The sequence below is a fragment of the Stenotrophomonas sp. YJH_SMC_64 genome, assembly GCF_059371375.1.
The window spans coordinates 1-54358 of sequence record NZ_JCAFUN010000013.1; the positions used below are offsets into that span (position 1 = coordinate 1).

The following is a 54358-nucleotide window of genomic DNA, read 5'->3' on the forward strand; positions in this document are numbered from 1 at the left end:
AACCAACTGTTCGGGCGGTTCAGGGAGAATCCGGCGTGGGGACCCAAGCTACTTCTCGGTCGCAAGACCTGGATCCACACGGTCGCCCACGCCGGGCTCTCGGCACCCAAGGTGCCAGATTGGCAAGAGATAAGATCCACGTCACGCGTGGATGCTTTTGCCGTTGAACTTGACTTCCAGTCCGCCTTGAGCGAGCCGAGCATCGCAGGGGAATCAGGGGCGGAGAGGCGCCGGTGTTTGAGCGCAGCGAGTTCGGCGCCGCCCCCTGATTCACCGAGAAGCGCAGGGTACCGGCGCGTAGCGACGGCTCGCGACCGGCGGAGCGTTTCTTTGGTTACTTTCTTTGCGCGCAAAGAAAGTGACACCCCTCCGCGGTCGCGGAAATGATCCTAGGCATCGCCTGGCGCCACCAATGCGTGCGCGCGCAAAACAAAAACGCCCGGCGCGAGGCCAGGCGTTCCTGCACTGCTTTACAAGTGAAAGCTCACGCCACCGTCGACGCCCGCAGCGCGGCGATGCGCTCTTCCAGCGGCGGATGGCTCATGAACAGCTTCTTCGCCGTCGAACCAGCAATACCGAAAGCGGCAATCTGGGTCGGCAGCGTGCTCTGGCCGTGGTTCAGCTGCAGCCGCTCCAACGCGGCGATCATCTTCTGGCGGCCGGCCAGCGAGGCACCGCCGGCGTCGGCGCGGAACTCGCGGTGGCGCGAGAACCACATCGAGATCATGGTGGCGAACAGGCCGAACACCATCTCCAGCACGAACACGATGATGTAATAGGCGAAGCCACGGCCGCCGCCTTCGCGGTTACCCGACAGCGCGCTGTCGATGATGCCGCCGACCACGCGGGCCAGCACGATCACGAAGGTGTTCAGCACGCCCTGCAGCAGCGCCATGGTGATCATGTCACCGTTGGCGACGTGGGCGATCTCGTGGCCCAGCACCGCTTCGGCCTCGTCTTCGCTCATGTTGTGCAGCAGGCCGGTGGACACCGCCACCAGCGCGTTGTTGCGGTTGGCGCCAGTGGCGAAGGCGTTGATCTCCGGGCCTTCGTACACCGCTACTTCGGGCATGCCGATACCGGCCGCCTTGGCCTGGCGCTCGACGGTGGCCAGCAGCCAGCGCTCGGTCTGGTTGCGCGGCTCGGTGATCACCACCGCACCGGTGGAGCGCTTGGCCATCCACTTGGAGAGCAGCAGCGAGATGAAGGAGCCACCGAAGCCGAAGATCGCGGCCATGACCAGCAGGCCGCTCATCTGGCTTGGATTGACCCCGAGCAACGACATCACGATGCTGGCGAGAATCAGGACCGCGAAGTTGGTCGCCAGGAACAGGGCAATGCGGGTAAACATGGGAAAATCCGGCTCGGAAGGGGTCGATACCGGTCAATTTGCGGTGTGGTCAGCTTGAATTCAAGCGCCAACCTGACCGACGATTCAGCCAGCATGACCTCCCCTATTCCCTGCGGTCGTTTCGCGCCCTCGCCGACCGGCCTGCTCCATCCCGGATCCCTGCTCGCCGCCTTCGGCAGCTGGCTGCTCGCGCGACATAACGGCGGCCTGTGGCGGCTGCGCATCGAAGACGTCGATCCACCACGCACCGTGCCCGGCGCCGCCGAGTCACAGCTGCGGGCGCTGGCAGCGTTCGGCCTGGTCCACGATGGCCCGATCCTCTGGCAGAGCACCCGCGGCGAGGCCTACCAGGCCGCGCTGGACGTGCTGCTGGCCAGCGACCAGGCCTTTGTCTGCCACTGCAGCCGCAGCGACCTGGCCGCCAACGGCGGCATCCACCATCGTTGCATCGCCCGGCAACCTCGACCGGACCCTGCCGTCCGCTTCCGCGTGCCACCGGGCAGCATCGTGCACTTCGACGATGGCCTGCGCGGCCCGCAGCAGCAGGACGTGCACGCCGAAGTCGGCGACTTCGTGCTGCGCCGCGCCGATGGCTGCTGGGCCTACCAGTTGGCGGTGGTGGTCGATGACGCCGTACAAGGAGTGACCGAAGTGGTGCGCGGCGCCGACCTGCTCGACTCCACCGCGCGGCAGATCCTGCTGCAGCAGGCATTGGGGCTGGCGGTGCCGCGCTACTGGCACCTGCCGCTGCTGCTGGATGCGCCGGGCCACAAACTGTCCAAGTCGCTGGCGGCGCTGCCGGTGGACAGTTCGCACCCGCTGCCCGTGCTGCGCCAGCTCTGGAAGCTGCTCGGCCAGGCACCTGGGGCGCTGGAACCTGCGCACGACCTGGATACGCTGCTGGCCACCGCTCGGCAGGCCTTCGACCCGGCACGACTGCCGCGGACCGACATCCTGTTGCCAGCCGGCGCACTTTCCGCGCCGATGTTGCAGAATCCCCCTTCCCCCACCCGACACCCGGACAACACTCCATGACATCTCGCGTCGCACTGGTCACCGGCGGAACCGGCGGCATCGGCACCGCCATCTGCCAACGCCTGGCCGACCAGGGCCACCGGGTCGCCACCAACTACCGCGACGAGGCCAAGGCCCGCGCCTGGCAGCAGGCAATGACCGAACGCGGCTACAGCGTGTCGATCTTCCCGGGCGATGTCTCCGATCCAGGCAGCGCCGAAGCGCTGGTGCGCGCCGTCGAGGCCGAGCTGGGCCCGGTCGAGATCCTGGTCAACAACGCGGGCATCACCCGCGACACCACGTTCCATCGCATGCGCGCGGACCAGTGGCACGATGTGATCAACACCAACCTCAATTCGGTGTTCAACGTCACCCGCCCGGTCATCGAGGGCATGCGCCGCCGCGGCTGGGGCCGGGTCATCCAGATCAGTTCGATCAACGGCCTGAAGGGCCAGTACGGCCAGGCCAACTACGCGGCGGCCAAGGCCGGCATGCACGGCTTCACCATCTCGCTGGCACGCGAGAACGCCGGCTTCGGCATCACCGTCAACACCATTTCGCCCGGATACGTGGCCACCGACATGGTGATGGCGGTGCCGGAGGAAGTGCGCGCCAAGATCGTCGCCGACATTCCCACCGGGCGCCTCGGCAAGCCGGAGGAAATCGCTTACGGCGTGTCCTTCCTGGTGGCGGAGGAAGCCTCGTGGATCACCGGCAGCAACCTGGACATCAATGGCGGCCACCATATGGGTTGGTAAGCCGCGCCGGCGGCCGCGGCGGCCTCGGCGGCGCACACCCGCCGCCCCTGCCGATGGTCATGCTGCGCAGCACGCAAACCCTTGTTGCGCAACATGATCCCCTGTGAAAGCCAAGCCTGGCGGGGGCTGAGGCGGTTGCAACGGCTGCTGCACTGCGCCATGCTTCGCATCTACTGTGACGAGTGACCGCTTCAATGGCTGCGACCCGCATCATCAAGAAGTATCCGAACCGCCGTCTCTACGACACCGAGATCTCCAGCTACATCACCATCGAGGACGTGCGCCAGCTGATCCTGGACGGTGAAGACTTCGAAGTCCGTGACGCCAAGAGCGGCGACGACCTCACCCGTTCGGTCCTGCTGCAGATCATCGCCGACCAGGAACAGGACGGCGAACCGATGCTGTCCACCCAGCTGCTGAGCCAGCTGATCCGCTTCTACGGCGATTCCCTGCAGGGCTTCATGGGCAACTACCTGGAGCGCAGCATGCAGGTCTTCCTCGACCAGCAGCAGCAGTTCCGCCAGCAGATGGGCAACCTGCTGGGCCAGACCCCGTGGGCGATGATGAACCAGCTGACTGAGCGCAACCTGGAGCTGTGGCAGGAATTCCAGCGCAGCATGGGCACCGGTTTCGGTGGTCCGCGACCGGGTGGCACCGGTACCGGCACCGGCAACAAGCCCAACGAACCCGGTACCGGCACCGGCGGCAAGACCCGCCGCTGAGCCGATGTACCGGCGGATACGAAAACGGCGCGCCCAATGGCGCGCCGCCTTGTTTTGTGCCCCGGGGGAGCATCAACGTTTCGCTTTGCACCCCGTGCATACGCGTTCGACCTTGTAGCCCTTCGCCTTCAGCTTCTCGACCACGCCGTCACCGCCCAGAAGGTGCAGCGTACCGACCACCACCAGCGTGCCACCCTGCCCGGCCTGCAGGTACGGCAGCAGCTTCGGTACCCACGCATCGTTGCGCCCGGTGTTGATGCGCTGGTAAAGCTGCGGGTACTGCTGGCGCATTTCCGCGGCCATCTTCGTCCACAACACGCGCTCATCGCCTCGCCGCCAGGCATCATGCAGCTGGCGCGCCTGCTCATCGCCCTTGCCCGCCTGATCCAGCGCCTCGGACAGCATCTGTCGCTGCTCCTGCACGGTCATGCCGTCGAGCATGCCGATCTGGGTATCGATGTCTTCCAACCCAGCGGTCCTGCGGCCGGTCTTCTGCGCGCGCTCCATGAAATGACGGTCCAGGCCCCACGCCGGGTCCAGGCCCATCTTCTGCATCTGCCCGACCGAAATGCTCAGGCCGACGAACCAGGGCTTCATGCCCTGCATCTGTGCCAACGGAAGCTTGTTCTCGGATGCGAACGCCTGCAGCTTCTGCCAGGTGGCCGCGTCGAGATCGCGCTTGAGCTCGCTGCCATCGGTGCGCACGGCAGCCTGCACCATGCGGCTGGCCAGCTGCGGCGACTGCATGTCCTCCGGTGACAGTTCGAACACGACCCGCTGCGAGGCCTCGAAGGCCTGCTCGACATCGGGCGACAGCGGGTAGTCCTGCGGTTTCAACAGGTGGAATGATCCAAGCAGGTATACGCGTGAATCACCCGGGCCGGTCACCTTCCACAGCAGCGGCACCGGCGGCTTGGCCGCCGCCGTGGCCGCGGCGTCGGTGGCCGGTGCATTGCGCGCCAGTGCCAGCGGTGCGATTGCAAACGCTGCCATCAGCAGCGTTGCACGGAACAGTCCCTTCAACGGCATCTCAGCCCTCTCCTTCAGACAGGTGGTAGGCCTTCTCGCCCGCTTCCATGCGCAGGTCCAGCCGGTTTTCCGGCGGCGCCAGCGGGCACGTGGCATACGCGGTGAATGCACACGGCGGGTTGTAGGCATGATTGAAATCGATGCGTAGCGTGCCGTCGGCTGCCGGCGCATCGGTATCCAGGTAGCGCCCGGCCGGATAACTGCCGCGGCCACTGGTGCGGTCGGCAAAGATCAGGAACAGCGGCTGCCCGGTGGCTCCGATCGCCTCCAGCCGCCATGTGCGGCCGTCGCGTTCGAATTCGACCGCGCCCGCATTGGGCATCTCGGTGGTCAGGCCGGTGATGTCGACAATGGGCAGGGTCTTGCCCACCGGATGCGGGATGAAGCGTGCCTGCACCTGCCAGTCCGGGCCACCCGGCCAGTACTCCAGGCCGGCGAAATCACGGCGCGCCGGCGCATCGGCATGCTTGACCCGCAGCGCATCGCGCGGCCCGCGCCGGATGATGCTGAGCTGGCCCTTGCCACCGTCGAAGGCCAACAGGGTTGGCTGCGGATCCTTGTCGGTGTCGATGCGGATGCGGCCGCGCACCGGCTGGCCATCATGGCTGACATCCACACCGGCTTCGGGCGTGAACCACCACTGGCTGCCCTCGCGACGCAGCAGGCCCAGCTTGTCCGGGCCAACCGTCAGGCGGATGCCGTTGGTGGCACCACTGCCGACGAAGTGTGATTTGTTCTGCAGCCAGTGCAGGCCGACCAGGGCCGTCCAGCCATCGGGCCGGGTCAGGTCCTGGTAGCGGGCCACCCGCCATTGCTGCTGCGCGGCCGCATAGGCCGGATCTTCGGTAACCTTCGGCGCCGGCGGTGTTGCCGGACTGCACGCGGCCAACAGCAAGGCGGCCAGCAGGCCGCCCATTCCCCGATAACGCATCGATGCTCCCCTCAACGTCCGCGCAGGAACCAGCGGTCGATCTCCGCCAGCGAAAAACGGGCCCAGGTCGGCCGGCCGTGGTTGCACTGGCCAGACCGTTCGGTGATTTCCATGTCGCGCAGCAGCGCGTTCATTTCCGGCACGGTCAGGCGCCGGTTGGCACGCACCGCACCGTGACAGGCCATGGTCGACAGCAGTTCGTCACGTGCGCTGGCCACGCGGCGGCTCTGGCCGTGCTCGCGCAGGTCGGTCAGCACATCGCGCAGCAGCCCCTCCGGTTCGGCATGCGCCAACAGCGCTGGAATACTGCGCACGTGCAGCGATCCGGGGCCGGCACGGGTCACCTCGAAGCCGAGCGCCGCCAACGTTTCGGCTTCACTTTCGGCGGTGTCGGCTTCGCGCTCGCCCACGGCGAGTGTGATCGGCACCAGCAGCGGCTGCGACTGCAGGCCGATACCATCGTGCGCGTTCTTCAGGCGCTCGTAGCCGATGCGCTCGTGCGCGGCATGCATGTCGACCACGATCAGGCCTTCTGCGTTCTCGGCCAGGATGTAGATGCCGTGCAGTTGCGCGATCGCGTAGCCCAGCGGCGGTACGCCGGCGTCGGCACTGGTCACCGGCAGTCCGTTCTCGGTCGGCATCGGCGGCAGCGCAGCACCGCGTTCGGCACCGGCCGGTGCGGCATACAGCGCGGCATAGGCCGCCGGTGCATCGGCCACCTGCAGCCCAAGGGGCTGCTGCGGGCGCCAGCCGGAAAAACCACCACCACCGCTGCCCGAGCCGGCACCGGGCGCAGGCCCACGCACCAGCCCGAAACCCGATGCGCCCGCGCTCGATGCCATCGGTACAGCAGCGGCGTCCACCGGATGCACCGGACCCGCACCGATCTCCTGCGCCGACATGCCGGCGCGGGTATCAGCCAGCGCGTCCTTCAGCGTGCGGTAGACGAAATCGTGCACCAGCCGCGAATCACGGAAGCGAACCTCGTGCTTGGCCGGGTGCACGTTGACGTCAACGCGGGTCGGGTCGAGCTCGAGGAACAGCACATAGGCTGGCTGGCGGCCGTGGTACAGCACATCGCCGTAAGCCATCTTCACCGCATGGGCGACGCTGCGGTCGCGCACCGAACGGCCGTTGACGTACAGGTACTGCTGGTCGGCGCTGGCGCGCGAATAATGCGGCTGCGCGATCCAGCCGTGCAGGCGCAGGCCGGCACCACTGTGGTCGACGCGCACGGCCTGGTTGGCGAAATCCTCGCCCAGCGTTTCGGCCAGGCGCGCATCGGAATACAGATCGCCCGGCTTGTAGCGGCGCGAGGCCTTGCCGTTGTGCGACACGCGCAGCTCGACATCCGGTCGCGCAAGCGCCAGCGAACGCAACCACTCTTCGATATGCCCCAGTTCGGTACGCTCGGCGCGCAGGAACTTGCGCCGCGCCGGTACGTTGTAGAACAGCTCGCGCACTTCCACCGTGGTGCCGGGTGCATGCGCACGTGGCGTCACTTCGCCGATCTTGCCGCCTTCGATCTGCAGTGCCGAACCGTGTTCGTCATGTGCGCGACGCGAGGACAGGGTAAAGCGGCTGACCGAGGCGATCGACGGCAGCGCTTCGCCACGGAAACCGAGCGTGGCCACCGATTCGAGGTCGTCCAGATCGGCGATCTTGCTGGTGGCGTGGCGCGAGACCGCCAGCGGCAGCTGTTCCGGCGCGATACCACTGCCATTGTCGCGGATGCGGATCAGGCGGACACCACCCTCTTCAAGATCGATATCAACGCGGCTGGCACCGGCATCGATCGCGTTCTCGACCAGCTCCTTGACCACCGACGCAGGACGTTCGACCACTTCGCCGGCGGCGATCTGGTTGATCAGGATTTCCGGCAACGGCCGGATCGGGCGCGGTCCGGGCGCGCTCATGGGAGAGGATGGGCAGCAGACTTCATGGGTTGATGATAGCGGAGCCGCCCCGTGTAGAGTCGACTGTCAGTCGACTGCCCTCCGCCGGGCGGCGAAAACCCCGCGCTGCGCGCGTAGTCGACTGACAGTCGACGCTACAGAAAGCAGTAACCTGCCTCCGGCGGGTTATTTGCTGCCGCCGGCCATGGTCCCGGCAGCGTCGATCTCGGCCTGGGCACGGGCTGCGTACAGCGTACCCGGCGGTGGCTGGCGGCTGAAGAAGGTGTGCACGCCATCGAGCACGGCGCCGGCGATCTTGCGCTGGTAGGCCGGGTCGATCAGGCGGCGCTCTTCGTCCGGGTTGGAGATGAACGCGGTTTCCACCAGCATCGCCGGCATGTCCGAGGTGCGCAGCACGGCGAAGTTCGCACGTTCGATGTTCGGCTTGTGGTTGTTGCCGATCCGCTTCAGGCCGCCCAGCACGTGGCCGGCGGCATCTTCAGACGCCTTCATGTAACCGCTCTGGGCAAGGTCCAGCAGCACGTTGGCAAGCGTGCCTTCGGTCTGCTGCAGGCGCACGCCACCCACCAGGTCGGCCGCGTTTTCCTTGTCCGCCAGCCAGCGGGCGCGCTGCGAAGAGGCGCCCTTGGTCGACAGCACGTATACCGACGAACCAGTGGCCGAACGGTTTTCGGCCGCGTCGGCATGGATCGAAATGAAGATGTCGGCCTTGTTTGCACGTGCCTTCTGCGCACGCATCGGCAGCGGGATGAACACGTCGCTGTCGCGGGTCAGATAGGCCTTCAGGCCCGGCGTCGCATTGACCTGGCGGGCCAGCTCACGCGCCACCGCCAGGGTGACATCCTTTTCGCGCTTGCCGGTCGGGCCGATCGCGCCGGGATCCTGGCCACCGTGGCCGGGATCGATGGCGACCACCAGATGACGCATGCCGGCCTGCATGCGGATGCGCGAGGCATCGCTGGGCATGGCCGGGCGCGGCGGTTCCACCGGCGTCGGCGCCGGTGCAGGCACGGTAGCCGGCGGCGTGGTCACCACGGCGGCGGTGCGCTGGCCGGCCAGGATCGCGGCCGGCGAGGAAGAAGGTGAGCTGCTGGCCACGGTACCGGCCGCCGCAACCTGGGCCGGCGCGGTGGACGGCGCCGGGGTCGGCGTGGCCGGTGTGGCGGCAGTGGCACTGGCCTGCTGCCGCACCTGCGCGGTCAGCAGTGCGGTCGCACGTGCGGCATCTGAACGCGACTGTGCGCTTTCAGCCGGGGTCGGCCCGGGCGTCGCCACCGGTGCCTGCGGCTGCACCGCCGGTGTCGCTGCCGGACGGCTGGCGGCCACGGCCGGGCCATCGCCCGGCCATTCGATCACCAGCTTGGATTCATTGCCCTCGCGCTGCATCTGCGGGCGGAACGGCGCCACCGATTCAGCGAGGTCGAAAACGACACGGAAGGTCCCCGGCACCGGCTGTCCGGTACGCACCGCCGTAACCACGCCCTGCGCAGCCGGCATCTTCAGGTTGCGTATGGCGCTGGAGTCAGGGAAGTCGACCACCAGGCGGTTCGGACCGGCCAGAGAAAGCGTCTTGTAGCCGCCACTGCCGACCAGCGAGATCTCGGCACGGGTGCCGGTGGCGCCGGTATTCAGCAGGACCTGGCGGACTTCACCGGCCCACGCACTGACGCTCGCCAGACCCAGTCCGACGGCGGCACAGATAGCGATGAGACGGTTCCCCGGGCGCATGGCTCAGGATTCAATCACCGCGCTGAACGGAATGCAACACCTTTTTCCTTAATAATCCGTAACCTGCCGGTCTTTGTTCTCGTCAGCCGACAGAAATGGCCTGCAAGTCGCCCCCTCGGGGAAGCCGCTTCAGCCACTCATGTCCGACGTCGCTGGCTCCGGTGAGACGGGCGCGACGCCCCTGCCCCTCGATCTCCAACGCCACCACCAGGTCGGTCGGCGGCAGCGCGCCAGCGCCGCGTTCCGGCCATTCCACCAGCCACAACACCGCACTGCCCTCGTCCAGGCCCAGGAAATCGAGTTCGCCGGCCTGGCCGATCCGGTACAGGTCCAGGTGCCAGGCCTCGCCACCGCTGGCAAGCGGATAGCGCTCGACCAGGGTGTAAGTGGGGCTGCGGATGGCGCCCTGCACGCCCAGTGCGCGCAGCAGCGCGCGTGCGGTGGTGGATTTGCCGGCGCCGAGGTCACCGCGCAGTTCGATCAGCGCCTGCGGCGGTCGGGTCGCCGCCAGCCACTGCCCGAGCAGTTCGGTGGCATCGCTGTCGGCAAGGAAGAATTCAGTCATGAAGAGCGTTCCGGGTTGGCCAGTTGCCGCAGCGGCACCAGCAGATCAGTGGGAAGCATGCCGCGCGCGCCGTCGGCGGCCGCAGCGTCGCCGGCGAGCGCGTGCAGCAGTGCGCCAGCGGCGGCAGCGTCGAAGGCGGCCAGGCCCTGCGCGCGCAGGCTGGCAATGATGCCGGTGAGCAGGTCGCCCATGCCCCCCACGGCCATGCCGGGGTTGCCTGCAGCAATCAGCCGTGGCACCTGCCCGGGCGCCGTCACGATGCTGCCCGCGCCCTTCAGCACCACCACGGCGTGGAATCGCTCGGCCAACGCCTGCGCACAGCGGTAGCGATCGGCCTGGATATCAGTGGTACTGCAGTCGAGCAGGCGCGCGGCCTCGCCCGGATGTGGCGTAAGGATCGCCTCCGGCAGCGCGCGCGGATCCTGCGCCAGCAGATTCAGCGCATCGGCATCAACCACCAGCGGTTTGTCGCTGTCCAGCACCTGCGCAAACATTGCGCATGCCCATTCGTCCTGGCCCAGGCCGGGGCCGATCGCCACCACCCTGGCCTTGTCCAGCAGCGCCGGCAGCACATCGCCATCTTCAAGCGCATGGGTCATCGCCTCGGGAAGCCGGGCCAGCAACGGGCCGACGTGATCGCGCCGGGTGGCCAGGCTCAACAATCCCGCGCCGGCACGCAGTGCCGCTTCGGCCGCCATCGCGATGGCCCCACCGCTGCCATGGTTGCCGCCGACGCACAGCACGTGCCCGGATTCGCCCTTGTGGGTATTGGCACGACGCGGCGGCAGCAGTGCCGGCAAGCGAGCCTGGGTCCAGTGCTCTGCGGCGGGTGACACGCCCTGCCATGCTGCCGTGGGTAGCTGCAGCGGCGCCAACGCCTTCCGCCCGCAATGATCCAGCGCATCGCCGGTATACAGCCCGCGATGCGGCACGATGAACTGCAAGGTCAAAGCAGCCTTCACCGCCTCGCCCGGTAAGGCGCCCCGGTCGGCATCGACGCCACTGGGGACGTCCAGCGCCAGAACCGGTGCCGTCTGCGCGTTGAGGGCGGCAATCAGTGCCTGCGCCACGCCTTCCGGCGCGCGATCGAAGCCCAGACCGAACAGGGCATCAACCCAGATATCGGCCTCGGGCAGCGCGCCGTCGAAATCGGTGATGGTGCCGCCGTCGGACGTGAACTCCGATGCTGCACGCTGTGCCAGCGACGTCGCCGGTGGCTTGCCCGGCAAGGCGATCACCGTCACCGCGCGCCCGGCCTTCCGTGCATGGCGGGCCAGCACCAGGCCGTCGCCACCGTTGTTGCCTGCTCCGACCACCACGCCGATCCGCTGCGCCTGCGGCCAATGCTGCAGCAGGCACTGCCAGGCGGCCTGGCCGGCCTGCGCCATCAGGCCCCAACCACTCTCGGCGGCCAGCGCCGAGGCCTGCGCATCAAGCGCACGCGCGGCAGCGGAATCGAAAAGATCGGCAAGGTTGGCCATGCAAGGATTTTATACTGGTGCACATGTCCCCCGCCCCCATCCCTGTCGATCCGGCCCAGGCCGTGCAGCGCATCCGCGAACTTGCGCGTGCGCATGGCTTCCAGCGCTGCGGTGTCGCCGGCATCGAGCTGGGCGAGGATGAGGCGCACCTGGCCGCCTGGCTGGGCCAGGGCCTGTACGGCACGATGGACTGGATGGCGCGCCACGGCACCCTGCGCGCGCGCCCGGCCGAGCTGCTGCCCGGCACCGTACGGGTGATCTCGGTGGGCATGGACTACAGCCACAAGGACGACACCGAAGCCTGGGCAACCCTGGCCGACCCGGGCCGCGCCTACGTGGCCCGTTACGCCTTGGGCCGCGACTACCACAAGCTGATGCGCAACCGCCTGCAGAAGCTGGCCACGCAGATCAACGATGAAGTGGCACCGCTGGGCTACCGCGTGTTCGTCGATTCGGCGCCCGTGCTGGAACGCGCACTGGCGCGCAATGCCGGCCTGGGCTGGATCGGCAAGCACACCTGCCTGATCGACCGCCATGGCGGCTCCTGGTTCTTCATCGGCGAGATCTACATCGATATCCCGCTGCCGATCGATGCACCGGCCACGGCACACTGCGGCACCTGCACACGCTGCATCGATGTCTGCCCGACCCAGGCCATCACCGGCCCGCAGCGGCTGGACGCGCGGCGCTGTATTTCCTACCTGACCATCGAGCACGACGGTGCCATCCCCGAAGACATGCGGCCGTTGATCGGCAACCGCATCTACGGCTGTGACGACTGCCAGCTGGTCTGCCCCTGGAACAAGTTCGCCAAGCGTACCGACGAAGCCGATTTCCGCGCGCGCAACAACCTCGACACTGCCCGTCTGGACCAGCTGTTTGCCTGGGACGAAGCTGAATTCCTGCGCCGTACCGAAGGCAGCCCGATCCGGCGCAGCGGCCATGAACGCTGGCTGCGCAACATCGCCGTGGCACTGGGCAATGCACCGTCCTCGGCCGAAGCGTTGGCCGCGTTGCATACCCGCGTCGATGATCCCTCGCCGCTGGTGCGCGAACACGTGCAATGGGCGCTGGACCAGCACAGGGTGCGCTGACGTGCGATCCTGAGCCCCCGTTCCGCCCGCAGCACGCCGTTCCCATGCAGCCACGCAACAACGACATCCTCACCCCCAGCCAGCTCAACACCCTGGCCCGCGACCTGCTGGAAGGCAGCTTCCCGGCGATCTGGGTCGAGGCCGAACTGGGCAGCGTGGCGCGTCCCGCCTCCGGGCATCTGTATTTGACCCTGAAGGATGCACGTGCGCAGCTGCGCGCGGCAATGTTCCGGATGAAGGCGCAGTACCTGAAGTTCGTGCCGCGCGAAGGCATGCGCGTGCTGGTGCGCGGCAAGGTGACCCTGTACGACGCCCGTGGCGAGTACCAGATGGTGCTGGACCATATGGAGGAAGCCGGCGAAGGCGCGCTGCGCCGCGCGTTCGAAGAGCTGAAGGCACGCCTGGAAGCCGAAGGCCTGTTCGACCCGGCACGCAAGCGGCCGTTGCCGGCGCACGTGCAGCGCCTGGCGGTGATCACCTCGCCCACCGGCGCCGCCGTGCGCGACGTGCTGAGCGTGCTCGGCCGCCGCTTCCCGCTGCTGGAAGTGGACCTGCTGCCGACCTTGGTGCAGGGCAGCAGCGCCGCTGCACAGATCACCCGCCTGCTGCAGGCCGCCGATGCCAGTGGCCGCTACGACGTGATCCTGCTGACCCGTGGCGGCGGTTCACTGGAAGACCTGTGGGCCTTCAACGATGAAGCACTGGCCCGCGCGATCGCCGCCAGCCGCACCCCGGTAGTGTCGGCGGTGGGCCATGAAACCGACTTCAGCCTCAGCGATTTTGCCGCCGACCTGCGCGCACCAACGCCGTCGGTGGCAGCCGAGCTGCTGGTACCGGACCAGCGCGAACTGGCCCTGCGCCTGCGCCGTACGGCCGCGCGCATGGTGCAGCTGCAACGGCATGCGATGCAGCAGGCGATGCAGCGTGCCGACCGCGCCCTGCTGCGCCTGAACGCACAGAGCCCGCAGGCGCGGCTGGACCTGTTGCGCCGCCGTCAGCTCGATCTGGGCCGGCGCCTGCATGCGGTCTTCAACCAGCAGCAGGAGCGCCGTGCCGCACGCCTGCGCCATGCGGCCGCGGTACTGCGCGGGCACCATCCGCAACGCCAGCTCGACGCGATGCAGCGCCGCCTGACCGCCCTGCGCGGGCGGCCGCAGGCAGCGATGCAGCGCCTGCTGGAGCGCGATGCACTGCGACTGCGCGGACTGGCGCGTTCACTGGAAGCGGTCAGCCCGTTGGCCACCGTGGCCCGTGGCTACAGCATCCTGACCCGCACTGACGATGGCACGCTGGTACGGAAGGTCAACCAGGTGCAGCCCGGTGACGCGCTGCAGGCCCGCGTTGGCGACGGCGTGATCGACGTGCAGGTCAAGTAGAGGGTTGCTCGGCAGGGCTGCGCCCTGCACCTGCAGAGGCTTCAAGCAACGGCCGAAGCAACAGCCAAAGCGGCTCTGGATTGCTGATGGTTTGGCGGGGCGGTGTGGCTGTGCAGGACACGCCGTAAACCCCGCTCCGCGGTCCGGCCCAGCCGCTGGCGGCTGTGCGTTCGGGCGCTTGCGAAGCAGTGCTTCGCAAACGAAGCGCCCTCACCCCTGGGGGCTCGATGGCGCCATCCATGGCGCCAACGGTCCTGCACAGCCACACCGCCCCACCCTCGACAATGTCCCGATGACGGTCGGTAGATCCACGCCATGCGTGGATGAATCTCTTTCAGATATCGAATCAATTCGGGGTCAGATCCGTTTTCCTGCGGAAAACGGATCTGACCCCACGCCATTCCGACAGATCGCGAGAATCTGTCGAAGGCGGGGTGGGTCCGGTTGCGGGGGCGTGAGCCGCATGGATGCGGCGACCGAGCTTACATGGACGTACTTGCAGCGGCCCCCGCAACCGGACCCACCCCGCCATCCCACGGAATGCACGCTGTTGCTGTTGCTGTTGCTTCGGCAGGTGCAGGGCGCAGCCCTGCCGAACACCACCCTACTTCGCCTGCTCGCAGAACTTCTGCCGGTACTCGAGCGCCTTCGGCATCAGCGCCTGCAGGTTCTGGATGCGGGTGCCCGGGTTCGGGTGGGTGGAGGCAAACTCCGGCGGTGCCTGGCCGCCACTGGCCTGGCCCATGCGCTGCCACAGCGGCACCGCCTCGCGGGGATCGAAGCACGCCGCTGCGGCCAGCATCAGCCCCACTTCATCCGCCTGTGTCTCGTGGCTGCGCGCATACGGCAGCAGGTAGCCATAGCCCATCGCCGACATCATCATCTGTTGCTGCTGCGCATCCATGCCGCTGGCGGCGCCGGCCACCTGCCCGATCTGGGTCAGCTTCTGCTGGGCCATGCGCTGTGCACCATGGCGCAGCAGCGCATGGGCGATCTCATGCCCCATCACCACCGCCATCGCATCGCGGGTGCGTGCTACCGGCACCAGCCCGGTATAGACCGCCATCTTGCCGCCCGGCAGGCAGAACGCATTGGCCTGGTCGGACGGGATCACATTCACTTCCCACTGGAAATCCCGCGCGAAATGCGCCGGCTGCACGCCGTGCTCCTGGGCCAGCGCGGTCTCCACCACATCGACCTTGGCAATCAGGCGCTGGGCGATGTCACGCACATCGCGCGCGATCGGTGCATTGGGGTCCATCGGCCGTTCCTGCGACAGGATCTGCTGGTAGGCCTGCAGCCCCAGCGCGGTTTCCTGGCGCGCGTCCAGGCTGCTGTCGATCATCACCTTCTCGCCGGTGTACGGATCGACCGTGCGGTTGGAGAACCAGTAGAACAGCGCATAGGCGGCGGCCAGCAGCAGCACCCACCAGCGGATGTTGCCGAACAGGCCACGCCGCTGTGGGCCTTGCGACGAGCGGGAGAAGGGATCGTTGCGCATCGGGGGACTTCCTGCTGGCCCCGCCGGCTGGCGGGCACGGCGCAATCTTAGTGCGCCGCTGCCCGCAGCGGGTGAAGCCGGGTGCCGCTCAGATGCCGCGCACCAGGCGGAAGCCGATGCGGGCATTGGTGGTATCCGAATCCTGGGACTGCCGCCAGGCCGCGCGGGTCTGCTCGGGTGCATTGGCCCAGTTGCCACCGCGGATCACCCGCGACCGGCAGCCCGGGTTGAACCAGGCGACGCCATCGGACGGTGCGCGGCGGTAGCTGGCATGCCAGCAGTCGGCCACCCATTCGCTGAGGTTGCCGCCCATATCGTGCAGACCGAAGGCATTGGCCTGGAAGCTGGCCACCGGCGCAGGCCCCCACCAGCCATCGCCGTACCCGATAAACGCGTTGTGCCAGTGCCGTCCCGAAGGCGAAACGTCCTTGCTGCCGGTGAAGTTGCCGCTGCCTGGCGGCGGCACGCCGGCATCGCCCCACGGATAGCGGCCACTGCTGCCAGCGCGCAGCGCGTACTCGAACTCGGCTTCGCTGGGCAGCCGGTAGCTGCGGCCAGTCTGCTCGGACAGCCACGCCGCATAATTCTCGGCATCACGCACACTGACGTGCATCACCGGCGAGTTGCCAAGCGCGCGACCGCCGTCGTAGTCGGAACGCCAGTCCACGCCGCTGCGGCGGATGAAATTGCCGCTGCGTTCGTCGTAGACCACCGAATGGCCACGCCGGGTCGCGCGCGGGCGCGCATTGGAGGCTTTCACGTAGCGCTCGAAATCGCTGACGGTGATCTCGGTGATCGCCATGGCAAAGCCGCGATCGAAGCGCACGTAGTGCGACGGACGCTCGGCATCGCTCGCGCCCGGCTCGGCATCGCCTGCACCCATCTGGAAGCCACCGTGGGGCACCACCACCATCTGCGGTCCGCGCCCCCCATCGCGCATCGCATCACTGAACACCTGTCCTGGCCGGAAGCTCCCGTAATGGGTGGCCAGGTCGATGCGCTCGCGAAGCTGGCCCACCACTGCATCACCCGGCAGAGCGATGCGAAGCGCCTCGGCCAGCTTCTCGCGCGCCGGCTTCAGGCCTTGTGGCGTGGCAAGGTCACGCAGTCCGTCATCACGCAGCTGCTGCAGCGTGGCGGCGCGGATCTGCTCGATGCGTTCGAAGGCGTCGGCAATCGTCGGCGACGAATCGCGCACTTTGCTGGCTTCGGCCAGCCAGGTACCCGCACTGGCGAAATCGCGCGCCCGAGCAGCCTGTTCGGCACGGCGGATCAACCCGCTCTCGGCTGCGGCCAGGCCCTGCCGTGCGCGGCTGTTGTCTTCATCCAGCGCCAGCGCCTCACGGAAGTTGCCGATGGCACCGTCGCCATCCTCACCGATACGGTCCGAGCGCAGGTCCTCCTCGCCAGCACGGTTGTAGGCCACCACCCGTTGCGCCAGCTCCACCCGCGCCTGCAGCGCACGCACCTGCTCGTCCTTCGGCGACAGGGTCAGCAACACCAGTGCCTGGCGGCTGGCCTCGGCCAGCGCCTCGCGCTGCTTCAGCGGCCGCACCAGCAGGGCGTCGGCCTGCTGCTGCAGGCGCTGGCGGGCACGCTGCAGGCCCAGCCGGGCCTGGCGGTCATCCGGGTCTTCTTCCTGCACCGCCAGCCACAGCGGAATGGCGGCATCCGCATCTTCATAGAGCCGGCCTTCAGCGAACGCCTGCTCGGCGGCGCGCCGCAACTGGGCCAGGCTGCGGCCCTGGCGGTCCACCCGTGGCGGCGTCCACTGCTGTACGTCCTCGGCGGCATCTTCACCGGCGATGGTCACGCTGCCCTGCCCGGCCTGCGAACTGGCATTGGCGCCGGTGTCGGCGCCCTCGGCCGCGCGCGCCTCTTCGCTGGCGGCCCGTTCCGCCGGCGCGGACGGCGACGGCGTGCAGCCGGCCAGGGCCACGGCCAGGGCGGTGCACAGCACGGGCGACAACGGAAAACGCAAGCAGAGCCTCCTTCGGCACAGACGCGGACCGACGTTAGGCTATTCTCCCCTGCCTGAGCAAACCCGAGTAGTAGGCCCTGACCCGTGGCAACCTGGATCACCACCCCCGCCGAGCTGGATGCGTACTTCCAGCATCGCCCGACCCGCATCGGCCTGGACACCGAATTCATCCGTGAACGCACCTTCTGGCCGCAGCTGGCCCTGGTGCAGATGGCGGTCGGGCAGGACATCCTGCTCATCGACCCGCTGATTCCCGGCATGACCGAGGCGCTTGCGCATTGGCTGGCCGATGAATCCATCACCAAGGTAATGCACAGCGCCAGCGAAGACCTGGTTGCCTTCAAGTGGGCCTGCGGCGTGCTGCCGCGACCGCTGTTCGACACCCAGATCGGGGCATCACTGGCCGGCATCGGCGGCGGCATGGGCTACCAGAAGCTGGTGGCGGAGATCACCGGAGTGGCGCTGGCCAAGGGCGAGACCCGCTCGGACTGGATGCGCCGCCCGCTGTCCGAGTCGCAGCTGCAGTACGCCGCCGACGATGTCGAGCACCTGTTCGCACTGCACGACGCCATTGATGCCAGGTTGCAGGCGCTCGGCCGCCAGCAGTGGTTGCACGACGATGGCGAGCGCCTGCTGGCCAGCGTCGCCAACGATGAAGATCGCTGGCCGCACCTGGCGATGCGCTCGGCACAGTTCCTTGATGACGCCGCGCAGCACCGCCTGTTGCGCCTGCTGCGCTGGCGTGATGTGCAGGCACGCAGCAGCGACCGCCCGCGAAGCTGGATCCTGGACAACGAACTGGCCGCCACTCTGGCGCGCACACCTCCGGCCGACGAGGCAGCGCTGGGCAAGCTGTTCGAGCAGTTCCCAAAGGCACCGCGCAAACTGGCCGGCGCCGTGTGGCAGGCGCTGTCCACGCCGCTGGCCGACGAAGCCGACGCGCCGCTGGCGCTGCCGGCCAACGACAGCAACAAGCAGGCGCTGAAGAAGCTGCAGGATGCCGTGGCCGAACGCAGCCGCGAGCTGGGACTGCCAGATGGCATCCTTGCCTCGCGCAAGCACCTGGAAAGCTATCTGGAACGTCGCCAATGGCCCGCCGCACTGGCCGGCTGGCGCCAGCAGGAACTGGAGTCGCGCCTGCAGGCGCTGCTGCCGGGAAACTAGCAACCCGCATCGGCCGCCTCGCGGGGCGGCCCTGCCAATGCTCGACAAGGACATTGCTGCGTGCCTGCATGGCCCTCTTCCGGCGTATTGCGATGGACGATCGTCACGCTGCTGGCCGGCGACACTCCTGCATGGATCGCAGCAGCCAGCTCAACGCCTGCGCGGCACTGACGGGCGGGCTGGACCTGGCCCGTTCGGTTCACTACCTCGCGCTTTCGGCACGCCTGATCGAACAGGCCCCCGTTGCCAGCGAGCAGGACAAGCTCGAACCCTGGCTGCATCCGCACGCCTGATGCACGGCTATTTCCCGGAATCGAGGCGTAGAGACAGGGCCAGGGCACACTCGCCTACCGGCCCGAGCTGCTGCTTGCCTTTCCGCTGCACATGGACGATCCGCAACGCGAACGCCTGTTCCGGGTGACGGGATTCACCTTCAAGCCTCCTGCTGAATGCCATCGACACGGCAGCCGCATGTCCTGCTTGCCGCCGCTGACGACCGCGCTTCTAATGTCCAGCCTCGTACTCGCTGGATTGCAGCAATGACAAACGGATTTGCAAAAGACGGGCTTTCCCCCGAAGACCTTGCCTGGCGCGTGCAGGCGCGCACTGCGCTGCAGGAACGGCGCTATGCCGAACTGGATGCGTTGCTTGCTCCACATGAGCTGGCCTGGCTGCAGGGAGAGAATGCGCTGCCCGGCATCCGCTGGCGGCTGCGCAACCTGCACGACGCCACGCTGACGTTGGAAGCCCGCCTGCAACTGGCCCAGCAGTGGGCTTCGGCCGCCCCCGGCAGCTACTACGCCTGGCTTTGCCTGGGCGCCTGCTGGCAGGACGCTGCCGGCGAACTGCGCAGCGCCGACGTTGCCGCACTGGTCGAAGACAGCCAGTGGCTGGCGGCACAGCTGGCCCGCGATCATGCCGTGCACGCCTACCTGCAGGCGATACCGCTGTCGCCACGACCTGCGTTGGCGCTGGATGGCATCAAGCGCATCACCAGCTACCTGCGCGAACCGAACTGGCTGCGTGCGCTGCAGGCCGGGCAGCCCGCCGCATCCGATGACGCCGCGCTGGCCGAGCACTACCCTCAAGCCTGGCCAAAGGCATTGCAGCTGCTGTCGCGCTTCGGTACGCCGTTGCAGACGCTGCCGGATACGCTGCCCCCATTGCTGCGCGAGCGCAGCCAGGACGATTTCGACGCACCACTGGCGTACTGGATGCGCCTGGTGCTGGAGCAGCGCCCGGACGATCTGGCCACGCTGGAAGACACCCTGTACTTCCTGTACCCGCGCTGGGGCGGCAGCCATGAGGCGATGGAGAACTTCATCGAGGGTAGCTGGTGCCGTGGCCTGGAACTGGCGCAGAGCAACGCGCTGCGGTGGCACAAGGAGCAGGACTGGATGGGCGATCTGCCCCACCGTGAGGATGCCGAGGCCGTGGCCGCGCACGAGCGCGCCTACACGCAGATCCTCGACTGGCACCTGGACCGCCACCTGCGCGCGCAGGTGCTGGCCCAGCGCGCCGGGCTGCGCTACCGGCTTGGCCGCGTTGAAGACAGCGAAGGCGTCGTGCAGTGGGATCCGGACCACATGCAGGCGGTGCTTGAAGATCTGCAGCAGGCATGGACATTGGACCGCGATGTGGTCCTGCATGAGGGGCTCAGCAACCTCGAGGCCTGCACCTGGTTCGCCCATGTCGACGGTGCCGAAGCACTGTTCGCACAGGTGGTGGACTATGCCGCGCGCGAAGGCGATTCGGCGATCGGCCTGCTGTGGGCCGCCACCGCCATCGAGCATGGCCTGCTCGGCCAGGCCAGCGACCCGACACGCGCCAGTGTCCTGCTGCAGCGCGCGTTGAAGCTTGCGCAGCAGGACGACACCTCGGCGGTGACGTTCGCCGCCAATCTGTTCTGCGATGTCTCACAGGCCGCCGGCCTGTCGCTGCTGCAGCGCATGGCGGACGATGGCGACGCCGGCGCGATGTCGGCGCTGTGCGACCTGTACAAGGGCCGCCTCGGTGGCCGTGACCAACCACAGTTCGCCGATGCGGAAAAGGCCGCCTACTGGCAGGAGCGTGCGGTGGAAGGCGGCGACCTGATCGCCACCTACAACCTGGCCGTCCGTCTCGTCGCCGCAGGCGGCGCGGAGAACGAAGCGCGTGCGCGCGAGCTGTACCTGCGCTGCCTGGATGAGGCCGAGGCCGGCGAGCGCGTGTGGGGCCCAACCTGCCGCAACCTGGCCTGCCTGGCATTCGATGGCCGGAACGACGCGCACAAGCGCGAAGCGGTCGAACGCGCCTTGATTCCGCTGTGGTGGCGCGGCGACGACGACGACAAGCTGTGGGCTGCCGGCTATCTGGCCGACATCTACCACTTCGGTAACGGCGTCCCGGCCAATGCATTCCTCGCCCTGAGCTGGCTGCAGCGTGCCAGCGAGATCGATCCGGAGTATGTGGACGTGGTACGCATGGCACCGCTGATCAACGGCGAAGGCCGCTGGTTCGGTGCCAGCCGCGCACGCAAGCAGCAGGAACAGGACCGGCAGCAGGTGGACAGCGCCACTTGGGCCCTGACCTTCGGCCAGCGCAGCCAGGACAGCAACCTCACTGCAGTCTGAAGCAACGAAAAGGGCGGCCCGGATCACCGGGCCGCCCTTTGCATTCCAGCAGTGCGATGGCGGGATGCCCCGCCATCGCGACAGCGCATTACCAGTTCATGTTCAGCGAGACACCCACGGTGCGCGGCTCGTTGTAGACCGCGGCCATGTAGTTCTCGATCACACCCTTGAGGTTCTTCTCGTTGGTGATGTTGCGCGCGAACAGCGCCACTTCGTAGGCACCGTAGTTGCCCGAGTAGCCGATCTTCAGGCCACCCTCGAAGTCACCCTTGGAGTTGAACTCCTTGCTGTCGTACAGCACGAAGCTGGTGTAACCCTGCTTGTTCCAGTCGGTGGACACGAACATGGTGCCCGCGTCGCTGACCGGGAAGTCGTAGCGGGCGGCCAGGTTGACGTTGTACTTCGGCGCGTTCGGCAGCGGGTTGCCGTCGATCTGGGCGAAGGTGTTGGCACCGACCTTGATGGTCGGGTCATTCACCGTGCACACCACCTGGCCGTTGAGGCCGCAGACCTGCGCATACACGCGCTTGTCCTTGATCTCGCTGTGCAGCAGGCTCAGGCCGGCGCTCAGGGTCAGGTTCGGGATCGGGCGCAGCTCCATGTCCGCTTCGAAACCGTAGGCCTTGGCCTTGTCGGCGTTGAACAGCACGCCATTGCCGTCCGAATCGTTGCCGTTGAGCTGGATGTCGTTGACGGTGTAGGTGAACGCGGTGGCGTTCAGGCGCAGGCGGTTGTCCCACAGGCTGCTCTTCACGCCCGCTTCCCAGGACAGGATCGTCTCGGAATCGGCGGTGGTGAAATCGGCATTGAACACCGCCGAACGGCCCTGGATGGTCGGGCCACGGAAGCCACGCGCGACCTTGGCGTAGACGCTCACGTCCGGCGTGATCTGGTACATCGCGCTCAGATCCCAGCTCGGGGTGGTGTCGGACATCCTGACGTCGCTGCGGCCCTTGTAGGTGACCACGCCGGCGGCAGTGTCAGCGGTCTTCAGCAGGCGGGTGTGCTTTTCGTCCTTGGTCTGGCGCAGGCCGGCGGTGACGGTGAACTTGTCGGTGAAGGCGTAGCTGATCTGGCCGAAACCGGCCCACGAGGTGTTCTTGTTGCGCAGGCGCACCCAATTGTTCGGGTTGCGGGCCGCGCCCTGCAGGAACCACGCGCGCTGGTAGAAGTCGGTGGTGTCGCTGCCGTTGAAGTAGAACGCACCGGCCTGCCACTGCAGGGCGCTGTCATCATGGCTGGCCAGGCGGAATTCCTGGGTCCACTGGTCCAGGTCACGGATGCGGCCCATCGACTGGCCGTAACCGTTCGGCACGCCGTTCACCGGGAAGTTCACTGCGGCGCCGCCGTCGGTGTCGCCGCGGCTGTAGCCGGAGGTGGTTTCGTAGGCGGTGATCGAGGTGAAGTCGATCGCGCCGAAGTCGTAACGCGCCTTCACCGAGCCGCCGTAGGTCTTGTAGGCCTGCGGGTTGTTGTCGGCTTCGTCGTAGGCGACCTTGTCACGCGGCACGTCGGTCTTGTTCGAGCCCTTGGTCAGCGCACCGCGCAGGAACAGGGTCGAGGTGCCCTCGTAATCACGGGCGTGGGCCGAGGCCAGGATCGAGAACTGGTCGCTCGGGGTCAGCAGCAGCTGCGCGCGTACGTTGCGGTCATCGAAGCCGCCCATGGCGTTCTTCTTCGGGCTGACCGTGCCGTCGGCGCTCGGGCCCTTGTAGGTGTTGTCGACGTAGTCGTCGCGGTGCTGGTACAGGGCCGACACGCGGAACGAGGCGATGTCGTTGATCGGGCCGCCGAAGCCGCCGTCGATCGACACGCTGTTATAGGTCGCATAGCTGGCACTGACGCGGCCGGTGTAATCCTGGGTCGGCTTCAGGGTGTCGAACTTGACGATGCCGGCGGTGGTGTTGCGGCCGAACAGCGAACCCTGCGGGCCGCGCAGCACTTCCACCTGGTCGACGTCATAGACCGGGTTGGACTTCAGCACCACGTGCTCCAGCACCACGTCGTCCTGGATGATCGACACCGGCTGCGAGGCACCCAGGTAGAAGTCGATGTTGCCCAGGCCACGGATGTAGAAGCGCGGGAAGATGCGGCCGGTGGTGGTTTCCGCATACAGGCTCGGCACGCGGCCGGACAGCGCCAGCAGGGTGTCGTCGCCGCCGGCGGTGAAGTCGCGCATGCGCTCGCCCTGCACCACACCGACCGAGACCGGCACTTCCTGCAGGTTCTGCTCGCGGTGTTCGGCGGTCACGGTGATCGTGTCCAGCCCGGTCGGGGTCGGCGCGCTGTCCTGCGCGGCGGCACCGAAGCTGCCGACCAGGGCCAGGCCGGCACAGGCCAAGGCCAGCGGGTGGCGGCGGAAGGAAACAAGGGAAGACGACAGACCCGACAGGCGGCGGGAATCGGTATGGGAGGGCATGCAATGCTCTGAGGAGGCGTCCGTGCGGCCTGCGCGGGCCGGGCGGCAAAAAGGGGGAAAACTGCGCAAGCGGCCATTATCCCCCAAATTGTTACGATTTCGTTGCGCGACACCCGAACCCGGCGAAAAAAGCGGTTTCGGCACAGTCAGCCAGCACCGTTTGGGGTCAGATCCGTTTCCCAAGGGAGAACGGATCTGACCCCGGATCTCAGGGCAACGGGGTCAACGCGACATCGACCATCGCCAGCAGGCGCTCGCGGCTGATGCCGTCACGCGCCTGCACCGAGATGCCATGCAGCACCGTGGCGAAGTGGTCACCCAGCGCCTGCACCGCCGCGTCGTCGGCCAGCTCACCCTCGGCCTGCGCCTGCTGCAGCCGCGCGATGATCGCCGCCGTGCGCTGGCGACGATGGCTGGCCAGCCAGTCCCGCACGCCCTCGCCATCAGGCGAAACGCTGCTGGCCGAGGACACCACCAGGCAGCCGTGCGGACGCCCACGGCGGGTGTAGGTCAGCACCGCCTCGCGCAGCATGGACCCGATCGCCTCGCGCAGCGTGGCCTGCTCCAGCGCGCGCGGCGCGAAACCACCCTCGCCCTCTTCGTACAGCGCAACGGCTTCGCGGAACAGCTGCTCCTTGCTGCCGAACGCGGCGTAGATGCGTGCAGAGGCAATGCCCAGCGTTTCGACCAGTGCCGACATCGACGTGCCTTCGTAGCCGTGCTGCCAGAACAGCAGCATCGCCTTGCGCAACGCCTGGTCCCTGTCGAATTCGCGCGGTCGCCCTGCCATCTGCCTGCCTGCTCCAGTGAGACGCGCAGTGTAACGCGGGTGTTGACCATCGCGAGGGTCGCGCCTATTCTTTGTCGCCCGACAAATAATTGGAGCAACACATGCAGACCCTCAAGGGCCCCAGCCTGCACCTGGCGCAGTTCGCCGGCGACCAGGCCCCGTTCAACTCACTTGCCAGCATTGCCGAGTGGGCCGCTGGCCACGGTTTCAAGGCACTGCAGATCCCGGCCTGGGATGCACGCCTGTTCGACCTGGCCACCGCCGCCGACAGCCAGGACTACTGCGACGACATCCGCGGCACCCTGGCTGAGCACGGCCTGCAGGTCAGCGAGCTCACCACCCACATCCTCGGCCAGCTGGTGGCCGTGCATCCGGCCTACGATGAACTCTGCGATGGCTTCGCGCCGGAAGCACTGCGCGGCAACTCGAAGGCGCGCAGCGAATGGGCGCAGCAGCAACTGCACCTGGCCGCCCGTGCCTCCCGCCGGCTGGGCCTGCAGGACATGGGCACCTTCTCCGGCTCATTCGCCTGGCCCTACCTGTTCCCGTTCCCGCAGCGCCCGCCGGGCCTGATCGACGCGGCCTTCGATGAGCTGGCACGACGCTGGCGGCCGATCCTCGATACCTGCGAGGACAACGGCATCAACCTCTGCTACGAGATCCATCCCAGCGAAGACCTGCATGACGGCACCAGCTTCGAGCGCTTCTTCGAGCGCGTCGGTCAGCACCAGCGCTGCCGCATCCTGTTCGATCCCAGCCACTTCGTGCTGCAGCAGCTGGACTACCTGGAGTACCTGGACATCTACTACCCGCTGATCCGCATGTTCCACGTCAAGGATGCGGAGTTCCGCCCCAGCGGCCGCCAAGGCATCTATGGCGGGTATGCCGACTGGACCGAACGTGCAGGTCGCTTCCGCTCGCTGGGCGATGGCCAGGTCGACTTCAAGTCGATCTTCTCCAAGCTGGCCCAGTACGACTACCAGGGGTGGGCGACGCTGGAGTGGGAGTGCTGCCTGAAGGACCAGGAAGCCGGTGCACGCGAAGGCGCTGCATTCATCCGCGACCACATCATTCCGGTCACCGACAAGATCTTCGACGACTTCGCCGGTGCTCCGATCAGCACCGCGCAGATGCAGCACATGCTCGGCATCGCCTGAGCCCCCACGGAGCACTCCCCCATGACCCCTTCCCTTCCCGCTGGCGCTGCCGGCGACGACGCCCTGCGCCACCACTACCTGCGCATCGATGGCCAGCGCGTGCATTGCGTCTCCGCCGGCCACGGCGAACCGGTGCTGTTGATTCCCGGCTGGCCGCAGACCTGGTATGCCTGGCGCCATGTGCTGCACGCCCTGGCCCAGGCCGGTTTCGAAGCCATCGCGGTTGATCCGCCGGGCATCGGCGAATCTGACCGCCCTGCCCACGGCTACGACACCGGCAGTGCCGCCGCCGTCCTGCACCAGACCATGCGGGCGCTGGGCCACGAGCGCTACCAGGTGGTCGGCCATGACATCGGCATGTGGATCGCCTATGCACTGGCCAGCGACCAGCCGCAGGCGGTGCGCCAACTGGCGGTCACCGAAGCGGTGATTCCCGGCCTGGCGCCGGAACCGGGCATCTTCGCCGCACCGGCCGACAACATCTTCCTCTGGCATTTCATGTTCAACCAGGTGGCCGACCTGCCCGAGGCACTCATCAGCGGTCGCGAGCGCGCCTACCTGGAATTCATGTTCGACCGCTGGTCGTACCGCCGCGACGCGGTGGCTGCCGATACCTACATCGCCGCCTACAGCCGCCCCGGCGCACTGCGGGCCGGCTTCGCCTGGTACCGCGCGATTCCGGAAACCATCCGCCAGAACAAGGAACGTGCGCAGCGCCGGCTGGCGATGCCGGTGCTGGCCATCGGCGCCGAGCACGCCACCGCCGATGCGCCGATGCTGACCCTGCAACCGCATGCCGACAACGTGCGCGGCAGCATCGTGCCGGGCTGCGGTCACTTCATCATGGAAGAAGCGCCGCAGGCGTTCCTGGCGCAGCTGCTGCCGTTCCTGCAGGAGGCGCGCCATGCAGCTTGAACCCGCGCTGCAGCAGTTCGTCGATGCCGTCGCGGCCCATCCACTGCCGGACGACCTGCGCGAGCTGCGTGCGATCAGCGAGAGCGCGCTGCCCCAGCTGCAGGGCGCGCCGCAGCCGGTTGCGCATGTGATCGAGCATGCGGTGATCGCACGCGACGGCCACGCGTTGGAAGTGCGCCTTTACACACCGGAAGGGCTGCCCGATGGACCGGCACCGGCGTTGTTGTTCGCGCATGGCGGCGGATGGTTCCAGTGTTCGCTGGCGGTCTATGACGGCCCCTGCCGCGCGCTGGCCAATGCCAGCGGCTGCGTGATTGTCGCCGTGGGCTACCGGCTGGCGCCGGAGCATCCGTTCCCGCTGCCGCTGCACGACGTTGCCGATGCCTGGTCGTGGCTGCTGGCCAACGCGGTCAGCCTCGGACTGGACCCGCAACGGCTGGCAATCGGTGGCGACAGTGCCGGCGGCAATCTGGCAGCCGCCTGCTGCCTGCGGCTGCGCGATCTCGGCCTGCCGCAGCCACGCCACCAGTTGCTGCTGTACCCGGCACTGGATGCCGGCATGGGCAGCGACTCCTATCGCGAGTACGCCAGTGGCTACTACCTCAGCGCCGAACTGATGCAGCGTTGCTGGCAGGCCTATCTCGGTGATCCTGCCACACCGCCGGCACTGGCCTCGCCTGCCCATGCAACGGATCTGCATGGACTGGCACCAGCCTCGGTACTCAGCTGCGAGCACGACCCGCTGCGTGATGAGGCCGAACAGTACGCACGGCGGCTGCAGGCGGCAGGTGTCGACTGCACGCTCGAGCGGCTGTGCCGGGGATGATCCATGCCTGCATCCACCTGCACGCGGTCAGTGCCAGCACCGACGTGGCGGCACATTGTGCCGGCGCGCTGCTGCGCCGGGCCCTGTCCTGAACCGGTCAGGGGCGGTAGCCGACGCGGCGCGACCACCGTCCCGGCCCGGCGCTTGGCAAGCCCGGCAGGCAGCGCTACACTGAAACCCTGCCGTGGGGCCATAGCTCAGCTGGGAGAGCGCGTCGTTCGCAATGACGAGGTCAGGAGTTCGATCCTCCTTGGCTCCACCACTTTTCAGAAGAACCCGCAGATCCTCGCGATCTGCGGGTTTTTTCTTTTCCGGGTGCTGGCTCAGGCAGGCTCCTGGCCGCCATCCTTGCGCTGCGGGCTGCGCGAATGCGTATCGCGCACCTGTTGATCGCGCTGCCCCGGCCGCTGCCTGGCCACATCGTCCTGCTTCCTGTCCTGGCGGCTTTCCTGCACGCCCTGCTTCGGATCGTTCTGGCGGTTGCTGCGCACGTTCATCGAACACTCCCTCGCCGGCGGAAAGCCCGCGCTGGCGTCCACGCTAGAGACTGCCGGGTAAGCCGCAGGTCAACCTGCCGCCAACGCCGCGTGCAGCCGCGCACTCAGGTCCGCGTGATCGACACCCCACCCTCCACGCGCATCGCGGTACCGGTAACGAAACTGCTTTCATCGCTGGCCAGGAACAGCGCCGCGTTGGCGATCTCCTCCGGCTCGGCCATGCGCTTCAGTGCGTGCAGCGAGCGCACGAAGTCGCGCGCATCGCCGGTCGGTGCCGCCTGCCGGCCCATCTCGGTATCGGTGCCACCGGGCAGCAGCACGTTGCTGCGCACGCCGCGCGCACCGTATTCGGCGGCGATCACCTGGCTCAGGCCGATCAACCCGGCCTTGCTCGACGCATAGGCCGCCATGCCGGGGAAGCCCACGGTGTGGCCGACAAAAGTGCCAACAAACACCAGCGAGCCGCCGCCGCGCGCCAGCAGTGCCGGCAACTGCGCACGTGCGGCATGGAACGCGGCATCCAGATTGGTGGCCATCACCTCGCGCCAGGCGTCCACCGGGAACTCCGCTGCCGGCACGCCTGGGCCGAGCATGCCGGCATTGTTGAGCGCGATGTCCAGGCCGCCGAAGGAATGCTGGGCCAGTTCCACCAGCGCCGGGGCCGTGGCCGGATCCGCCACGTCGGCGGCATGCACCACCACCTCGCCGCCGGCGGCACGGATCTGCTCGGCCAGCGCCAGCAGTGGCTCCGGCCGCCGTGCGTTGAGCACCAGCTTCGCCCCTTCGGCGGCGAAGCGCAGCGCGCTGGCGCGGCCGATGCCGGCGCTGGCTCCGGTGATGAGGGCGATCTTATCGTTCAGGCGCATGGTGGCAGTACCGGTTGTGGAGTGGCCGCCACGATGCCGCGCCTTCGGCCTGCCAACACTCCGTTTCCGGGCCTGGCCCGTCGGTGCAGTAAACGGAGTTTCCGCAGAACCGGCACGTGCCAGAATCCGCCCATGGACAGCACCGCCTCCCCCACGACCGACGCCCGCGTCGAACGGGTCTGCCGCCATCTGCAGGCCAGCCTCGACGAACCCTCGCTGCAGGAACTGGCCGACATCGCAGGCTGCAGCCCGACCCGCCTGCATCGCCTGTTCAAGCAGGCAACCGGGCTGACCCCGAAGCAGTACGCTGCGGCACTGCGCGCCGACCGCCTGCGCACTGGGCTGCAACAGCAGGAACGCATCACCGATGCCTTCCACGATGCCGGCTTCGGTTCCAGTGGGCGCTTCTACGAGAACGCACCGAAATTGCTGGGCATGACGCCCAAGCAATGGCGCGCAGGCGGGCGCGGCGAAGTCATCCACTTCGCGCTTGCCGAAAGCTCACTGGGCAGCGTGCTGGTGGCCAGCAGTGCCACCGGCGTGGTCGCGATCCTGCTCGGCGACGATCCGGAGACGCTGCTGCAGTCATTGCAGCAACGCTTCCGCCAAGCCGAACTGGTCGGTGCCGACCAGGGCTATGAGCAACTGGTGGCACAGGTGGTAGGCCTGGTCGAGGATCCTTCGCGAGGCGCCACGCTGCCGCTGGATATCCGCGGCACCGCGTTCCAGCAACGGGTGTGGCAGGCACTGCAGCAGATTCCGCGCGGGCAGACCGCGTCGTATGCAGATGTCGCCGCGCGCATCGGCGCCCCGCGCTCGAGCCGTGCGGTTGCCCGCGCATGCGCGAGCAACCCGCTGGCGGTGGCAGTCCCCTGCCACCGCGTGGTGCGCCGCGACGGCGACCTGTCCGGCTATGCGTGGGGCGTAGCGCGCAAGCGCGAACTGCTGCGCCGGGAAAAGGCCTCGACTGCCTGAAGCAGGTGCCGACCTTGATCGGCACGCTCAGCTTCCGGTAGGTGCCGACCTTGGTCGGCACGCCGCCAAGCCCTCAATCCAGCTTCACCACCAGCTTGCCGAAGTTGCGCCCCTGCAACAGCCCAAAGAACGCCTCCGGCGCATTCTCCAGCCCTTCCACCACATCTTCGCGGTACTGGATGCGACCTTCGCGCAGCCACTGCCGCATCTCGCGTTCGAAGTCCGGCCACAGGTGGTTGAAGTCGTGCACGATGAAACCACGCACGGTCAGGCGCTGGCGCAGGATCTGGCTGAACAGTGCGGGCAACCGGTCCGGGCCGGGCTGCTCGATGCCCCGCTCGTTGTAGGTGGCGATGGTGCCGCACACTGGAATGCGGGCGAAGTCGTTGAGCAGCGGCAGCACCGCATCCAGCACGTGCCCGCCCACGTTCTCGAAATACACGTCGATGCCCGCGGGCACCGCCGCGCGCAGCTGTTCGGCAAAGTCGGCCGCACGATGATCCAGCGCCACGTCCACGCCCAGCGTCTGCAGGTAGGCACGCTTGGCTTCGCCACCGGCGATGGCGACCACGCGCGCGCCCTGCAGCTTGGCCAGCTGGGCGACGGTCGCGCCCACCGGCCCGGTCGCGGCAGCCACCACCAGCGTCTCACCCGGCTTCAAACGGGCGATTTCGTGCAGGCTGGAATAGGCGGTGAAGCCGGGCATGCCATATACCCCCAGCGCGGTACTCAACGGCAGGCCGGCCGGATCCAGCCGACGCCCCAGCGCCTTGGCCGGCAGCACCGCATGGGTCTGCCAGCCACCCGGCGCCAGCACCAACTCACCTGTGGTTACGCCCTCGGCGTTCGACTGCAGCACCTCGGCCACGGTCTGCCCTTCCATCACCGCGCCCACCGCCACCGGCGCGGCGTACGACGGGCCCTCGTCCATGCGTCCACGCATGTACGGGTCCAGCGACAGGTAGCGGTTGCGCAGCAGCACTTCGCCATCCCCCAATGCCGGCAGCGCAGCCTGTTCCAGGCGGAAGTTGGCCGCGCTTGGTGCGCCCTGCGGACGCGAGGCCAGCACGATACGGGAGGTAGCGAGGGAATCGGGCATGGTGACCGGCTCTGCTGTTGCCAGCATCAGGAAAGGAATGCCGACACTACGCTGCAACGATCGCCGGCAACGGCCATGAAAACAGCGTTCCATGGACCAGCGCGGCGCGGGTCCGGGCGCAGCCCTTGGCCTTGCAGCTTTGGCGATCGCGGCGATCTGCTGATTTCCACCGCAGACGATGATCGACTGACCACGCCCCCGTCCCACAACGGAGGATCAAGCACTTGCGAGCCCGCAGACGGCAATGTGAAGAAATCTTGGCAAAACGCTTGCCGAAGGCAGCCGACCTCCGTAATATACGCGTCCTTGGCAGCGACCTCGCTGCAACGAAACATGTGGCCGAGTAGCTCAGTTGGTAGAGCAGGGGATTGAAAATCCCCGTGTCGGCGGTTCGATTCCGTCTTCGGCCACCACTTTCGAAGGCCTGCAGAAATGCGGGTCTTTTTTTTCCGGAAACCGGGTTTGATCACGGTTGCCACACAATTTGGCCGAGTAGCTCAGTTGGTAGAGCAGGGGATTGAAAATCCCCGTGTCGGCGGTTCGATTCCGTCTTCGGCCACCATCTTCAGAGACCTGCAGAAATGCAGGTCTTTTTTTTGCGTGCGGCCTGCCATCCACGCATGGCGTGGGTCTACCTGGCGCTGGCCCCTTCCATGGCCTCGATTCATGCCGGGCCACCGCCGTCTGGTTGACGAAACATTTACACCGGTACCCGCCGCGGCACCTACGCTGCAGATTCCTGCCGGAGCCTGCCGATGCAATTGCGCCCCACCCTGCTCGCCTGCCTGCTGCTGGCCGCCGCCCCGGTGATCGCCGCCGAACCGGTGCGTGCAGTCGACACGCTGGACATCGACCGCTATGCAGGCCAATGGCACGAGATCGCTCACCTGCCGGTGTCATTCCAGAAGCAGTGCGTCAGCGAGATCACCGCCAACTACGGGCTGCGCCGCGATGGCCGCATCAGTGTCACCAATGCCTGCCGCAAAGCCGACGGAGAACGCGTGATCGCCGAAGGCGTTGCACGCCCGGTGGCTGGCCATCCCGGCCAACTGCAGGTGCGCTTCGTTCCGGACTGGCTGAGCTGGGTGCCACTGGTCTGGGCCGACTACTGGGTGCTGGCGCTGGACCCGGACTACCAGTGGGCCCTGGTTGGTGAACCGGACCGGAAATACCTGTGGATCCTCTCGCGCCTGCCGGAAATGGACCGCGCCCGGTTCGAGCAGTTGAAGGAAAAAGCCGAAGCCATGGGCTACGACCTGCGCCCGCTGCGCCTGATGGCCCCGCTTCGCGATACGCCCGCCGATTGAGCCGCAGTTCAATCCGTACGCGCACCGTGCGCCCGAAGATCCAGCGCTGCGCACGCCCCGCCGCCATTTTCACGCGCTACCCTCTGCGACGGCTCGCCACAGGCGATCCAAACGACCATACGCCGTAGTATGCTTATTCCAACGCACCGCCTCCAGAGGACCTGCGCCCATGCTCCACCGTTTCCGTATCGCCTTGATCGTCCTGAGCACCCTCGCCCTTGCCGCCTGTGGCAACGGCATCGTCAAGCGTGTTTCGGAACCGGCGGCCAGCCTGCAGCAGCTGACCGTGCGCGCCGACGGCAACTGGACCGTGGCGCTGCGCCTGCAGAACTACAGCTCCATGCCGATGACCTTCGATGACGTCTCGCTGGCACTGACCGTCGGCGACAGCGACGCCGGCACCCTGCAGGCCAAGCCCGGTATCTCCATCGGCGGCACCTCCGCGGATGTCATCAATGTCGACCTGGTGCCCAGTTCGGCCGCACGCCTGGTGGTGGCCGATGCACTGGCCGGCAACCGCACCCTGGCCTATGGCCTGAAGGGAACGGTCGCGGCCACGCCGCAGGAAAAGAAGCAGCGCAGCTTCGATATCAGCAGCCGCAGCACCCTCAACCAGGCCCCGGGCCTGCCGGGCGTGCTGCGCTGATTTCCACCTTCCGTCGCGGCGCCTGGCGCCGCTCTCCCCTGCCCTGATCAAATCGAGACGTACCGATGAGCAGCTACACCGCCCCGCTTTCCGACCTCCGTTTCGCCCTGCACGACGTGCTCAAGGTCGAACCCCTGTTCGCCCGCCTGGGCTTCACCGACGCCACCGCCGACGTGGTCGATGCCGTGCTGGAAGAAGCTGGCCGCTTCAGCGCCACCGTGCTGGCCCCGCTCAACAGCGTTGGCGATGAGATCGGCTGCGTGCTCGACCAGGCCACCGGTGAAGTGACCACCCCGCCCGGCTTCAAGCAGGCCTACGACCAGTTCGTCGATGGCGGCTGGACCGGCCTGACCGCCTCGCCGGAACTGGGTGGCCAGGGCCTGCCGCACACCCTTGGCGTGCCGCTCAACGAAATGATCAACGCCGCCAACCTGGCTTGGGGCAACTTCCCGCTGCTCTCGCACGGCGCCATCGAAGCGCTGAAGCAGCACGGCGAGGCCTGGCAGCACGAGGCCTTCCTCAAGCCGCTGATCGAGGGCCGCTGGACCGGCACCATGTGCCTGACCGAGCCGCACTGCGGTACCGACCTGGGCCTGCTGAAGACCAAGGCCGAGCCGAACGCCGATGGCAGCTACTCGATCACCGGCACCAAGATCTTCATCACCGCCGGCGAGCACGACCTGACCGAAAACATCGTGCACCTGGTGCTGGCCAAGCTGCCCGACGCCCCTCCGGGCGCCAAGGGCATCTCGCTGTTCGTCACGCCCAAGTTCAAGGTCGACCGCGATGGCAATGTCGGCGAGCGCAACGCACTGCGCTGCGGCTCGATCGAGCACAAGATGGGTATCAAGGGTTCGGTCACCTGCGTGATGAACTTCGACGGTGCGCAGGGTTACCTGGTCGGCCAGCCGCACAAGGGCCTGCAGGCCATGTTCACCATGATGAACACCGCGCGCCTGGGCGTCGGCCTTCAGGGCATCGGCCTGTCCGAGCGCGCTTACCAGAACGCACTGAAGTACAGCCGTGAACGCCTGCAGTCGCGCGCCCTGAGCGGTGCGAAATTCCCGGACAAGCCGGCCGACCCGATCCTGGTGCACCCGGATGTGCGCCGCATGCTGCTGACGGTGAAGTCGCTGGTCGAAGGCAGCCGCCTGCTGGCCCTGCACGCCGCCACCCTGATCGACGTCGCCCACCATGCCGAGGATGCCGCCGAGCGCGAGCGCGCCGACACCCTGGTGAGCTTCCTGACCCCGATCTCCAAGGCCTGCCAGACCGAATGGGGCATCGAGAACACCTACAACGCCCTGCAGTGCTTCGGTGGCCACGGCTACATCCGCGAACACGGCATGGAACAGCTGGCCCGCGATGCCCGCATCACCACGCTGTATGAAGGCACCACCGGCATCCAGGCGCTGGACCTGATCGGCCGCAAGACCGCCTCCAGCCAGGGCGCCGGCCTGAAGCTGATGCTGGCCGAGATCGAAGCCTTCGCCAAGGAGCATGAAGGCAACGAAGCGCTGGCCGAGTTCATCGGCCCGCTGCGCGCCAAGGCCGCCGAATGGGGCAAGCTGACCCTGGACGTGCTGCAGCGCGCGGCCGGCAATCCAGACGAACTGGGTGCGGCCAGCTACGACTACCTGTTCTATTCGGGCTACGTGGTACTGGCCTACTGGTGGGCCCGCAGCGTGGCCGCCGCCGACGCCAGCGCGCACGGCGCCGCCTTCGCCCAGGGCAAGCGCGAAACCGCCCGCTTCTACTTCGCCCGTGTGCTGCCGCGCACCCTCAGCCACGCCGCCGCGATCCAGGCCGGCGCCGCCCCGCTGATGGCGATGGACGACGAGCGCTTCGGCGCCTGAGCCGGGCTGCCGCCCGGCACCCGCGGTAGTGCCGGCCGCTGGCCGGCAACCGCAATAGCTGGCTTCCTGCGGGATGGCGAGGTGGGTCCAATTGCGGGGGACGGCGCAAATACGTTCCTTTAGCCTCGATCGCGCCATCCATGGCGCTCACGCCCCCGCAACCGGACCCACCCCGCCTTCGACAGATTTCCGCTGCTGCAGATCCACGCCACGCGTGGATGAGAACCCCCTAAATCCCTCTGGAGAAGAGCCCCCTTTTGTTAAAGGGGGCGCGCCGACAGGCGCGGGGATTAGGAAGAATGCGCGGGCAACCCAGCGCGCCAACGGCGGGCTGGGTTGCTAAAGGGGGCGCACCGACAGGTGCGGGGGATTAGGAGGAATGCGCGGACCTGAATCGTTGCGATTTGCGTATCGCCGACAGGCGATACACAAATCGTCAACATTCAGGTATAAGCTGTTCTCCCGATGGAGACAGACACTACACGCTTGGGTCTGATCGAAGCCGGAGCTCCGTTTTCTGCTCCGGGCGCCGAAGCATCGCCCAACGCCACGACGCTGCATCGCCCCGGTTCGGTCCGGCTGCTCTCGCTTGATGCCCACGGACGCGTACTGGACTGGATCACCTGGCAGGATGCGGCGTGCCTCTACGCCCGCGAAGCGGTGGCCTGGACGCTGGGCGATCCCTGCCTGCACATCCACGGCGGCACCAATCGCTTCAGCGGCCTGCAGAGCGGCATGGACCTGCACCCGATCATCGCCGCGCGCGGCCATGCCCGCTCCCGCGCGATCGACCCCACGCCGAACCTGACCAACCCGGCCCTGTTCGCCCGCGACGCCCACCTGTGCATGTACTGCGGCCAGCAGTTCAACCGCCCCACGCTCACCCGCGACCACGTCGTGCCACTGTCCAAGGGCGGCCTGGACTGCTGGGAAAACGTGGTCACCGCCTGTTTCCACTGCAACTCGCGCAAGAGCGACCGCACCCCGCAGCAGGCCGGAATGCCGCTGCTGGCCGTGCCCTACCGGCCCAGCTGGATCGAGCACCTGATCCTGTCCAACCGCAACATCCTGGCCGACCAGATGGCCTTCCTGAAGGCGCAATTGCCCAAGCGGTCGAAACTGAGCACCTGAACGCCTGAAAATGCAACCCTCACCGTCCTGTCACGGACGGCGGCGTTTGCTTGCCCCACCCCCGTTTGAGGGCGAAAATGGGCATTCAGAAAAAGTGCGAACATGATGATCGACTCTGCCCGCTATCCCCGCCTCGCGCGCATCCAGACGCCGGATGACCTGCGCACGTTCGACGAATCCGAACTGAGGGCGGTTGCCGACGAACTGCGCGCCTACCTCATCGAATCGGTGGGCAAGAGCGGTGGCCACTTCGCCGCCGGCCTGGGCGTGATCGAACTCACCGTGGCCCTGCACTACCTGTACCAGACTCCGGTCGACCAGCTGGTCTGGGACGTCGGTCACCAGACCTACCCGCACAAGATCCTGACCGGGCGCCGCGACCAGATCCACACCGTCAAGCAGAAGGACGGCGTCGCGCCATTCCCGAAGCGCGAGGAGAGCGAATACGACACCTTTGGCGTCGGCCACTCCTCCACCTCGATCTCGGCGGCACTCGGCATGGCCATTGCCCGCCAGTCCGAAGGCGACGACCGCAAGATCGTGGCGGTGATCGGTGACGGTGCGATGACCGCCGGCATGGCCTTCGAAGCGCTGATGCACGCCGGCGGCATGGACCCGGAACCGAACCTGCTGGTGATCCTCAACGACAACAACATGTCGATCTCCGAGGCGGTCGGCGGCCTGACCAAGATGCTCGGCCGTGCCACCGGCAGCCGGACGCTCAATGCGCTGCGCGAAGGCGGCAAGAAGATCCTCGGTGACAAGAAGAACAACCCGGCGCGTTTCGTGAAGCGCTGGGAAGAACACTGGAAGGGCATGTTCGTGCCGTCCACGATGTTCGAGGAGATGGGCTTCCACTACACCGGCCCGATCGACGGCCACGACATGCCCGCCCTGCTGTCCACGCTGAAGACGCTGCGCGCCTCCAAGGGCCCGAAGCTGCTGCACGTGATGACCACCAAGGGCAAGGGCTACGAGCCGGCCGAAGGCGACCAGATCGGTTACCACGCCGTGGGCCCGTTCGATCCGGACAAGGGCCTGGTGGCCAAGGCCGGTGCCAAGAAGCCGACCTATACCGATGTGTTCAGCGACTGGCTGTGCGATGCCGCCGCCGCCGAGCCCCGCCTGTACGGCATCACCCCGGCGATGCGCGAAGGCTCCGGCCTGGTGCGTTTCAGCAAGGAATACCCGCAGCGCTATTTCGACGTGGCGATTGCCGAACAACATGCGGTCACCCTCGCCGCCGGCATGGCCACCCAGGGTGGCAAGCCGGTGGTGGCGATCTACTCGACCTTCCTGCAGCGCGCGTACGACCAGCTGGTACATGACGTGGCGATCCAGGACCTGGACGTGCTGTTCGCGATCGACCGCGCCGGCGTGGTCGGCCCGGACGGTGCGACCCACGCCGGCAACCTCGACCTGAGCTTCCTGCGCTGCGTGCCGAACATGGTGGTCATGGCGCCATCCAATGAAGCCGAATGCCGGCAGATGCTCAGCACCGGCCTGCAGCACCCGGGCCCGGCTGCCGTGCGCTATCCGCGCGGCACCGGCACCGGCGTCGCCGCTGGCACCGACCTGTCCACCCTGCCGATCGGCAAGGGCGAGCTGCGCCTGCAGGGCAGTCGTATCGCCCTGCTCGCCTTCGGCAGCACCGTGGCCGCCGCCGAACAGGTTGGCCGCGAGCTGGGCCTGAGCGTGGTCAACATGCGTTTCATCAAGCCGCTGGACCGCGAGCTGGTGCTGGCTGTCGCCGCCCAGCACGAGGGACTGGTGACGATTGAAGACAACGTGGTGGCCGGTGGCGCCGGCTCCGGCGTCGGTGAGCTGCTCAATGCCGAGGGCGTGCTGCGCCCGATCCTGCATCTGGGCCTCCCCGACAGCTACCAGCACCACGCCAGCCGCGAGGACCTGCTGGCCGAAGCCGGCATCGACGCAGCGGGCATCCGTGCGGCCGTGCTCAAGCGTTGGCCGCAGCTGGTCACAGGTACCCCGCCGCTGAGCGCGGCGGGCTGAGGCCGATTGCCAGCGCATGGCGTGGATAGCGGGACCCGGAAACAGGATCTGGCCTGACACCCCCGCCCTCAGCCGTAGCTGACCGCTTCCACGAAGGCGCCGCTGGCTTCCACGCGCACCGCGGCGCGCTGCCCGGTATCGACAAAGTGCAGGCGCGCCAGGGTTTCAGCGAAGTCGAACGCGCGGGCACCGTCGCGGAAATCGATCGGCTCCGGCCGGTCCGGATGCAGCACGCGCCATTGGCGCTGTTCGCATTGCAGGCGGATCAACATGCGGCTCACTCCTTGAGGCAGCGTATCGACGGTAGCGGGACATTCCTGCCGATCACGGCAGGCATCGTCGCAACAGATCAGGGACACACAGAGATGCCCTGATCGCAGAAGATACGGCAATTCAAAATGTGAGCTGTATCAGATTTTTCTGATTTTAGAGGGGCACGCTCAGTTCACCTGGAACTGTGCCCGGCAGCCGTCGCTGACCCAGATGCCACGACGATCCCAGCCCCAGGTCTGGCCCTCGATGCAGGCACTGCGCGAATCCTGGCGAACCAGGCGCACGCCGCGGCGGATGCGGGCGTCGCAGTACTCCTGGCGATGCCCATTGGAATGACAGGTGATCACCTCGCCGCCGCCCCAACCGTTGCCGTTGCCCCAGCCACCCCCATTGCCCCAGCCACCGCCACGACGGTACTCGCCGACGAACTCGGCGCGGCAGCCCTGGGTCACCCAGACGCCATAGCGCGACTGGCCCCAGGTCTCACCTTCCACGCACGGCGAGCCGGACAACTGGCGGATCATCCGCGCGCGGCCCTCCAGACGGCACTCGTTGCTACGGTTCTTGATCGACTCGCAGCGCACGATGCCGCTGCCTTCGCGGCCACCGTAGCGGTCATCGTCATAGCCGTAGCCATAGCTCTGCGCCTGGGCGCCACCCGCCGCCGCCAGCATCGGCAGCAGGGTGCAGGCCAGGGTACGCCAGGTGAGTGCCTTGCCCATCGAGATCTCCAGATGAATACGATGGCGCAAGCATCCGGGATTCCCGGCACGGCGCACAGGGGGGCGCGTGACGCCGGTTTTTCCCCATTCAAACAACGCAACCGTAGCTGACTGCACGCAACGACCGGCATCAGTCTCCTACGTGCAGGGCATCCACCGCGCTGCCGAGCGCCTCGACCCGCACCGTGCTGCGCTGGCCGGTGCGACGGTGGTGCTCGAGGGCCCGCGCCGCGGCGACATCGAAAGCCTCGGCGCCCCGCGCATATCGGGTTGCGTCATGCACCTGCGGATCCAGCACGGACCAGTGCCGGGCGTTGCGTTGAACGGTAATGACCATGAGGGGCTCCTGCGGATGGAAGGATGCGACGGCAGGCGGACGGTCCACGTGCCGGTACACCTTCAGGCTAGCGATCACCTCAGGGGTGGCCCATCAGATTTGTACGAAAATGCCGCGCCCTCCGGTCAGCCCTTGCCTGCCCTCACATCCCTGAGTCCATTTAGCCTGTTCATTCCGTGATTCTTGTCACGGAGTCAGCCGGGCTTCACACTACCGTCATCAACAGGGGCCCCTTCCACATGCGCACCTTCTTCTCGCAGCAGCGTTGGACGCTGCTGAAGTTCTATTTCGTGGCCAGCTACCTCGTGCTGATCGAGGAACTGATCCGCGCCGCCATGCACTGAGCGCTTGCTGCAGGGCTATTTGCGACAGACACTGTCGCTTTAGGCACGGAGCCCGCCCGATGAAAGCGCTTCTTCTGATTCCAGCCCTGCTGGTGCTGTCCGCCTGTGCCAACCAGCATCAGGCCGCTGCGCGTGCCGATACGGCGGCCACTTCGCCCGCCACGCCGAAGGTCGGTGGCGACCGCGATGCCCACGGTTGCATCGGTTCGGCCGGCTACCAGTGGTGCGAGCACAGCCAGCGTTGCGAACGTCCGTGGGAACTGGCGCAGGCACAGGGCCTGGCCAACACCGCCGAAGCCATCGATGCCTACTGCGCGAAGCCGGCCAGCCCGGCGCGCAAGTGAGTCGCGCCGCCCATGGCTGAGCTGAGTCCGCTCCCCACCCTGGCCCCAGGCCGCTACCGCCACTTCAAGGGCGGCGAGTACGAAGTGCTCGACATCGTCCGCAGCAGCGAGACCCTGCAGCCGATGGTGCTGTACCGCGCGCTGTATGGCGAAGGTGGCCTGTGGGTACGCCCGTACGCCATGTTCGTCGAGCAGGTGCCCGGCGAGCACGGACCGCAACCGCGTTTCGCCCGCGTCGACGCATGAGGGTTCCGCTGCCGGCCATGGCCGGCAGCGCGCGGTAACGCGGCGGGCCTGCGTTACAATCGTACCGTCCAGTCGGTTTCTTCCCGCCATGTCCGCATCCCCCTCCCGTTCGCGCCGCAAGGCGCCCGACAGCGTGCGCCAGTCACTGCTGCAGGCCACCATTGAAGTGATCGGCCGTAACGGCCTGGCCGCGCTGACCGTGCAGGACGTCGCGCAGGCCGCCGGTGTCAGCAAGGGTGCGTTGTTCCATCATTTCAGCAGCAAGCAGGTGCTGGTGGATGAAGCCATCGGAGCGCTGATTGGAGAATTCGAAGCGCGCGTGCGCGCCCTGCTGCAGGAAAACCCCGAAGGCCATGGCCGTTTCAGCCGCGCCTATGTACAGGCCAACTTCGAGCATCTGCTGCAGCAGGAGCAGGACAACGACATCGGCCTGACCTTGGGCAACCTGATGGAACCGGGCCTGCTTGCGCACTGGCGCAACTGGAAGCGCGCGATGCTGGCCGAGTTCCCTGGCGAAGCCGGCGACCCACGGCTGTACGCGGCGCGCTGCGCTGCCGATGGCTACTGGGCCACGGCCTATGGGCGTCCGCTGGGCGAGGAAGAACGTGCCAATGCATTGGCCATGGCCGAACAGGCCCTGAAACTGTGCGACCCGCAGTGAGCTGGAGCGCTCGATGAATCCCTACCTCTACCTTGCCGCTGCCATCGTGCTGGAAGTGATTGCCACATCACTGCTGAAGGCATCCGACGGCATGAGCCGGCTGGCGCCGACACTGGGCGCACTGGTCGGCTACGGGCTGTGCTTCTACCTGCTGTCGATGACCATGAAGTCGATCCCGACCGGCATCGCCTACGCAATCTGGTCCGGCGTCGGCATCGTGCTGATCTCACTGATCGGGCTGGTGGTGTTCAAGCAGCGCCTGGATGCACCGGCGTTGACCGGCATCGGCCTGATCTGCGCCGGCGTACTGGTGATCAACCTGTTCTCGCGCAGCAGCGCGCACTGAGCACGCTGCTGCGCGATCAACGCTAGCTGACCTTCTTCGCTACGGTCATGCCGAGCAGGAACAGCACCACGGCGATGATGATGCCGGCCCAGAACAGGAACTTGGCGATACCGACCGCGGCACCGGCAATGCCACCGAAGCCGAGCACGCCTGCGATCACACCGATGACGGCGAAGATGATGGCCCACTTGATCATGTCAAACCTTTCCCCGCGGGGACTGCGTACTGGATGATCAGGCTAGGCCGTGGCCGATGCGGCAATCGTGAACAGGCCGCGTGCGCGGCGTGAATCAGCGCGGACGGAAGCGCAGCAGCGCGACGGCAAACGCCAGGAACACGCTGCCCACCAGGCGCTCGAACCAACGTCGCGCAAACGGCTTGGCCAACCAGCGGCGAAGGCCATGGCCACCGGCCGCATACATCACGTACCAGAACAGTTCGCACGCGGCAAAGGTGGCCACCAGCACGCTGTACTGCAGCGCCTGGCCGCGTGACGGGTCGACGAACTGCGGCAGGAACGCCGCCGCGAACAGCAGCAGCTTGGGATTGCTCAGGCCCACCAGAAGGCCACCACGGAACACCTTCCACGCGCCCAGCGAGGCCGCAACCGGCGGCGTAGCATCGACCGTCACCGGCGGTGCCGGCCGGCAACTGTCACGCCATGCCTTCAGGCCCAGCCAGGCCAGATAGGCCACGCCCAGATAACGCAGCACCTCGAACAGCATCGGCGACGAATGCAGCAGCGCACTCAGGCCTGCTGCGGAGGCCGCCAGCACCAGCAGCATCGCCAGCAGGCAGCCGGCCATCGCCGGCACACTGCCACGGAACCCCAGCCCGACGCTGCGACCGAGGATATGCAGCATGTTCGGCCCCGGCGTACCACACAGAACGAACACCGTGGCGAGGAACCACCACCAGGTATGCAGGGCCATAGCGCACATCCACTTCAGAAGATCCAACCAGCATAGAGTGCGCCGGGCCTGGCGCGGCACACACAGCGCAGCATGGATGTGGTGGTTACAGATCGCCGCCATCGGCAACCGGGCACCATCTGTGCTGCAATGAGGGCTCCTGGCACGGAGCGGCGCATGAAGACCCTTGGCCTGATTGGTGGCATGAGCTGGGAAAGCTCGGCCCAGTACTACCGGCTCATCAACGAGGAGGTACGGCGGCGGCTCGGCGGTGCGCACTCGGCACAGCTGCTGCTGTGGTCGGTGGATTTCGCCGGCATCAAGCAGCTGCAGCACGAAGGCGACTGGGACACCCTGGGTGACCACATGGTCGATGGCGCGCGGCGCCTGCAGGCGGGCGGCGCCGACCTGCTGCTGATCTGCACCAATACCATGCACAAGCTGGCCGACCGCATCGAGGCGGCCTGCACGCTGCCGCTGCTGCATATCGCCGACCCCACCGCCCAGGCCATCGTGCAGGCAGGCGCACGCAAGGTGGGCCTGCTCGGCACCGCCTTCACCATGGAACAGGACTTCTACCGCGGCCGGCTGCAGGATCGCTTCGGACTGGAGGTGCTGGTACCCGAAGCCGATGATCGTCGCAGCGTGCACGACATCATCTACCAGGAGTTGATCGCTGGTGTGGTCAGCGAGCACTCACGGCAGGTCTATGCCGGCGTGATCGCGCGACTGGTGGCGCGCGGTGCCGAAGCAATCATTCTTGGCTGCACCGAGATCATGCTGCTGGTACGCCCGGAGGACAGTGCAGTGCCGCTGTTCGATACCACCGCCCTGCATGCGCGGGCCGCCGTGGACACGGCCCTGGCTTGAATCAATGCGCGCCGGAGCGCGGAATCAGTCCGCGCCCTGCACCTCCAGCGCGGTGATCAGCCACTCGACCACCGCCGGTGAATCGCACAGGAAGAAGATGGCGTCACCGGAGCGTGCTTCGGTAAGCAGCCGATAGATCGTGATCGCCACCGCCGACTGGTTGGCGATGAACACTTCCGGGCTGCGCGGCCCTTCACTATGCCCGGCAACAGCATGCAATGCCTTGCGCGCAGCCACAGTGGCAGCCGGGTCCGCGCTGCGGGTCAGTTCCGGCCCGCGCAGCCCCCAGGCAACGAACACATGCTTGCCCTTGAACGTAGTGTCCAGGATCCGCACCTCGGCGCCACCTGCGTCGGCCGAGCGATGAATGACGGTACTGCTGATCAACGCAACCCCCTGTGGTCGTCGTGGTCCGCGCATCCTCCCCCACAGGCCGCCCGCACACCAGTGACGGCAGCCACAGGCTGCGCCGACAGGCGTGGAAGACATGTAAGAAGGTGTAAACCGATGCGATCGGATGTGCAGCGATGATACGGGATGTAAGCCTCTGCATGGGCTGGTGCGCACTACTAAATCCCTCCTGAGCCGCTTCCGGAACGATGCGTTCCGACGGCCCCGTGCTGGGTCATTCTTGCCGCCCGAATCCCCGCCCGAGGCTCCCCCATGACCCTTCGCCCGCTGCTGCCGATCACCGGCGCCGCCCTTGCCCTGCTGCTGGCCGCCTCCGCCGTGGCCGCCCAGGACTACGACACTGATCACATTCCAGCGCTGCGCTGCGAATCCCAGTTCAACAAGACCGAGCAATGCCCCATCGAGGGACCGATGCGCCTGGCCAGGCAGCTGTCGGTGACCCGTTGCGTGGAAGACCAGAACTGGGGCCAGAGCCGGCGCATGCTGTGGGTGACCGACGGCTGCCGCGCCGAGTTCGTTGCCGACGAACACGGCCGCTGGCCGGGACGTGGCCGCAGCCGTGATCGCGACAACGAGGGCGAACGCCTGGTCTGCGAGTCCTACGAGAACAAGGACAAGGAGTGCCGGATTCGCGTGCGCCATGAGGTACGGCTGGTCAGGCAGAAATCGGTGACAGCCTGCATCGAGGACCGCAACTGGGGCTGGGACCGCCGTGGGGTGTGGGTCAGCGACGGCTGCCGTGCCGAGTTCCGGGTGTATTGACTGCCGGCCGCGCGCTGGCTGCATCGAGCAGGCGTGCGTGCCAGGCGGAGTCGATAGACTATGGCCTGCACGGCAGGGAGCACGACATGGAACGATGGTATCTGGCGACGCTGCTGGCGTTGATCCTGCATCAGATCGACGCTGCGTTCTGGCAGGAATGGGCCATGTTCCATGTCCCCGGTGGCATCCAGGGCTTCCTGCTGTTCAACCTGTTCGCAGTCGGCGCCGTGCTTTGGGGTTATCGCCAGATCGTGCTGGGCACATCCACGGCGCGCAGCTATGCACTGGCGTGCGGGGGGCTCGGCATTGGCACGGCACTGATCCATCTGGCCTTTGCCCTGTTCGGTCGCAGTGAATTCCACCTGCCGCTGTCGATTGCCGTCCTGCTCGCCTGCTTTGTGTCGGGTGGCGGCCTGTTGCTGAAGCTGCGCCCGCGATGAACCGGACGTCCTCTTCTCCGCACCTGCGCGACGGCATTCCGCAGGACGCAGATGCCTTGATCGCGCTCGACAGCGTGGCAGCCACTGATCCACGGCGGATCATGCAGATTGCCGACTGGCTGGCGCACGGCGTCGTGCAGGTCGCCGAGCAGGACGGCAAGATCGTCGGCTACCTGGTCATCCATCACCACTTCTTTGGCGAAGCCTTCATTGAAATGTTGATGGTGGCGCGCGAACAGCGCAGCCAGGGCATCGGCGCCATCCTGCTGCGGCACGCGATCACGTGGCGCGGTGGCGGCAAGCTGTTCACCTCGACCAATGCCTCCAACACGGGCATGCAACGCCTGCTCGCTGCCGCCGGCTTCGTGGGCAGCGGCATCGTGCATGGCCTGGATGAAGGCGATCCGGAACTCATCTACCGCTTCGCGGAAGACTGATCAGCATCTGCAGAACGCACAAAAAAGCCCACGCATTGCTGCGCAGGCTCCTTGATTCATCACAGTGGTCGGGACGGCCGGATTCGAACCGACGACCCTCTGCCCCCCAGGCAGATGCGCTACCAGGCTGCGCTACGCCCCGACTGATGCTGCGACGTGCCCGCCAGTGCGGCGGGCCGTGAAGTATAGCGGATTACGATGGAAATGGGATCAGCGGCGCAACAACTGCAGCACTTCTTCCAGCTCCATGCGCACCTGCTTGATGATCTGGTTGCTCAGCGCCGATTCCTCGCGGGCATCGGGGCCATCCAGGCGCAGGCGGGCACCACCGATGGTGTAGCCCTGTTCGTACAGCAGGCTGCGGATCTGCCGCACCATCAGCACGTCATGGCGCTGGTAGTAGCGGCGGTTGCCTCGGCGCTTGGCCGGCTCAAGGCTGGGAAACTCGGTTTCCCAGTAGCGCAGGACGTGCGGCTTGACGTCGCACAGCTCGCTGACCTCACCAATTGTGAAGTAGCGCTTGGCCGGGATCGGCGGTAGTTCGCGGTTACTGCCCGGATCCAGCATAAGCCTCCACCCTCTCCTTGAGCTTCTGGCCCGGACGGAAGGTGACCACCGTACGGGCGGAAATCGGAATTTCCTCGCCGGTCTTGGGGTTGCGACCCGGGCGCTGGTTCTTGCGCCGCAGATCGAAATTACCGAAGCCCGACAGCTTCACCTGACGTCCCTGTTCCAATGCTTCACGCAGCACATCGAAAAACGCGTCGACGAATTCCTTGGCTTCACGCTTGTTCAGACCGACTTCGTCGAACAGCTTTTCCGCCATCTCCGCCTTGGTCAATGCCATTGCCTGCTACCCCCGAGTGCTGCCCGCTCAGCCGCGGATCCGGGCGTGGTGTTCACGCTCGATGGCAGTGACCGCCTCGGCCACCACCGCATCCACGTCGCGGTCCGTCAGAGTGCGCGACTTGTCCTGCAAAATCAAGCCCATAGCGAGACTCTTGAAGCCCGGCTCGACGCCCTGGCCAACATAGCGGTCGAACAGGTTCAGGTCGCGCAGCAGCGGGCCGGCGGCCTGGCGGACGGTCGCCGCCAGGTCGGCCCAGGCCACCTGCTCAGGCACCAGGAACGCCAGGTCGCGGCGCACTGCCGGGAAGCGCGACAGCTCGCCTGCACGCGGCAGGCGACGGGCGGTCAGCGGTTCCAGGTCCAGTTCGAAGGCGTACACGTCGGCTTCGATGTCCATCGCCCTGGCCAGGCGCGGGTGGATCTGGCCGATCCAGCCAATCGCCACGCCATCGCGGAACACCTCGGCCGAACGCGCCGGGTGGCCGTAGGCGCGGGCCGACGGACGGAACTCCAGCTGCGCGCCACTGGCAGCCGCCAGCGATTCCAGGTCGCCCTTCAGGTCATGGAAATCGACCTTGCGGGTCGGCAGGCCCCACTGCACCGCCTGCGCCTCACCGCAGACCGCAGCGGCCACGCGCGGGGTTTCCAGCGGCGCCGGTTGGCCGTCTCCGCTCTGCTGGGCAAACACACGGCCGATCTCGAACAGGCGCACGCGGCCCAGCTGGCGCGCGGCATTGCGGCCAAGCGTGGCGACCAAGCCCGGCAGCAGCGAAGGACGCATCACCGCCAGTTCCGCCGACAGCGGGTTGGCCAGCGGCACCAGACCGTCGCGCAGCTGCCACTGGGTCAGCAGCGCGTCGTCGACGAAGGCGAAGTTGACGGTTTCCTGCTGGTCACGGGCGATCAGCTGGCGGCGCACGCTCAGCGCGTCCAGCTGGGTCTCGCTCGGCATCGCCACGCGTGAGGCACCGCCCGGCAGCGTGGTCGGGATCTGCTCGTAACCGTGGATGCGGGCCAGCTCTTCGATCAGGTCTTCTTCGATGGCGATGTCGAAGCGGCGGCTCGGCGCCGTGACCTGCCAGCCCTCGGCGGTGGCAACCACGTCCATGCCAAGCGCGCGCAGGATGCGCTCGACTTCGGCATCGTCGATGCTGATGCCGAGCACGCGGGTGATGCGGGCGCGGCGCAGCACGATGGTCGCCGGCTGCGGCAGATCGGCTTCACGCACGGCCTCGGTGACCGGTGCCGGGGTACCGCCGGCCAGGTCCAGCACCAGGCGGGTGGCGTACTCGATCGCGGTGCGCGGCAGCGCCGGATCGACGCCGCGCTCGAAGCGATGGCCGGCATCGGTGTGCAGGCCCAGCTTGCGGCCACGGCCCATGATCGCGGCCGGCGCGAAGTGCGCGGCTTCCAGGAACACGGCGGTGGTCGCGTCGGTGACGCGGGTGTCGAAGCCGCCCATCAGGCCGGCCAGGCCGACCGCACGGTCAGCATCGGTGACCACCAGGAAGCTGTCGTCCAGCGCAGCATCGCGGCCGTCCAGCAGCTTCAGCGTCTCGCCCGCGCGCGAACGGCGCACGGCGATGCTGCCCTGCAGGGTGCCCAGGTCGTAGGCGTGCATCGGCTGGCCCAGCTCCAGCATCACGTACTGGGTGATGTCGACCAGCAGCGAGACCGGACGCACGCCGCTGCGGCGCAGGCGCTCGGCCATCCACAGCGGGGTCCTGGCGGCAGCATTGACGCCTTCGATGACACGGCCCAGGTAACGCGGCGCTTCGGCGCCGGCGTCGAGCTGGATCGACAGTTCGCGGTTGCCAACCGGCACGATGGCATCGGCGGCGAAATCCAGCACTTCACTGCGGGTGGCGGCGGCGACGTCGTAGGCGATGCCGCGCAGGCTGAAGCAGTCGGCGCGGTTCGGGGTCAGCTTGATCTCGATGCTGGCGTCCGGCAGGCCCAGGTACTCGACCAGGGTCTGGCCGATCGGGGCATCGTCCGGCAGTTCCAGCAGGCCGGACGCATCGCTGTCCAGGCCCAGCTCCTTGGCCGAGCACAGCATGCCGTTGGACTCGACGCCACGCAGCTTGGCCGGCTTGATCTTCAGCTCGCCGATCTGCGCGCCAACCATCGCCAGCGGCGCGACCAGGCCCGGGCGTGCGTTCGGTGCGCCGCACACGATCTGCAGCAGTTCGCCCTGCCCGGCATCGACCCTGCACACCTGCAGGCGGTCGGCTTCCGGATGGCGCACGGCTTCAACGATGCGTGCCACGACCACGTGATCGAGGCCTTCGCCAAGCGCGGTTACTTCTTCCACTTCCAGGCCGATGGCGGTCAGCACCGCGCTCAGCTCATCGCGCGAGGCGGAGGTCGGGACGTGGCTGCGCAGCCAGTTTTCGGAGAATTTCATGGTGTCACCCTGGTGGGAGGCGGGCCTCCCGTTGCGGTTTTTGGGGTCGCCCAGCGCATGCGCAAGCAGGCGTCCATCCAGAAAGCAGCCGAGCGTGGCTCGGCTCTACACGGTTGCGGCTTACGCGAACTGCTTCAGGAACCGCACATCGTTCTCGAAGAACGCGCGCAGGTCGTTGACGCCGTAGCGCAGCATCGCAAAGCGCTCCACGCCCATGCCGAAGGCGAAGCCGGTGTAGCGCTCCGGATCGATGCCGACGTTGCGCAGCACGTTCGGATGGACCATGCCGCAACCGAGCACTTCCAGCCAGCGGGTGCTGCCATCGGGCTGCTGCCAGGCGATGTCCACTTCCGCGCCCGGTTCAACGAACGGGAAGTAGCTGGGACGGAAACGCATCTCGAAATCGCGCTCGAAGAACGCGCGCACGAACTCGGCCAACGTGCCCTTCAGGTCGGCGAAGGTCGAATGCTCGTCGACCAGCAGGCCTTCCACCTGATGGAACATCGGCGAGTGGGTCTGGTCGCTGTCGCTGCGGTACACCTTGCCGGCGGCGATCATGCGCAGCGGCGGCGCGTGGTCGCCCATGTAGCGCACCTGCACACCGGAGGTATGCGTGCGCAGGAGGCGGCCGTCGCCGAAGTAGAAGGTGTCATGCATGGCGCGCGCCGGGTGGTGCGGCGGGAAGTTCAGCGCCTCGAAGTTGTGCCAGTCGTCCTCGATCTCCGGCCCTTCCGACAGCTCGTAGCCCAGCCGGCCGAAGATGCCGGTGATGCGCTCCAGGGTGCGGGTGATCGGGTGCAGGCCGGCACGGTCGCCATTGCGGCCCGGCAGGGTGATGTCGATGGCTTCGGCGGCCAGGCGCGCATCCAGTGCCGCGTCTTCCAGCAGCGCCTTGCGCTCGCCCAGCGCGCGGGTCAGCACGTCGCGGGCCTGGTTGATCGCTTCACCGGCGGCCTTGCGCTCGTCGGCCGGCAGGGCACCGAGCTGCTTGAGCTGCGAGGTGATGCTGCCGCTCTTGCCAAGCAGGGCCACGCGCAGCTGCTCCAGCACGTCGGGGCTCTGTGCGGCGGCCACATCGGCCAGCGCCTGAGTGGTGAGGGATTGGATGTCGCTCATGGGGGGCTGGAACTCCAGTCGATCTGCCATCGCGATGCGCGAAGGGCCGACCCCTGTCGCCACCGCCGTCCCCGCGCTGCCGTCGTGGCCTCGCCGGGACCCAAAAAAGAATGGGGAAGGACTTGCGCCCTTCCCCATGCATTGCCTTGACCTGACACCGTCCGAGTGAACGGTTACGGCATCGGGAAGGACTTATGCCGCCAGCGCGCCCTTGGCCTTTTCGGCCAGCGCAGCAAAACCGGCTGCGTCGTGCACGGCGATGTCAGCCAGGACCTTGCGATCCAGGGTGATGCCGGCCTTCAGCAGACCGTTCATGAAGCGGCTGTAGCTCAGGCCGTTGATGCGGGCAGCCGCATTGATACGGGTGATCCACAGCGAACGGAAGTTGCGCTTCTTCTGCTTACGGCCGATGTAGGCGTACTGCTGTGCCTTGATGACCGCCTGCTTGGCGACGCGGAAGACCTTGCGGCGGGCGTTGTAATAGCCCTTGGCGAGATCCAGGATTTTCTTGTGGCGGCGACGCGCCTGTACGCCACGCTTAACTCGTGCCATTTTTCAGTTCCTCAGAGGTAAGGGAGCATGCGGTCCAGACGGCCTGCGTCTTCTGCACGGACATGGCCCGTCTGACGCAGATTACGCTTACGCTTGGTCGCTTTCTTCGTGAGGATGTGGCTACGGTTGGCGTGGCCGCACTTGTACTTGCCCGAGGCGGTCTTGCGGAAACGCTTGGCCGCTGCCCGGTTGGTCTTGATCTTGGGCATTGCAATGTCCTTGATGGGATATGACCCTGGTTTCTGACTGATCTGGCGGCGGCCTGGGCCGCTCTTTCCGTCCTGCCATGATCGGCGTACGACCCGTCCTGGGTGGGTCGAGCCGGGCATGATACAGGCAAAACCGCCCTGCCACCAGCCCCTGCAACCCTTTACCGGCGATTCACCGGCGTCCTGCAAAAGCAAAGGGACGCCAGCGGCGTCCCCTCACCCTGAACCCTTCAGCCAGGCGCCCCGGAAGGCGGCCCGTCAGGCCTCAGGTCTTCTTCTTCGGCGCGATCATCATGACCATCTGACGCCCTTCCAGGCGCGGACGGGATTCAATGACGATGTCCTCGCCCAGATCGGTCTCGATCCGGTTGGCCATTTCGCGGCCCAGTTCCTGGTGGCTCATTTCACGGCCACGGAAACGGATGTTGACCTTGATCTTGTCACCATCTTCGAGGAACCCGCGCATCTTGCGCAGCTTGATCTGGTAGTCGCCCTCGTCCGTGACCGGACGGAACTTCACTTCCTTGATCTCGACCTGCTTGGTCTTCTTCTTGGCCTCGCTGGCCTTCTTCTGCGCTTCGAACTTGAACTTGCCGAAGTCCATGATCTTGCAGACCGGCGGATCGGCCTGCGGCTGGATCTCGACCAGGTCCAGGCCTTCATCTTCGGCCATGGACAGCGCTTCGTCGCGCGACAACACGCCGATCATTTCTCCGTCACTGCCGATCACGCGGACGCGCGGCACACGGATTTCCTGATTCTTGCGGTTCTGTTTGTTGTCAGGGGTGCTGATATTACGTTCTCCCAAGGGTATCGAACCGGTCCGGGTGCCTGTGCGCCCGGACCGGACCTTTGCTTACGCGCCCTCGGCGTGGAGCCGCTCGATGAAGGCCTGCAGGCTCATGCTGCCCAGGTCTTCGCCAGAACGCGTACGCACCGCCACAGCCCCATTTTCCTTCTCGCGGTCACCGATGACCAGCAGGTAGGGCACGCGCTGCAACGTATGCTCGCGGATTTTATAGCCGATCTTCTCGTTACGCAAATCCGAGCTGACGCGGAAGCCTTGCTCCGCAAGGGTTTTGGTCACGCCCGAGACGTAGTCGGCCTGGGCGTCGGTGATGTTGGCCACCACCACCTGGGTCGGCGCCAGCCAAGCCGGGAACTGGCCGGCATGGTGCTCGATCAGGATGCCCAGGAAGCGCTCCATCGAGCCGACGATGGCGCGGTGCAGCATGACCGGGTGCTTCTTCTGGCTGTTCTCGTCCACGTACTCGGCGCCCAGGCGGCCCGGCATCATGAAGTCGACCTGCATGGTGCCCAGCTGCCAGGTACGGCCGATGGCATCCTTCAGGTGGTACTCGATCTTCGGGCCGTAGAAGGCGCCCTCGCCCGGCAGCTCCTGCCATTCCACGCCACAGGCGGTCAGCGCCGAGCGCAGCGCGCCTTCGGCCTTGTCCCAGGTGGCGTCGTCGCCCAGGCGCGATTCCGGGCGCAGCGCGATCTTGATCTGGATCTCGTCGAAACCGAAGTGCTGGTAGACCGCCAGCGCCTGCTGGTGGAAGGCCGTCACTTCCGACTCGATCTGGTTTTCCGTGCAGAACACGTGGCCGTCGTCCTGGGTGAAGCCACGCACGCGCAGGATGCCGTGCAGCGCGCCGGACGGCTCGTTGCGATGGCACGAACCGAACTCACCATAGCGGATCGGCAGGTCGCGGTAGCTGTGCAGGCCCTGGTTGAACACCTGGATGTGGCCCGGGCAGTTCATCGGCTTGACCGCGTACGTGCGCTTCTCCGATTCGGTGAAGAACATGTTGTCCTGGTAGTTGTCCCAGTGACCGGACTTCTTCCACAGGCTCACGTCCAGGATCTGCGGGCAGCGCACTTCGCCATAGCCGCTGTTGCGGTAGACCTTGCGCATGTACTGCTCGACCACCTGCCACAGCGCCCAGCCCTTCGGGTGCCAGAACACCAGGCCCGGTGCTTCTTCCTGCAGGTGGAACAGGTCCTGCTGCTTGCCGATGCGGCGGTGGTCGCGCATTTCAGCTTCTTCGATGCGCTTGATGTACGCCTCGAGCTGCTTCTTGTCGGCCCAGGCGGTGCCGTAGATGCGCTGCAGCTGCTCGTTCTGCGCGTCGCCGCGCCAGTAGGCGCCGGAGATGCGGGTCAGCTTGAAGGCCTTCAGGAAGCGCGTGTTCGGCACGTGCGGGCCACGGCACATGTCCACGTATTCCTGGTGGTAGTACATGCCCATCGCCTGGATGTCGTCGGACATGTCCTCGATCAGGCGCAGCTTGTAGTCCTCGCCACGGGCCTTGAAGATCTCGATCACTTCGGCGCGCGGGGTCATCTTCTTGATGACGTCGTAGTCCTGGGCGATCAGCTCGCCCATGCGCTTCTCGATCGCGGCCATGTCGTCCGGGGTGAACGGGCGCTCGGAGTAGATGTCGTAATAGAAGCCTTCGGCGATCACCGGGCCGATCACCATCTTCACGTCCGGGTAGAGCTGCTTGACGGCGTGGCCGACCAGGTGGGCGCAGGAGTGGCGGATGATCTCCACGCCCTCCTCGTCCTTGGCGGTGATGATGCGCAGGCTGGCATCGTGGTCGATGACGTCGCTGGCATCGACCAGCACGCCATCCACGGCACCGGCGATGGTGGCCTTGGCCAGGCCGGCGCCGATCGACTGGGCGACCTCCATGACGCTGACGGGGTTTTCAAATTCGCGGCGGCTGCCGTCGGGAAGAGTAATGTTGATCATCGCAGTGGCTTCGTGCGGGGCCCGCTGGGCGGGCTGGAAAGCGTTCCCGGGGCGGCGCCCGGGCAATAAAAAAGCGCCGCGAGGGCGCCTGGAACACAGGGCCTTCGGGGGCAGGTCAACAGTGGGCGGTGGTAGTGCTCATGTCGCACGCTCGGCCGGCGCTGGGCGCGGGCCACCTTGTTCCAGTCAGGGTTCTACGATGATCTTAAACCAGCGCACGGGAAAGCCCAAGGGCTACCGTACGGTCGGCTGAATGTGCCTCGCTGGCGGCGTGAAATCGCAATGATTACCATGTCGGCGCAGGCCGCTCCGTGCCAGCCTGCCCGCTTTCCCCCAGGACCCCGTGATGCGCCACCCGCTCCGACCGGCTTCCGCCGGCCCCGTCCGTGCCCCGCGTTCGCCGGCCCGCTGCCGCGCCGGCCGCCCGCAATGATCACCGTCGGCCTTTCCACGCTCGGCTTCTGCAGCCTGGGCATGCTGGCAGCGATGTTCTCGGCGCTGGCCTTCTATGCCGCTTCGCCGCATTGCCGCTGGCCGCGCCTGCGCCGCGCCGGCCGCCTGGGCCGCCAGATCGGCCTGGTCGCCGCTGCCGCCGCGCTGTGGCTGTGGATGGCCGAGCTCGGCTTTGCCGCCGGCCTGGTGGCGATGTTGTGCACCTGGATGCTGGCCGCGATGCTGTTGCCGGCGCTGGCCGCCTGGCACCGTCCCGGCACGGAGTCGCCCTGATGTGGCCGCGCGCCTTCGCTGGCACCGTGGCCGGCTTCCTCCTGGCCGCGGCCGCGACCGGCCTGCTGGCATGGGTACCGCCCGGCCCCTGGCAGCGGGCGCTGGTGCCGACCCTGATCGCTTTCATCCCGCTGTGGATGCTGGCCGCCCTGTGGGCGTTCAGTTTCCGCAGCGCGCTGCGCGCCTGGCTGGTGCTGGGTGGCAGCGCCGCCGCCGGCTTCGCCATGCTCGGGCTGCTGCGCCTGACCGGCGCAGTGCAATGAGACCTCTCCCATGAAGTTCAGTTCGCAGACCCTGCGCACGTTCACCACCCTGCATACCTGGGTCGGCCTGGTGGCCGGCTTCGGCCTGTTCGTGGCCTTCTACGCAGGTGCGCTGACCCTGTTCCATCACGACCTGCCACTGTGGCAGACCCCGGGAGCCGCCACCGCACTGCCCGCCGGGCTGGACGATGCGCAGTACCTGCTGGAAGACGTGCTGGCTGCGCATCCGGAGGCACGCCGCCACGTCGGCATGACCTTCCCCGGCGCCGAACACCCGCAGCCGCTTGCGTACTGGCAGGCCGATGACGGCAGCTGGCGCTATGCCTGGCCCGGCCAGATCGCCGGCAGCCCCACACCACCGCAGACCGGACTGGCCGAACTGGTCAACGAGCTCCATTACAGCCTCGGCCTGCCCGTAGCCGGGATCTACGTGATGGGCATTGTCAGCCTGCTGTACGGCATGGCACTGCTCAGCGGCCTGGTGATCCATCTGCCGAAGCTGCTCGGCGACCTGTTCGCGCTGCGTCCGGGCCGCAACCTGAAGCAGCTGTGGCAGGACGCGCACAACGTGATCGGCGTGCTCAGCCTGCCTTTCCACCTGATGTTCGCGGTGACCGGTGCCCTGCTCTGCCTGGTGTTCGTGCAGATGGCCCT

The 54358-nt window shown here is 67.0% G+C and carries 55 protein-coding genes, 4 tRNA genes and 1 pseudogene (1 of these 60 cut by a window edge); 31 read left to right on the top strand and 29 right to left on the bottom strand.

Annotated features, from left to right (window positions below; translation table 11 throughout):
• Positions 1–484: 484 nt before the first annotated feature.
• Positions 485–1351, bottom strand: coding sequence for a protease HtpX (htpX, locus tag AC5P9L_RS14745; RefSeq protein ID WP_005410387.1), 867 nt, complete (start codon positions 1349–1351; stop codon positions 485–487).
• Between the two features lie 93 nt (positions 1352–1444).
• Here htpX and gluQRS point away from each other — a divergent pair, with 93 nt between their 5' ends.
• The 3 genes from gluQRS to phaR all read left to right on the top strand — a co-directional run bounded on the left by gluQRS (position 1445) and on the right by phaR (position 3845).
• Complete coding sequence (gene gluQRS, locus AC5P9L_RS14750) at positions 1445–2386, top strand: tRNA glutamyl-Q(34) synthetase GluQRS (RefSeq protein ID WP_262101548.1); 942 nt, start codon at positions 1445–1447, stop codon at positions 2384–2386.
• Positions 2383–3123, top strand: coding sequence for an acetoacetyl-CoA reductase (gene phbB, locus AC5P9L_RS14755; protein ID WP_005410389.1), 741 nt, complete (start codon positions 2383–2385; stop codon positions 3121–3123). Before gluQRS ends, phbB begins: the two co-directional genes overlap by 4 nt.
• Before the next feature lie 194 nt (positions 3124–3317).
• The gene (phaR, locus tag AC5P9L_RS14760) at positions 3318–3845 is read left to right on the top strand and encodes a polyhydroxyalkanoate synthesis repressor PhaR (protein ID WP_005410391.1); all 528 of its coding nucleotides are present in this window, start codon (positions 3318–3320) and stop codon (positions 3843–3845) included.
• A gap of 72 nt (positions 3846–3917) precedes the next feature.
• Here phaR and AC5P9L_RS14765 read toward each other — a convergent pair whose 3' ends face one another.
• The 6 genes from AC5P9L_RS14765 to AC5P9L_RS14790 all read right to left on the bottom strand — a co-directional run bounded on the left by AC5P9L_RS14765 (position 3918) and on the right by AC5P9L_RS14790 (position 11495).
• On the bottom strand, positions 3918–4874 hold the full coding sequence (locus tag AC5P9L_RS14765) for a TraB/GumN family protein (protein WP_262101547.1): 957 nt from the start codon (positions 4872–4874) through the stop codon (positions 3918–3920).
• Between the two features lies 1 nt (position 4875).
• Positions 4876–5805, bottom strand: a complete 930-nt coding sequence (locus tag AC5P9L_RS14770) for a DUF1684 domain-containing protein (RefSeq protein ID WP_012480845.1) — start codon at positions 5803–5805, stop codon at positions 4876–4878.
• A gap of 11 nt (positions 5806–5816) precedes the next feature.
• Entirely contained in the window at positions 5817–7721 is a 1905-nt protein-coding gene (mutL, locus tag AC5P9L_RS14775; protein ID WP_100438766.1) for a DNA mismatch repair endonuclease MutL, read from the bottom strand.
• Between the two features lie 165 nt (positions 7722–7886).
• Complete coding sequence (locus AC5P9L_RS14780) at positions 7887–9449, bottom strand: N-acetylmuramoyl-L-alanine amidase (RefSeq protein ID WP_099606064.1); 1563 nt, start codon at positions 9447–9449, stop codon at positions 7887–7889.
• Positions 9450–9531: 82 nt separating this feature from the next.
• Positions 9532–10014 carry a tRNA (adenosine(37)-N6)-threonylcarbamoyltransferase complex ATPase subunit type 1 TsaE gene (tsaE, locus tag AC5P9L_RS14785; protein ID WP_076739846.1) on the bottom strand — a complete coding sequence of 161 codons (483 nt, stop codon included), beginning with the start codon at positions 10012–10014 and terminating at the stop codon, positions 9532–9534.
• Positions 10011–11495: an NAD(P)H-hydrate dehydratase gene (locus AC5P9L_RS14790; protein ID WP_262101546.1), complete on the bottom strand. Its 1485-nt coding sequence runs from the start codon at positions 11493–11495 to the stop codon at positions 10011–10013. The genes tsaE and AC5P9L_RS14790 overlap by 4 nt, the downstream gene beginning before the upstream one ends.
• A gap of 23 nt (positions 11496–11518) precedes the next feature.
• On the opposite strand from AC5P9L_RS14790, the gene queG reads away from it, so the two are divergent.
• Positions 11519–12589, top strand: coding sequence for a tRNA epoxyqueuosine(34) reductase QueG (gene queG / locus AC5P9L_RS14795; RefSeq protein WP_262101545.1), 1071 nt, complete (start codon positions 11519–11521; stop codon positions 12587–12589).
• Positions 12590–12633: 44 nt separating this feature from the next.
• The gene (gene xseA, locus AC5P9L_RS14800) at positions 12634–13965 is read left to right on the top strand and encodes an exodeoxyribonuclease VII large subunit (protein ID WP_114618889.1); all 1332 of its coding nucleotides are present in this window, start codon (positions 12634–12636) and stop codon (positions 13963–13965) included.
• A gap of 604 nt (positions 13966–14569) precedes the next feature.
• Here xseA and AC5P9L_RS14805 read toward each other — a convergent pair.
• Complete coding sequence (locus tag AC5P9L_RS14805; RefSeq protein ID WP_059034932.1) at positions 14570–15466, bottom strand: M48 family metallopeptidase; 897 nt, start codon at positions 15464–15466, stop codon at positions 14570–14572.
• Positions 15467–15554: 88 nt separating this feature from the next.
• Positions 15555–17447: a formylglycine-generating enzyme family protein gene (locus AC5P9L_RS14810; RefSeq protein ID WP_049459983.1), complete on the bottom strand. Its 1893-nt coding sequence runs from the start codon at positions 17445–17447 to the stop codon at positions 15555–15557.
• A gap of 84 nt (positions 17448–17531) precedes the next feature.
• Between AC5P9L_RS14810 and rnd the strand changes: the two genes are divergently transcribed.
• The 3 genes from rnd to AC5P9L_RS14825 all read left to right on the top strand — a co-directional run bounded on the left by rnd (position 17532) and on the right by AC5P9L_RS14825 (position 21223).
• A complete protein-coding gene (gene rnd / locus AC5P9L_RS14815; RefSeq protein WP_049459982.1) occupies positions 17532–18611 on the top strand; it encodes a ribonuclease D in 1080 nt (359 codons plus the stop codon).
• Positions 18612–18742: 131 nt separating this feature from the next.
• Positions 18743–18904, top strand: a complete 162-nt coding sequence (locus AC5P9L_RS14820) for a hypothetical protein (protein WP_225792047.1) — start codon at positions 18743–18745, stop codon at positions 18902–18904.
• 246 nt (positions 18905–19150) lie between these two features.
• Positions 19151–21223, top strand: coding sequence for a DUF4034 domain-containing protein (locus AC5P9L_RS14825; protein WP_262101887.1), 2073 nt, complete (start codon positions 19151–19153; stop codon positions 21221–21223).
• Between the two features lie 88 nt (positions 21224–21311).
• Here the strand turns inward: AC5P9L_RS14825 and AC5P9L_RS14830 are convergent, their stop codons facing one another.
• Both AC5P9L_RS14830 and AC5P9L_RS14835 read right to left on the bottom strand, forming a co-directional pair.
• Positions 21312–23642: a TonB-dependent receptor gene (locus AC5P9L_RS14830; RefSeq protein ID WP_262101886.1), complete on the bottom strand. Its 2331-nt coding sequence runs from the start codon at positions 23640–23642 to the stop codon at positions 21312–21314.
• 208 nt (positions 23643–23850) lie between these two features.
• The gene (locus AC5P9L_RS14835) at positions 23851–24432 is read right to left on the bottom strand and encodes a TetR/AcrR family transcriptional regulator (protein WP_049437387.1); all 582 of its coding nucleotides are present in this window, start codon (positions 24430–24432) and stop codon (positions 23851–23853) included.
• Between the two features lie 101 nt (positions 24433–24533).
• On the opposite strand from AC5P9L_RS14835, the gene AC5P9L_RS14840 reads away from it, so the two are divergent.
• From AC5P9L_RS14840 to AC5P9L_RS14855, 4 genes and pseudogenes are all read left to right on the top strand, one after another.
• The gene (locus tag AC5P9L_RS14840) at positions 24534–25589 is read left to right on the top strand and encodes a sugar phosphate isomerase/epimerase family protein (RefSeq protein WP_262101885.1); all 1056 of its coding nucleotides are present in this window, start codon (positions 24534–24536) and stop codon (positions 25587–25589) included.
• 21 nt (positions 25590–25610) lie between these two features.
• Positions 25611–26504, top strand: coding sequence for an alpha/beta fold hydrolase (locus tag AC5P9L_RS14845; RefSeq protein ID WP_099490305.1), 894 nt, complete (start codon positions 25611–25613; stop codon positions 26502–26504).
• Positions 26494–27422 (top strand): annotated as a pseudogene (locus AC5P9L_RS14850) (alpha/beta hydrolase). The gene AC5P9L_RS14845 and the pseudogene AC5P9L_RS14850 overlap by 11 nt, the downstream one beginning before the upstream one ends.
• A 94-nt stretch (positions 27423–27516) precedes the next feature.
• A tRNA-Ala gene (locus tag AC5P9L_RS14855) sits at positions 27517–27592 on the top strand.
• A gap of 61 nt (positions 27593–27653) precedes the next feature.
• Here the strand turns inward: AC5P9L_RS14855 and AC5P9L_RS14860 are convergent.
• Positions 27654–27827 (bottom strand): hypothetical protein, encoded by a 174-nt coding sequence (locus AC5P9L_RS14860; protein ID WP_181501403.1) that lies wholly within the window; start codon positions 27825–27827, stop codon positions 27654–27656.
• A gap of 104 nt (positions 27828–27931) precedes the next feature.
• A complete protein-coding gene (locus tag AC5P9L_RS14865; RefSeq protein ID WP_099490303.1) occupies positions 27932–28693 on the bottom strand; it encodes an SDR family oxidoreductase in 762 nt (253 codons plus the stop codon).
• Positions 28694–28825: 132 nt separating this feature from the next.
• On the opposite strand from AC5P9L_RS14865, the gene AC5P9L_RS14870 reads away from it, so the two are divergent.
• The gene (locus AC5P9L_RS14870) at positions 28826–29668 is read left to right on the top strand and encodes a bifunctional transcriptional activator/DNA repair enzyme AdaA (protein ID WP_005414045.1); all 843 of its coding nucleotides are present in this window, start codon (positions 28826–28828) and stop codon (positions 29666–29668) included.
• 73 nt (positions 29669–29741) lie between these two features.
• Here AC5P9L_RS14870 and curA read toward each other — a convergent pair whose 3' ends face one another.
• Positions 29742–30767: an NADPH-dependent curcumin/dihydrocurcumin reductase gene (gene curA, locus AC5P9L_RS14875; protein ID WP_111117833.1), complete on the bottom strand. Its 1026-nt coding sequence runs from the start codon at positions 30765–30767 to the stop codon at positions 29742–29744.
• A gap of 337 nt (positions 30768–31104) precedes the next feature.
• Between curA and AC5P9L_RS14880 the strand changes: the two genes are divergently transcribed.
• The 7 genes from AC5P9L_RS14880 (at position 31105) to dxs (ending at position 37720) form a co-directional block, all read left to right on the top strand.
• Positions 31105–31180 (top strand) — tRNA-Phe (locus tag AC5P9L_RS14880).
• A 73-nt stretch (positions 31181–31253) separates the two neighbouring features.
• Positions 31254–31329 (top strand) — tRNA-Phe (locus AC5P9L_RS14885).
• A 193-nt stretch (positions 31330–31522) separates the two neighbouring features.
• Positions 31523–32074, top strand: a complete 552-nt coding sequence (locus AC5P9L_RS14890; protein WP_099480775.1) for a lipocalin family protein — start codon at positions 31523–31525, stop codon at positions 32072–32074.
• Between the two features lie 169 nt (positions 32075–32243).
• On the top strand, positions 32244–32720 hold the full coding sequence (locus tag AC5P9L_RS14895; RefSeq protein ID WP_049395301.1) for an LEA/WHy family protein: 477 nt from the start codon (positions 32244–32246) through the stop codon (positions 32718–32720).
• 65 nt (positions 32721–32785) lie between these two features.
• Positions 32786–34576: an acyl-CoA dehydrogenase C-terminal domain-containing protein gene (locus AC5P9L_RS14900; RefSeq protein ID WP_065183448.1), complete on the top strand. Its 1791-nt coding sequence runs from the start codon at positions 32786–32788 to the stop codon at positions 34574–34576.
• A gap of 465 nt (positions 34577–35041) precedes the next feature.
• The gene (locus tag AC5P9L_RS14905; protein WP_005410414.1) at positions 35042–35707 is read left to right on the top strand and encodes an HNH endonuclease; all 666 of its coding nucleotides are present in this window, start codon (positions 35042–35044) and stop codon (positions 35705–35707) included.
• 105 nt (positions 35708–35812) lie between these two features.
• Positions 35813–37720: a 1-deoxy-D-xylulose-5-phosphate synthase gene (gene dxs / locus AC5P9L_RS14910; protein ID WP_099498004.1), complete on the top strand. Its 1908-nt coding sequence runs from the start codon at positions 35813–35815 to the stop codon at positions 37718–37720.
• Between the two features lie 68 nt (positions 37721–37788).
• Here the strand turns inward: dxs and AC5P9L_RS14915 are convergent, their stop codons facing one another.
• The 3 genes from AC5P9L_RS14915 to AC5P9L_RS14925 all read right to left on the bottom strand — a co-directional run bounded on the left by AC5P9L_RS14915 (position 37789) and on the right by AC5P9L_RS14925 (position 39052).
• Positions 37789–37992 carry a hypothetical protein gene (locus tag AC5P9L_RS14915; protein WP_005410416.1) on the bottom strand — a complete coding sequence of 68 codons (204 nt, stop codon included), beginning with the start codon at positions 37990–37992 and terminating at the stop codon, positions 37789–37791.
• Between the two features lie 168 nt (positions 37993–38160).
• On the bottom strand, positions 38161–38715 hold the full coding sequence (locus AC5P9L_RS14920; RefSeq protein ID WP_049430631.1) for a DUF3011 domain-containing protein: 555 nt from the start codon (positions 38713–38715) through the stop codon (positions 38161–38163).
• Between the two features lie 130 nt (positions 38716–38845).
• Positions 38846–39052 carry a hypothetical protein gene (locus AC5P9L_RS14925; RefSeq protein WP_005410418.1) on the bottom strand — a complete coding sequence of 69 codons (207 nt, stop codon included), beginning with the start codon at positions 39050–39052 and terminating at the stop codon, positions 38846–38848.
• Positions 39053–39455: 403 nt separating this feature from the next.
• Between AC5P9L_RS14925 and AC5P9L_RS14930 the strand changes: the two genes are divergently transcribed.
• The 4 genes from AC5P9L_RS14930 (at position 39456) to AC5P9L_RS14945 (ending at position 40993) form a co-directional block, all read left to right on the top strand.
• Positions 39456–39740, top strand: a complete 285-nt coding sequence (locus AC5P9L_RS14930) for a hypothetical protein (RefSeq protein ID WP_005410420.1) — start codon at positions 39456–39458, stop codon at positions 39738–39740.
• A 12-nt stretch (positions 39741–39752) separates the two neighbouring features.
• Complete coding sequence (locus AC5P9L_RS14935) at positions 39753–39986, top strand: DUF1653 domain-containing protein (protein ID WP_005410421.1); 234 nt, start codon at positions 39753–39755, stop codon at positions 39984–39986.
• Between the two features lie 88 nt (positions 39987–40074).
• The gene (locus tag AC5P9L_RS14940; protein ID WP_099490299.1) at positions 40075–40647 is read left to right on the top strand and encodes a TetR/AcrR family transcriptional regulator; all 573 of its coding nucleotides are present in this window, start codon (positions 40075–40077) and stop codon (positions 40645–40647) included.
• A gap of 13 nt (positions 40648–40660) precedes the next feature.
• Positions 40661–40993: an SMR family transporter gene (locus tag AC5P9L_RS14945; protein ID WP_005414055.1), complete on the top strand. Its 333-nt coding sequence runs from the start codon at positions 40661–40663 to the stop codon at positions 40991–40993.
• A 22-nt stretch (positions 40994–41015) separates the two neighbouring features.
• Here the strand turns inward: AC5P9L_RS14945 and AC5P9L_RS14950 are convergent, their stop codons facing one another.
• Together AC5P9L_RS14950 and AC5P9L_RS14955 are read right to left on the bottom strand one after the other, a co-directional pair.
• Positions 41016–41189, bottom strand: a complete 174-nt coding sequence (locus AC5P9L_RS14950) for a DUF1328 domain-containing protein (protein ID WP_005410424.1) — start codon at positions 41187–41189, stop codon at positions 41016–41018.
• A 94-nt stretch (positions 41190–41283) separates the two neighbouring features.
• On the bottom strand, positions 41284–41925 hold the full coding sequence (locus tag AC5P9L_RS14955; protein ID WP_005410425.1) for a LysE family translocator: 642 nt from the start codon (positions 41923–41925) through the stop codon (positions 41284–41286).
• Positions 41926–42081: 156 nt separating this feature from the next.
• Between AC5P9L_RS14955 and AC5P9L_RS14960 the strand changes: the two genes are divergently transcribed.
• On the top strand, positions 42082–42774 hold the full coding sequence (locus tag AC5P9L_RS14960) for an aspartate/glutamate racemase family protein (protein WP_262101882.1): 693 nt from the start codon (positions 42082–42084) through the stop codon (positions 42772–42774).
• Between the two features lie 24 nt (positions 42775–42798).
• On the opposite strand, the gene AC5P9L_RS14965 is transcribed toward AC5P9L_RS14960, so the two are convergent.
• On the bottom strand, positions 42799–43194 hold the full coding sequence (locus AC5P9L_RS14965) for a hypothetical protein (RefSeq protein ID WP_315974381.1): 396 nt from the start codon (positions 43192–43194) through the stop codon (positions 42799–42801).
• Positions 43195–43437: 243 nt separating this feature from the next.
• Here AC5P9L_RS14965 and AC5P9L_RS14970 point away from each other — a divergent pair, with 243 nt between their 5' ends.
• The 3 genes from AC5P9L_RS14970 (at position 43438) to AC5P9L_RS14980 (ending at position 44824) form a co-directional block, all read left to right on the top strand.
• A complete protein-coding gene (locus AC5P9L_RS14970) occupies positions 43438–43947 on the top strand; it encodes a DUF3011 domain-containing protein (protein WP_262101880.1) in 510 nt (169 codons plus the stop codon).
• 86 nt (positions 43948–44033) lie between these two features.
• Positions 44034–44387 carry a DUF6713 family protein gene (locus AC5P9L_RS14975; RefSeq protein ID WP_043035591.1) on the top strand — a complete coding sequence of 118 codons (354 nt, stop codon included), beginning with the start codon at positions 44034–44036 and terminating at the stop codon, positions 44385–44387.
• Entirely contained in the window at positions 44384–44824 is a 441-nt protein-coding gene (locus tag AC5P9L_RS14980; RefSeq protein ID WP_005414059.1) for a GNAT family N-acetyltransferase, read from the top strand. Before AC5P9L_RS14975 ends, AC5P9L_RS14980 begins: the two co-directional genes overlap by 4 nt.
• Before the next feature lie 65 nt (positions 44825–44889).
• On the opposite strand, the gene AC5P9L_RS14985 is transcribed toward AC5P9L_RS14980, so the two are convergent.
• From AC5P9L_RS14985 to thrS, 9 genes are all read right to left on the bottom strand, one after another.
• A tRNA-Pro gene (locus AC5P9L_RS14985) sits at positions 44890–44966 on the bottom strand.
• 68 nt (positions 44967–45034) lie between these two features.
• A complete protein-coding gene (locus tag AC5P9L_RS14990) occupies positions 45035–45391 on the bottom strand; it encodes a MerR family transcriptional regulator (RefSeq protein ID WP_005410431.1) in 357 nt (118 codons plus the stop codon).
• On the bottom strand, positions 45372–45671 hold the full coding sequence (locus AC5P9L_RS14995) for an integration host factor subunit alpha (RefSeq protein WP_005410432.1): 300 nt from the start codon (positions 45669–45671) through the stop codon (positions 45372–45374). The genes AC5P9L_RS14990 and AC5P9L_RS14995 overlap by 20 nt, the downstream gene beginning before the upstream one ends.
• A 27-nt stretch (positions 45672–45698) precedes the next feature.
• On the bottom strand, positions 45699–48080 hold the full coding sequence (gene pheT / locus AC5P9L_RS15000) for a phenylalanine--tRNA ligase subunit beta (RefSeq protein ID WP_262101879.1): 2382 nt from the start codon (positions 48078–48080) through the stop codon (positions 45699–45701).
• A 120-nt stretch (positions 48081–48200) separates the two neighbouring features.
• A complete protein-coding gene (locus tag AC5P9L_RS15005; RefSeq protein ID WP_005410434.1) occupies positions 48201–49196 on the bottom strand; it encodes a phenylalanine--tRNA ligase subunit alpha in 996 nt (331 codons plus the stop codon).
• 192 nt (positions 49197–49388) lie between these two features.
• Positions 49389–49748: a 50S ribosomal protein L20 gene (gene rplT / locus AC5P9L_RS15010; protein WP_005410435.1), complete on the bottom strand. Its 360-nt coding sequence runs from the start codon at positions 49746–49748 to the stop codon at positions 49389–49391.
• Positions 49749–49759: 11 nt separating this feature from the next.
• Positions 49760–49957 carry a 50S ribosomal protein L35 gene (gene rpmI / locus AC5P9L_RS15015; protein WP_005410436.1) on the bottom strand — a complete coding sequence of 66 codons (198 nt, stop codon included), beginning with the start codon at positions 49955–49957 and terminating at the stop codon, positions 49760–49762.
• A 265-nt stretch (positions 49958–50222) separates the two neighbouring features.
• The gene (gene infC / locus AC5P9L_RS15020; protein ID WP_005410437.1) at positions 50223–50765 is read right to left on the bottom strand and encodes a translation initiation factor IF-3; all 543 of its coding nucleotides are present in this window, start codon (positions 50763–50765) and stop codon (positions 50223–50225) included.
• Positions 50766–50813: 48 nt separating this feature from the next.
• Positions 50814–52715 carry a threonine--tRNA ligase gene (thrS, locus tag AC5P9L_RS15025; protein ID WP_005410438.1) on the bottom strand — a complete coding sequence of 634 codons (1902 nt, stop codon included), beginning with the start codon at positions 52713–52715 and terminating at the stop codon, positions 50814–50816.
• A 429-nt stretch (positions 52716–53144) separates the two neighbouring features.
• Between thrS and AC5P9L_RS15030 the strand changes: the two genes are divergently transcribed.
• The 3 genes in view from AC5P9L_RS15030 to AC5P9L_RS15040 are tightly spaced (at most 10 nt apart) and all read left to right on the top strand, a layout consistent with a single transcriptional unit that may run on beyond the window.
• A complete protein-coding gene (locus tag AC5P9L_RS15030; protein WP_005410439.1) occupies positions 53145–53441 on the top strand; it encodes a hypothetical protein in 297 nt (98 codons plus the stop codon).
• Entirely contained in the window at positions 53441–53704 is a 264-nt protein-coding gene (locus AC5P9L_RS15035; RefSeq protein ID WP_005410440.1) for a hypothetical protein, read from the top strand. Before AC5P9L_RS15030 ends, AC5P9L_RS15035 begins: the two co-directional genes overlap by 1 nt.
• Before the next feature lie 10 nt (positions 53705–53714).
• On the top strand, positions 53715–54358 hold the start of the coding sequence (locus AC5P9L_RS15040) for a PepSY-associated TM helix domain-containing protein (RefSeq protein WP_005414066.1). The gene runs 916 nt beyond the window's last position; only the first 644 of its 1560 coding nucleotides appear in the window; its start codon is at positions 53715–53717; its stop codon lies beyond the right edge, outside the window.

What these genes read in the sequence shown, in the direction of transcription:
- htpX (WP_005410387.1), bottom strand. Translation starts at nt 1,351, where the DNA reads ATGTTTACCCGCATTGCCCTGTTCCTGGCGACCAACTTCGCGGTCCTG.
- gluQRS (WP_262101548.1), top strand. Translation starts at nt 1,445, where the DNA reads ATGACCTCCCCTATTCCCTGCGGTCGTTTCGCGCCCTCGCCGACCGGC.
- phbB (WP_005410389.1), top strand. Translation starts at nt 2,383, where the DNA reads ATGACATCTCGCGTCGCACTGGTCACCGGCGGAACCGGCGGCATCGGC.
- phaR (WP_005410391.1), top strand. Translation starts at nt 3,318, where the DNA reads ATGGCTGCGACCCGCATCATCAAGAAGTATCCGAACCGCCGTCTCTAC.
- AC5P9L_RS14765 (WP_262101547.1), bottom strand. Translation starts at nt 4,874, where the DNA reads ATGCCGTTGAAGGGACTGTTCCGTGCAACGCTGCTGATGGCAGCGTTT.
- AC5P9L_RS14770 (WP_012480845.1), bottom strand. Translation starts at nt 5,805, where the DNA reads ATGCGTTATCGGGGAATGGGCGGCCTGCTGGCCGCCTTGCTGTTGGCC.
- mutL (WP_100438766.1), bottom strand. Translation starts at nt 7,721, where the DNA reads ATGAGCGCGCCCGGACCGCGCCCGATCCGGCCGTTGCCGGAAATCCTG.
- AC5P9L_RS14780 (WP_099606064.1), bottom strand. Translation starts at nt 9,449, where the DNA reads ATGCGCCCGGGGAACCGTCTCATCGCTATCTGTGCCGCCGTCGGACTG.
- tsaE (WP_076739846.1), bottom strand. Translation starts at nt 10,014, where the DNA reads ATGACTGAATTCTTCCTTGCCGACAGCGATGCCACCGAACTGCTCGGG.
- AC5P9L_RS14790 (WP_262101546.1), bottom strand. Translation starts at nt 11,495, where the DNA reads ATGGCCAACCTTGCCGATCTTTTCGATTCCGCTGCCGCGCGTGCGCTT.
- queG (WP_262101545.1), top strand. Translation starts at nt 11,519, where the DNA reads ATGTCCCCCGCCCCCATCCCTGTCGATCCGGCCCAGGCCGTGCAGCGC.
- xseA (WP_114618889.1), top strand. Translation starts at nt 12,634, where the DNA reads ATGCAGCCACGCAACAACGACATCCTCACCCCCAGCCAGCTCAACACC.
- AC5P9L_RS14805 (WP_059034932.1), bottom strand. Translation starts at nt 15,466, where the DNA reads ATGCGCAACGATCCCTTCTCCCGCTCGTCGCAAGGCCCACAGCGGCGT.
- AC5P9L_RS14820 (WP_225792047.1), top strand. Translation starts at nt 18,743, where the DNA reads ATGGATCGCAGCAGCCAGCTCAACGCCTGCGCGGCACTGACGGGCGGG.
- AC5P9L_RS14825 (WP_262101887.1), top strand. Translation starts at nt 19,151, where the DNA reads ATGACAAACGGATTTGCAAAAGACGGGCTTTCCCCCGAAGACCTTGCC.
- AC5P9L_RS14830 (WP_262101886.1), bottom strand. Translation starts at nt 23,642, where the DNA reads ATGCCCTCCCATACCGATTCCCGCCGCCTGTCGGGTCTGTCGTCTTCC.
- AC5P9L_RS14835 (WP_049437387.1), bottom strand. Translation starts at nt 24,432, where the DNA reads ATGGCAGGGCGACCGCGCGAATTCGACAGGGACCAGGCGTTGCGCAAG.
- AC5P9L_RS14840 (WP_262101885.1), top strand. Translation starts at nt 24,534, where the DNA reads ATGCAGACCCTCAAGGGCCCCAGCCTGCACCTGGCGCAGTTCGCCGGC.
- AC5P9L_RS14845 (WP_099490305.1), top strand. Translation starts at nt 25,611, where the DNA reads ATGACCCCTTCCCTTCCCGCTGGCGCTGCCGGCGACGACGCCCTGCGC.
- AC5P9L_RS14860 (WP_181501403.1), bottom strand. Translation starts at nt 27,827, where the DNA reads ATGAACGTGCGCAGCAACCGCCAGAACGATCCGAAGCAGGGCGTGCAG.
- AC5P9L_RS14865 (WP_099490303.1), bottom strand. Translation starts at nt 28,693, where the DNA reads ATGCGCCTGAACGATAAGATCGCCCTCATCACCGGAGCCAGCGCCGGC.
- AC5P9L_RS14870 (WP_005414045.1), top strand. Translation starts at nt 28,826, where the DNA reads ATGGACAGCACCGCCTCCCCCACGACCGACGCCCGCGTCGAACGGGTC.
- curA (WP_111117833.1), bottom strand. Translation starts at nt 30,767, where the DNA reads ATGCCCGATTCCCTCGCTACCTCCCGTATCGTGCTGGCCTCGCGTCCG.
- AC5P9L_RS14890 (WP_099480775.1), top strand. Translation starts at nt 31,523, where the DNA reads ATGCAATTGCGCCCCACCCTGCTCGCCTGCCTGCTGCTGGCCGCCGCC.
- AC5P9L_RS14895 (WP_049395301.1), top strand. Translation starts at nt 32,244, where the DNA reads ATGCTCCACCGTTTCCGTATCGCCTTGATCGTCCTGAGCACCCTCGCC.
- AC5P9L_RS14900 (WP_065183448.1), top strand. Translation starts at nt 32,786, where the DNA reads ATGAGCAGCTACACCGCCCCGCTTTCCGACCTCCGTTTCGCCCTGCAC.
- AC5P9L_RS14905 (WP_005410414.1), top strand. Translation starts at nt 35,042, where the DNA reads ATGGAGACAGACACTACACGCTTGGGTCTGATCGAAGCCGGAGCTCCG.
- dxs (WP_099498004.1), top strand. Translation starts at nt 35,813, where the DNA reads ATGATCGACTCTGCCCGCTATCCCCGCCTCGCGCGCATCCAGACGCCG.
- AC5P9L_RS14915 (WP_005410416.1), bottom strand. Translation starts at nt 37,992, where the DNA reads ATGTTGATCCGCCTGCAATGCGAACAGCGCCAATGGCGCGTGCTGCAT.
- AC5P9L_RS14920 (WP_049430631.1), bottom strand. Translation starts at nt 38,715, where the DNA reads ATGGGCAAGGCACTCACCTGGCGTACCCTGGCCTGCACCCTGCTGCCG.
- AC5P9L_RS14925 (WP_005410418.1), bottom strand. Translation starts at nt 39,052, where the DNA reads ATGGTCATTACCGTTCAACGCAACGCCCGGCACTGGTCCGTGCTGGAT.
- AC5P9L_RS14930 (WP_005410420.1), top strand. Translation starts at nt 39,456, where the DNA reads ATGAAAGCGCTTCTTCTGATTCCAGCCCTGCTGGTGCTGTCCGCCTGT.
- AC5P9L_RS14935 (WP_005410421.1), top strand. Translation starts at nt 39,753, where the DNA reads ATGGCTGAGCTGAGTCCGCTCCCCACCCTGGCCCCAGGCCGCTACCGC.
- AC5P9L_RS14940 (WP_099490299.1), top strand. Translation starts at nt 40,075, where the DNA reads ATGTCCGCATCCCCCTCCCGTTCGCGCCGCAAGGCGCCCGACAGCGTG.
- AC5P9L_RS14945 (WP_005414055.1), top strand. Translation starts at nt 40,661, where the DNA reads ATGAATCCCTACCTCTACCTTGCCGCTGCCATCGTGCTGGAAGTGATT.
- AC5P9L_RS14950 (WP_005410424.1), bottom strand. Translation starts at nt 41,189, where the DNA reads ATGATCAAGTGGGCCATCATCTTCGCCGTCATCGGTGTGATCGCAGGC.
- AC5P9L_RS14955 (WP_005410425.1), bottom strand. Translation starts at nt 41,925, where the DNA reads ATGGCCCTGCATACCTGGTGGTGGTTCCTCGCCACGGTGTTCGTTCTG.
- AC5P9L_RS14960 (WP_262101882.1), top strand. Translation starts at nt 42,082, where the DNA reads ATGAAGACCCTTGGCCTGATTGGTGGCATGAGCTGGGAAAGCTCGGCC.
- AC5P9L_RS14965 (WP_315974381.1), bottom strand. Translation starts at nt 43,194, where the DNA reads ATGCGCGGACCACGACGACCACAGGGGGTTGCGTTGATCAGCAGTACC.
- AC5P9L_RS14970 (WP_262101880.1), top strand. Translation starts at nt 43,438, where the DNA reads ATGACCCTTCGCCCGCTGCTGCCGATCACCGGCGCCGCCCTTGCCCTG.
- AC5P9L_RS14975 (WP_043035591.1), top strand. Translation starts at nt 44,034, where the DNA reads ATGGAACGATGGTATCTGGCGACGCTGCTGGCGTTGATCCTGCATCAG.
- AC5P9L_RS14980 (WP_005414059.1), top strand. Translation starts at nt 44,384, where the DNA reads ATGAACCGGACGTCCTCTTCTCCGCACCTGCGCGACGGCATTCCGCAG.
- AC5P9L_RS14990 (WP_005410431.1), bottom strand. Translation starts at nt 45,391, where the DNA reads ATGCTGGATCCGGGCAGTAACCGCGAACTACCGCCGATCCCGGCCAAG.
- AC5P9L_RS14995 (WP_005410432.1), bottom strand. Translation starts at nt 45,671, where the DNA reads ATGGCATTGACCAAGGCGGAGATGGCGGAAAAGCTGTTCGACGAAGTC.
- pheT (WP_262101879.1), bottom strand. Translation starts at nt 48,080, where the DNA reads ATGAAATTCTCCGAAAACTGGCTGCGCAGCCACGTCCCGACCTCCGCC.
- AC5P9L_RS15005 (WP_005410434.1), bottom strand. Translation starts at nt 49,196, where the DNA reads ATGAGCGACATCCAATCCCTCACCACTCAGGCGCTGGCCGATGTGGCC.
- rplT (WP_005410435.1), bottom strand. Translation starts at nt 49,748, where the DNA reads ATGGCACGAGTTAAGCGTGGCGTACAGGCGCGTCGCCGCCACAAGAAA.
- rpmI (WP_005410436.1), bottom strand. Translation starts at nt 49,957, where the DNA reads ATGCCCAAGATCAAGACCAACCGGGCAGCGGCCAAGCGTTTCCGCAAG.
- thrS (WP_005410438.1), bottom strand. Translation starts at nt 52,715, where the DNA reads ATGATCAACATTACTCTTCCCGACGGCAGCCGCCGCGAATTTGAAAAC.
- AC5P9L_RS15030 (WP_005410439.1), top strand. Translation starts at nt 53,145, where the DNA reads ATGATCACCGTCGGCCTTTCCACGCTCGGCTTCTGCAGCCTGGGCATG.
- AC5P9L_RS15035 (WP_005410440.1), top strand. Translation starts at nt 53,441, where the DNA reads ATGTGGCCGCGCGCCTTCGCTGGCACCGTGGCCGGCTTCCTCCTGGCC.